The sequence below is a fragment of the Vibrio sp. WZ-1 genome (assembly GCF_052037695.1).
Lineage (GTDB): Bacteria > Pseudomonadota > Gammaproteobacteria > Enterobacterales > Vibrionaceae > Vibrio.
In genome coordinates this window covers 57,672-115,342 of the sequence record NZ_JBQEQR010000075.1, presented here as the reverse complement: position 1 = coordinate 115,342, position 57,671 = coordinate 57,672, and the positions used below count along the sequence as shown (strand labels likewise).

41 protein-coding genes (1 of these 41 only partly in view) are annotated in these 57,671 nt (G+C 43.3%); 34 read left to right on the top strand and 7 right to left on the bottom strand.

Annotation, left to right across the window (positions count from 1 at the left end; genetic code table 11):
• The first annotated feature begins 456 nt into the window (after positions 1-456).
• The 27 genes from ACTS60_RS11670 to ACTS60_RS11540 all read left to right on the top strand — a co-directional run bounded on the left by ACTS60_RS11670 (position 457) and on the right by ACTS60_RS11540 (position 43,548).
• Positions 457-855, top strand: coding sequence for a TerB family tellurite resistance protein (locus ACTS60_RS11670; protein WP_440888374.1), 399 nt, complete (start codon positions 457-459; stop codon positions 853-855).
• Positions 852-1,136 (top strand): YkgJ family cysteine cluster protein, encoded by a 285-nt coding sequence (locus tag ACTS60_RS11665; protein ID WP_440888373.1) that lies wholly within the window; start codon positions 852-854, stop codon positions 1,134-1,136. The genes ACTS60_RS11670 and ACTS60_RS11665 overlap by 4 nt, the downstream gene beginning before the upstream one ends.
• A 1-nt stretch (position 1,137) precedes the next feature.
• Positions 1,138-1,950, top strand: a complete 813-nt coding sequence (locus tag ACTS60_RS11660) for a GTPase (RefSeq protein WP_440888372.1) — start codon at positions 1,138-1,140, stop codon at positions 1,948-1,950.
• A 34-nt stretch (positions 1,951-1,984) separates the two neighbouring features.
• On the top strand, positions 1,985-2,404 hold the full coding sequence (locus ACTS60_RS11655; protein WP_440888371.1) for a hypothetical protein: 420 nt from the start codon (positions 1,985-1,987) through the stop codon (positions 2,402-2,404).
• 12 nt (positions 2,405-2,416) lie between these two features.
• Positions 2,417-4,108: a dynamin family protein gene (locus tag ACTS60_RS11650; RefSeq protein ID WP_440888370.1), complete on the top strand. Its 1,692-nt coding sequence runs from the start codon at positions 2,417-2,419 to the stop codon at positions 4,106-4,108.
• Positions 4,109-4,111: 3 nt separating this feature from the next.
• On the top strand, positions 4,112-5,656 hold the full coding sequence (locus ACTS60_RS11645; protein WP_440888369.1) for a GTPase: 1,545 nt from the start codon (positions 4,112-4,114) through the stop codon (positions 5,654-5,656).
• 113 nt (positions 5,657-5,769) lie between these two features.
• Complete coding sequence (locus ACTS60_RS11640; RefSeq protein ID WP_440888368.1) at positions 5,770-6,729, top strand: hypothetical protein; 960 nt, start codon at positions 5,770-5,772, stop codon at positions 6,727-6,729.
• Positions 6,730-7,104: 375 nt separating this feature from the next.
• Complete coding sequence (locus ACTS60_RS11635) at positions 7,105-8,856, top strand: hypothetical protein (protein ID WP_440888367.1); 1,752 nt, start codon at positions 7,105-7,107, stop codon at positions 8,854-8,856.
• 2 nt (positions 8,857-8,858) lie between these two features.
• Positions 8,859-9,566 carry an OmpA family protein gene (locus ACTS60_RS11630; protein ID WP_152164368.1) on the top strand — a complete coding sequence of 236 codons (708 nt, stop codon included), beginning with the start codon at positions 8,859-8,861 and terminating at the stop codon, positions 9,564-9,566.
• Entirely contained in the window at positions 9,563-10,648 is a 1,086-nt protein-coding gene (locus ACTS60_RS11625) for an HNH endonuclease (protein ID WP_440888366.1), read from the top strand. The genes ACTS60_RS11630 and ACTS60_RS11625 overlap by 4 nt, the downstream gene beginning before the upstream one ends.
• 4 nt (positions 10,649-10,652) lie before the next feature.
• Positions 10,653-10,991, top strand: coding sequence for a hypothetical protein (locus ACTS60_RS11620; protein WP_122067667.1), 339 nt, complete (start codon positions 10,653-10,655; stop codon positions 10,989-10,991).
• 12 nt (positions 10,992-11,003) lie between these two features.
• On the top strand, positions 11,004-13,592 hold the full coding sequence (locus ACTS60_RS11615) for a hypothetical protein (protein ID WP_440888365.1): 2,589 nt from the start codon (positions 11,004-11,006) through the stop codon (positions 13,590-13,592).
• Complete coding sequence (locus ACTS60_RS11610; protein ID WP_440888364.1) at positions 13,592-14,251, top strand: OmpA/MotB family protein; 660 nt, start codon at positions 13,592-13,594, stop codon at positions 14,249-14,251. Before ACTS60_RS11615 ends, ACTS60_RS11610 begins: the two co-directional genes overlap by 1 nt.
• The gene (locus tag ACTS60_RS11605) at positions 14,241-16,586 is read left to right on the top strand and encodes an EH signature domain-containing protein (protein WP_440888363.1); all 2,346 of its coding nucleotides are present in this window, start codon (positions 14,241-14,243) and stop codon (positions 16,584-16,586) included. Before ACTS60_RS11610 ends, ACTS60_RS11605 begins: the two co-directional genes overlap by 11 nt.
• Before the next feature lie 165 nt (positions 16,587-16,751).
• The gene (csm6, locus tag ACTS60_RS11600) at positions 16,752-17,876 is read left to right on the top strand and encodes a CRISPR-associated ring nuclease Csm6 (protein ID WP_440888362.1); all 1,125 of its coding nucleotides are present in this window, start codon (positions 16,752-16,754) and stop codon (positions 17,874-17,876) included.
• Between the two features lie 32 nt (positions 17,877-17,908).
• Complete coding sequence (gene hsdR / locus ACTS60_RS11595; RefSeq protein WP_440888361.1) at positions 17,909-21,457, top strand: type I restriction-modification system endonuclease; 3,549 nt, start codon at positions 17,909-17,911, stop codon at positions 21,455-21,457.
• Positions 21,458-21,546: 89 nt separating this feature from the next.
• Positions 21,547-23,133: an N-6 DNA methylase gene (locus ACTS60_RS11590; RefSeq protein ID WP_440888360.1), complete on the top strand. Its 1,587-nt coding sequence runs from the start codon at positions 21,547-21,549 to the stop codon at positions 23,131-23,133.
• Complete coding sequence (locus tag ACTS60_RS11585) at positions 23,133-24,512, top strand: restriction endonuclease subunit S (protein WP_440888359.1); 1,380 nt, start codon at positions 23,133-23,135, stop codon at positions 24,510-24,512. The genes ACTS60_RS11590 and ACTS60_RS11585 overlap by 1 nt, the downstream gene beginning before the upstream one ends.
• A 91-nt stretch (positions 24,513-24,603) precedes the next feature.
• Positions 24,604-25,062, top strand: a complete 459-nt coding sequence (locus ACTS60_RS11580; RefSeq protein ID WP_440888358.1) for a hypothetical protein — start codon at positions 24,604-24,606, stop codon at positions 25,060-25,062.
• Positions 25,063-25,072: 10 nt separating this feature from the next.
• Positions 25,073-26,023: a reverse transcriptase family protein gene (locus tag ACTS60_RS11575; RefSeq protein WP_440888357.1), complete on the top strand. Its 951-nt coding sequence runs from the start codon at positions 25,073-25,075 to the stop codon at positions 26,021-26,023.
• Positions 26,024-26,270: 247 nt separating this feature from the next.
• Positions 26,271-26,504 carry a hypothetical protein gene (locus ACTS60_RS11570; RefSeq protein ID WP_440888356.1) on the top strand — a complete coding sequence of 78 codons (234 nt, stop codon included), beginning with the start codon at positions 26,271-26,273 and terminating at the stop codon, positions 26,502-26,504.
• A gap of 51 nt (positions 26,505-26,555) precedes the next feature.
• The gene (locus tag ACTS60_RS11565) at positions 26,556-27,446 is read left to right on the top strand and encodes a hypothetical protein (protein WP_440888355.1); all 891 of its coding nucleotides are present in this window, start codon (positions 26,556-26,558) and stop codon (positions 27,444-27,446) included.
• Between the two features lie 162 nt (positions 27,447-27,608).
• Positions 27,609-30,299, top strand: a complete 2,691-nt coding sequence (locus ACTS60_RS11560; protein WP_440888354.1) for an AAA family ATPase — start codon at positions 27,609-27,611, stop codon at positions 30,297-30,299.
• Positions 30,300-30,304: 5 nt separating this feature from the next.
• Positions 30,305-31,609: an McrC family protein gene (locus tag ACTS60_RS11555; RefSeq protein ID WP_440888353.1), complete on the top strand. Its 1,305-nt coding sequence runs from the start codon at positions 30,305-30,307 to the stop codon at positions 31,607-31,609.
• A gap of 158 nt (positions 31,610-31,767) precedes the next feature.
• A complete protein-coding gene (locus tag ACTS60_RS11550) occupies positions 31,768-35,145 on the top strand; it encodes an STY4851/ECs_5259 family protein (RefSeq protein ID WP_440888352.1) in 3,378 nt (1,125 codons plus the stop codon).
• A gap of 16 nt (positions 35,146-35,161) precedes the next feature.
• Positions 35,162-41,359 carry a DEAD/DEAH box helicase gene (locus ACTS60_RS11545; protein WP_440888351.1) on the top strand — a complete coding sequence of 2,066 codons (6,198 nt, stop codon included), beginning with the start codon at positions 35,162-35,164 and terminating at the stop codon, positions 41,357-41,359.
• A 689-nt stretch (positions 41,360-42,048) separates the two neighbouring features.
• Positions 42,049-43,548, top strand: coding sequence for a lytic polysaccharide monooxygenase (locus tag ACTS60_RS11540; RefSeq protein WP_440888350.1), 1,500 nt, complete (start codon positions 42,049-42,051; stop codon positions 43,546-43,548).
• A gap of 78 nt (positions 43,549-43,626) precedes the next feature.
• On the opposite strand, the gene ACTS60_RS11535 is transcribed toward ACTS60_RS11540, so the two are convergent.
• Positions 43,627-44,544 carry a universal stress protein gene (locus ACTS60_RS11535; protein ID WP_440888349.1) on the bottom strand — a complete coding sequence of 306 codons (918 nt, stop codon included), beginning with the start codon at positions 44,542-44,544 and terminating at the stop codon, positions 43,627-43,629.
• A 217-nt stretch (positions 44,545-44,761) separates the two neighbouring features.
• Here ACTS60_RS11535 and ACTS60_RS11530 point away from each other — a divergent pair, with 217 nt between their 5' ends.
• Positions 44,762-45,853, top strand: coding sequence for a linear amide C-N hydrolase (locus ACTS60_RS11530; protein ID WP_440888348.1), 1,092 nt, complete (start codon positions 44,762-44,764; stop codon positions 45,851-45,853).
• Positions 45,854-45,896: 43 nt separating this feature from the next.
• Here the strand turns inward: ACTS60_RS11530 and ACTS60_RS11525 are convergent, their stop codons facing one another.
• Complete coding sequence (locus tag ACTS60_RS11525) at positions 45,897-47,177, bottom strand: mechanosensitive ion channel family protein (RefSeq protein WP_440888512.1); 1,281 nt, start codon at positions 47,175-47,177, stop codon at positions 45,897-45,899.
• A 292-nt stretch (positions 47,178-47,469) separates the two neighbouring features.
• On the opposite strand from ACTS60_RS11525, the gene ACTS60_RS11520 reads away from it, so the two are divergent.
• The gene (locus ACTS60_RS11520; protein ID WP_440888347.1) at positions 47,470-48,030 is read left to right on the top strand and encodes an HdeD family acid-resistance protein; all 561 of its coding nucleotides are present in this window, start codon (positions 47,470-47,472) and stop codon (positions 48,028-48,030) included.
• Positions 48,031-48,139: 109 nt separating this feature from the next.
• On the opposite strand, the gene ACTS60_RS11515 is transcribed toward ACTS60_RS11520, so the two are convergent.
• A complete protein-coding gene (locus ACTS60_RS11515) occupies positions 48,140-49,042 on the bottom strand; it encodes a DMT family transporter (RefSeq protein WP_440888346.1) in 903 nt (300 codons plus the stop codon).
• A gap of 120 nt (positions 49,043-49,162) precedes the next feature.
• Between ACTS60_RS11515 and ACTS60_RS11510 the strand changes: the two genes are divergently transcribed.
• From ACTS60_RS11510 to ACTS60_RS11490, 5 genes are all read left to right on the top strand, one after another.
• Positions 49,163-49,645, top strand: coding sequence for a MarR family winged helix-turn-helix transcriptional regulator (locus ACTS60_RS11510; protein ID WP_440888345.1), 483 nt, complete (start codon positions 49,163-49,165; stop codon positions 49,643-49,645).
• Between the two features lie 250 nt (positions 49,646-49,895).
• Complete coding sequence (locus ACTS60_RS11505; RefSeq protein WP_440888344.1) at positions 49,896-50,330, top strand: Mpo1 family 2-hydroxy fatty acid dioxygenase; 435 nt, start codon at positions 49,896-49,898, stop codon at positions 50,328-50,330.
• A gap of 103 nt (positions 50,331-50,433) precedes the next feature.
• A complete protein-coding gene (cyaB, locus tag ACTS60_RS11500; protein ID WP_440888343.1) occupies positions 50,434-50,982 on the top strand; it encodes a class IV adenylate cyclase in 549 nt (182 codons plus the stop codon).
• A gap of 137 nt (positions 50,983-51,119) precedes the next feature.
• Positions 51,120-51,449 carry a hypothetical protein gene (locus tag ACTS60_RS11495; RefSeq protein ID WP_440888342.1) on the top strand — a complete coding sequence of 110 codons (330 nt, stop codon included), beginning with the start codon at positions 51,120-51,122 and terminating at the stop codon, positions 51,447-51,449.
• 257 nt (positions 51,450-51,706) lie between these two features.
• Positions 51,707-52,321, top strand: coding sequence for a sugar O-acetyltransferase (locus ACTS60_RS11490; RefSeq protein ID WP_440888341.1), 615 nt, complete (start codon positions 51,707-51,709; stop codon positions 52,319-52,321).
• A gap of 348 nt (positions 52,322-52,669) precedes the next feature.
• Here ACTS60_RS11490 and ACTS60_RS11485 read toward each other — a convergent pair whose 3' ends face one another.
• From ACTS60_RS11485 to ACTS60_RS11470, 4 genes are all read right to left on the bottom strand, one after another.
• Positions 52,670-53,119: a hypothetical protein gene (locus ACTS60_RS11485; protein ID WP_440888340.1), complete on the bottom strand. Its 450-nt coding sequence runs from the start codon at positions 53,117-53,119 to the stop codon at positions 52,670-52,672.
• 304 nt (positions 53,120-53,423) lie between these two features.
• Positions 53,424-54,476: a porin gene (locus ACTS60_RS11480; RefSeq protein ID WP_071235419.1), complete on the bottom strand. Its 1,053-nt coding sequence runs from the start codon at positions 54,474-54,476 to the stop codon at positions 53,424-53,426.
• Position 54,477: 1 nt separating this feature from the next.
• Positions 54,478-54,963, bottom strand: coding sequence for a hypothetical protein (locus ACTS60_RS11475; RefSeq protein ID WP_440888339.1), 486 nt, complete (start codon positions 54,961-54,963; stop codon positions 54,478-54,480).
• Positions 54,964-54,974: 11 nt separating this feature from the next.
• Positions 54,975-57,671: the 3' portion of a response regulator gene (locus ACTS60_RS11470; protein WP_440888338.1), read on the bottom strand. The gene runs 408 nt beyond the window's last position; 2,697 of the gene's 3,105 nt are visible here — the last part of the coding sequence; the start codon falls outside the window, past its right edge — the gene reads right to left on this strand; the stop codon is at positions 54,975-54,977.

Here is a 57,671-nt window from a genome sequence, read left to right as displayed (position 1 = left end):
GAGTGTACCCCTGTCCTTAAATGTCATATTGGAGTTGCGTAGCCCAGCTTGAGGTAGGGCGTCTCTTGTGTGCTCTGGATACTTGCTGCTGAAACAGGAATAAAATCCATCTTAAGCAAAGCTACTGTATTCTTATAGTTAATTATAATGATAGGCCGAGAGCAAAAATATTTCCTATAACGCTAACAAGATTCGTGTTTTAGAACCTCCTCTTCGTAAGCTCACAGGCTCATTGTCTCGTTCTGAATTCTTATCATATAGACACGTCAACAACAAATATAGCATCAAGCGGTTGATTTTTAAGCGACAAAATTGAGCACAGTGTGATGATTTTCACGAATATGGATCATTCGAATCTAGTGCTAAAGTTTTGCATTTGGTTGTTATGTCAATTGTTGTATAACAATTAAATTTATATCAAAGCAAACATTATTTTTAGTTATCAAAGGAACTACTATGTTTTTAAACCGTTTATCAATGAGTGAAAAGCAGGCATTTCTTGTTCTTGCTCATCATGTTGCGCATTCTGACAATGACTTTTCGATGGAAGAAGAAGTCTTGATTGCAAAATACTGCATGGAAATGCAAATGGACGATATTGAATATGATGAAGCGAGGTTTGATCTGGCTTCAGTGCTCAATACGTTTGAGTGTGATAGCCATCAGAAAATTGCGTTACTTGAGTTAATGGCGCTTATTTACGCGGATGGAGAAGTTGCTAAGCAAGAGCAGCGACTATTGGATGACATGATTGCGCATTTTGGCCTTAATCCAAACTTGGCGATTGTTTACCGTGAATGGTCTAAAAATATCTTATCGCTTTTCACTCAAGGTGAAGCATTGATCCACCTATGAGTTACCCGTGCACCCGTTGCGGCTTGTGTTGCCGACAAATTCAACATGTGCCTGAGTTGAAAAGCTATCACAATGGTGATGGCATTTGCCTGTATTTCAATGCTGATGTTGGCTGCACAATATATCAAGAGCGACCTTTAGTGTGCCGAATTGATGAAGGGTATCAGCAGCTTTTTGAAAACCAGTTTTCATTAACAGATTACTATCTTAAAAATGCCGAAATATGCAATCACATGCAAACAAAAGCCGAACTTCCAAGTCATTACAGAGTTAAATTATAAGATGGACAAACATCAACTATTGCAGTTTTTACCTGCGGATGAGCAAAATATAAACCGTTTGCTGTATTTGAAAAATAACGCGACTAAACCACGTATAGCAGTATTTGGGAAATATAATCACGGCAAAAGTACATTATTAAATGCAATGGTGGGCGAAGCGATTTTCAAAGCAACAGATAAACGCGAAACCATTGAGAACAAAGAGCTTGAACAAGATCATGTTATTTGGATTGACACCCCTGGGCTCGATGCCGATGTGCATAAACAAGATGATAAAGCTGCCATTAAAGGTGCGTTTGAAATGGCTGATTACTTGTTTTTAGTTCACCAAGCACAAGCGGGTGAGCTAGATAAGTATGAGATGCAGATTTTCCAACAATTAGCACGTCAGGACAAGAATTACAGTAAGAAGATGTTTTTAGTCTTAACGCAAATTGATCAAAAGTCTGCCGATGAAGTAGCTATTGTTGAGGAGAAAATTCGTCAGCAATTACTAACGAGTCTTGATCTACGCGAACTACAAATCATTTCTGTATCAGCGCATCGCTATAACCGAGGTCTTCAAGAAGACAAAGCGGTTTTCTGCGAAAAGAGCGGTATTCACGCGCTATTTGATCTGACTGCGACTTTAGTGTCCGAGATTGATGGATTACGCAAGAAAGAAATGAAACGTTTGAAGTCTAAATTATTGTTGGATTTTTCTGCGCAAAAAGAGGCATTGAATGCGGAGTTAAAAGGGCTACGTTCTCAGCAGAGCAGTGAACTAAGCAAGTTAAAGCGTGACGTAAAACAATTATCATCAGCCTTGGTATGACCAAGATAAATAATGTAAATAGTGGGAGTTAATTATGGCTATTCCTTGGTTAATTGGGGCAGCAGTGGTAGGTGTCGTTGGTGTTGTCGGTGCCGCATTATCTGATGATGACTCAAGTTCGAGTGCTAGCTCTGGCTCACGAGAATTAGAGCGAGAGAGAGAAAGAGCAGAAGCTGAGCGTAAATTAAAATTAGCAAAGGCGAAACTCGAGCAGCGTGAACGACAGGTTGCGGAGCAAAATCGAGCGCACGTCAATCGTTTTATTAATAAATATAGCTTGTCGATTTCAGCAGATTCATTAGTCGCGGCATCAAAAAATAGCAATCTTGAAGTCACGGCAATTCAAGCATTTCAAGAAAGCAAAAAATCGACAAAACGGGCACAGCAAATCGAACGAATTAGTAAGCAGCTAGAAGAAATGAAGCAGCTTGAAAACGATTTAATCAATTTGTAAGAGAATGGAAAAATGACCAATAGCAACCCATTTCTTACTGCGTTAGAAAAATTTAAGTCAGACTTCAAATACATATCGGATAAAGAGCAGGATTTAGTTGCAATAAAATCCGCTTTGGTTACAGAGCTTACCCAAGCAGATCAGTTTAGTAGCAAGCAGATCAATGAGCAGCATCCATTGTTTAAATTGGCGACACAACTAAAGTCTTCCATCTATCAAGGCGTGCTAAGTTGGGATGCAAAATTAGAAGAGGCGTCACCAATGCGAGCGCTCAGCGAGCAGTTTGCTGATCGTGTTATTTTACTTGTATTTGGCAAAGTGAATGCGGGTAAAAGCTCGTTTTGTAATTACTTAACGAATCTATTTGCTCCTGAACAAATTAAGCGTTTTTGCTTTGAAGACGGTAAAGTCAAATATTTTGAGGGTGCGTTTGCCGAAGGTGTCACCGAAACAACCGCTCAGATCCAAGGCGTAGAGCTTGGCTCAAACTTGGTGCTATTAGATTCACCGGGCCTTCACTCGATAGTGGATGAAAACGGTGATCTTACTCGTCGCTATACCGACAGCGCGGATGCCATTTTATGGCTTACTCCGTCAAGTTCCCCAGGGCAAGTACAAGAATTGCAAGATCTAAAGCTTGAGCTTGAAAAGAAAAAACCATTACAACCCGTTATCACGAAAAGTGACGTATTAGTCGAGGATTGGTGTGATGAGGCAGAAGACCTTATCCAGAAAGTGGAAAATAAATCAGCCCAAGTTCGCCAATTGCAGCAAGAAGATGTGCATAGTCGAGTCTCGGCATTAGGCGGTGTTGATGATTTGAAAGAAGCGGTATCCGTATCAGTTCATGCGTACAAAACATTTGCAGCTACATCTGAGAACGCATTACAAGAGGCTGGCTTGCAAACGCTGTTTGAACGCTTGGTAGTAATAGTGAACGAAGCTAACCAATATAAGGTGGTTAAAGCTAAGCGCCAAATGATTAACTTCTTGGATGGTGAAGTACTGCATTCATTGAACGAAAATGTTTTACCGCAAGTGCAAGCGTTGCAGCAACTACTAACAAAAACAACGTATAACTTACGCCAAAAGCAAAATGTGCTGTCGAGCCAGATTCTTGATAACGTACTGTGTGAAGTGCCCATAGTCGTTGATAAGCACATGAACAACCGCGATAAAGAAGCAATAAGTCGTGAGCTGAATCAGTTAATTGAAGAGCAGATTAGTAATACTCTGACGGAGGAGTTATCTAGCTACGTTAACAATATTCAGCGTGTGTCAGGCGATCTCTCGAGTGGTAGTCTAGGTGATTTTGATGATATCACTATTGACGTTAAACAGGTCACGGGTAGGCGGGCGTCGAGTATCGCTTCGAGTGCTGGTGGATTAGGCGGGGCAGCTGCTGGGTTTGCGGTGGGTGGACCTATTGGTGCTTTGATTGGTGGTGCGATTGGCTCTTTTGGCGGCAATAAACTCGGTGAACGAATCTTTGTCGAAATCTCCACTCACAAAGAAGCGGTTGGGGTATCGCCAGATCAAGTTATCCTAACCACATCGGCAGCGGTACGTCAGCAATTGCCGCAATTGGTCGAACGTGTCTTTAGTGATGTGCAAACATCATTTATGCCCTTGCAGCAATACGCTGATTCCATAGTAGTTGCGGTAGAAAACTGTGCTTCAAAAACTCAAGCATTGAAGGTGTAAAAAATGCGAAATCCGTTTATTGAAATAGCTCAAAACCTTAACGAATCAAAGCATGTGATTGCTCCGAATTATCCGAATAATCAGGTTGACAGTGTTTATGCTGAGTTAAAAGAAAACCTAGATGATAATACACTGCAAGTTATGCTTTATGGTGCTTATAACGCAGGCAAAAGTACATTGATCAATGCGCTAATTGGCCATGAAAAAGCAACCGTAAATGACATTCCGACCACTGACACGGTTGATTACTATGATTGGAACGGGTATCGACTATTAGATACTCCAGGAGTCAACGCTCCCATTGACCATGAACAGACTACCATTGAGCAGATTAAACGTACTCAGGTTATGTTGTTTGTCATCCGAGAAGGGGACCAAGATTCAAAGGATCTTTATCAGCGATTATTTGAAATGATGAAGCTGAATAAGAAAATTTTCATTGTACTTAACCATCAGCTGACGAACGATTCAGATAAAGCAACGGCTTATCAGAAGATCATTCAGATTCTTTGTCATAAAGCTTCTGAATATGGCGTGAGTAATGAAAGCATTCAGCAAATTAAAGTGTTACCAATGAATGCGAAAACGGCATTAACGGGACGCTTAAAAGATAATCACCCTCAGTTACTTGAACGCTCTGGTTACAGTGAGTTCATTGAGGTGTTTAATGACTGGTTAAAATCAACAGACAACCAAGACAATCAACTATCAGCAGTTAAGAGTGCAGTTAATGAACTTTGGTATCAGCCAGCGGTAAACCAACTCCAACTATCCACGAAGGCCACCTCAGAACATAACGAGCTATTGATGCGTTGCCGAGAAGATAAGCAAATGCTTGTAAGTCGCCAACGCTCGTTAGTAATAGAAGCGAGGAATATGATCAGTCATGAATTGATGTTGATGAAATCTGATATCAGTAGCTGCATACAGAGTACACAAGATCAAGCGCAACTTGATAGCCAGTTGCAGCGTTTGATTGACCCAATTGGAGACAAGCTAGAAGCGTGGATCAACGACAGTTTGGGAGAGGTTAATGGCTTACTAAACGTTGAAGTTTCACATCGCTTACAGCAAAGTTTGAGCTCGAATAATTCTGAGTATCTGGACAAGGCAATTAAAGGGCTTGGCAGTATGGCCACCCCTGACAATATCAAGAGTGTGCTGCTTCAAGGTCGTGCGTTCAAGATCCCTGGTTTAAAAGGTCGATGGGAGAAAACCCTGGGGAATTGGGCAGGGAAAGGCGTAATCATTGTTCAGGTTCTTACCGCGTTATGGGATGTGTATAGAGCAGGCAAGGCTCAAGATCAGCAAAACGCTCATGAGCGGCAAGCAGCTGTCAGCTTATATCAGGCGGTTGATGAGATCTGCTCAGTGGTTAAACGTGAGTATGGCAATATTTCTGAGCAGGTAATTACCGAAATCCTCAATGTTCAGATTCGCGCACTTGATGATGAAATCGCAAAAATTACAGCAGAAGAAAATCAAACTCAGCAAGATTTGCAACAAGTGTTGGACTTTCAGAATAAACTCAACGCTATTGGGTATTAGGGAAAGAAGCAGAGTTCGTTTAACCCTAGACTCATAAGCTTACGAACCTCAATCCACCGAAAAACATCACTAACATACCTCTCAACGAAACGATTCATTGAGAGGTATTTTTTATGTGTAAACAAGTAACGTTCAGCAAATATCAAAAACGCGCGATTAAATTTCTGTCTGACTATTTAGGCGCGGATACCCCCTTTTCTTACGAAAGAACACAGACTAACCATCTCAAAGTATTAATTGATGGGGTAGCAAAGCCTATCTTCACTGGTTCGACACCTTCGGATTGCAAATCAATAAACAACTTTATGGCCGAAGTAAAACGAGAAGTGAAAGCAAGTAAGCTAGAAGGCGAAGGTAAACAACACATCGCGCCACAGATGCAATTGCCAAATCCAATTAAATTGTCACAAGACCGACTCATCCAAACTTGTGTGAAGTCATTGCGTGCTCGCATCGACACGATGAAGTCGAAAGAAGAAGAACAAATATTGGCAACCAAATCTCTCAATGAAGTGGGCGAATATCGTCTATCCGCCATCAAACACGCAGTATCACTGGCGCTTCAAGCTCGTAAGCAAGGTGTGTACATCAAATCAAAAGAGATGAAGACGATCGAATCAAAAATCTTAACGCATTTAGATTTTATGATGCCGACGTTGGCTTATTACGCAGAATTGTTAGAGAGCAAAACAAAGTATCAAAACAATGGTGCTCAATCTAAAGCAGCAAAAGAATCCTTAACTAACAACGTCATTAAGTTGGAAGGTACTGCCAAACCGGATCCTAAAAAGAAAAATAGTTTGGTGGGAGCACAGCCACAACCGGAGGTCAATATGAACAACAATAAGAACCAGCAAAAAGGTGGTTCAGCCTCCGAGTTGATGGCTATGTCTCCAAACAACCGTATTTCGTTGTTACGTCAATTATCGAAAACAGAGGCGCTGCAGCTGATTGATGATGTGAACCAAGCATTAGCGATGAACCGCGAGCAAGACATTGTAGAAGTGGTTGCCATGATAAAAGAGAAAGATTTACCGCTAGAAACTATCATTTCACGCTTAGAGGCCGCTTAGAAAATATGAGTCATTACATTAGACAGGCTTTCAACGTGTGCTAGGAGTAAACTGATTATATTGTAATGACATAAAATATAAATCGAGAGTAGTGATTGAATTGAAGAATCATCTGACTTCAAATCTAAACTTAAGTAACACCGCTTTGCATTAAAATCTGATACGGTATCCATTGGTTAAAATATTAGTTTATGTTGACGTTTGTAATGTGTTTGAACATTTAATTAGCAATAAAAGAGCTAGTTGAACTTAAAGTTGTTCATTTTACATCCAGACAAAGCGAGTCATAAAAACACAAAAAAGTATGGAATACCGTTTATTTTGTGAGTAAAATCCGAAAAAATCCACCTCCTTATACAACTGATTTGCTAAAAAATGACTGATTTTCTTGCTTCTATCATCGCTTCTTATAGTGCTGCATCTATTTCGGACGCATTCATCTATACCATCCTTTTGCTACTTGTCGCTTCTAGTATTTTGGCTTTTCTAGGAAAAGCACCCAGATTTACGGCAAGTACAACCAACATCCTTACCTCTTTGGGTATCCTAGGTACTTTTGCAGGCATTGTTGTAGGTTTGATGGAATTCAATCCAACAGATATCGATGGTAGTATCGAATCTCTGCTTGCGGGCTTGAAGACTGCGTTTCTAACCAGTCTAGTTGGTATGGCTGCATCGATTATTTATAAGGCAATTCTAGGGACCATTCCTCAGAAAGGTGAAGATGCAATTAAAGGCGTGGGCCCTGAAGAAATCTTCCAGGTTATGTCCCAACAGCTAAGATCGTCGAATGAGTTGTTAGCCTCCATCAAAGGTGAGGAGGATACCTCATTAGTTTCCCAGCTAAAGAAACTGCGAACGGACATCAATGATGGGCAAAAGGAGCAAACCGCTTATCAGAACCTAAAGATTACTCAGACAGAAAAGTTCCAAGCAACGCTCTGGGAAAAGATGGATGAGTTTGGTGAGCTACTATCTAAATCAGCGACAGAGCAAGTCATTAATGCTCTGAAAGAAGTAATCGTAGAGTTTAATGACAAACTGACAGAGCAGTTTGGTGAGAACTTTAAGCGATTAGATGAGTCAGTGAAGAAACTCGTTGATTGGCAAGAAAACTATAAAGACCAACTAGAAGACATGGCCACGAAGTATCAGCTAGGTGTAGATGCAATATCTTCGACAGAAAAGTCAGTCGCTAGCATCAATGAACGTGCTGAAGCTATCCCAGCGACGATGGAAAAACTTCACCAAGTGATGGAGTTAGGACATGGTCAAGTGACGGAGCTTGAGCATCGCTTAGAAGCATTTAAAGATCTTCGTGATAAAGCGGTAGAAGCAATGCCACAAATTCGTGAGCAGATGGACAACACCATGTCTGTGATTGGTGAATCAGTTAAAGCGGCATCGACACATTATGAGTCAATGCTGCAAGAGTCACAAAATATAATTGATAACTTCAGTTCAACTGCGACTCACAGTGTTGAACTCATGCGTACCAACCTAGAAAGTGGTGCGGAAAATGTTTCGCTACAGTTAATTGAGAGTTCACAAACACTAAGCGGAAAGCTAGCTGAGGCATCATCTGACATTCAAGAGCAAGTGGGTACAGCAACTGGCGGTCTAAGCAATGTAACCAGCCATCTAACCGATACGACAGAGCAAATAAGGCAACACCTTGAAGACTCAATTACTGAGTTGAATGGCCAGCTTCGCGTACTAGTGGCTGATATTAAAGACGATGCACGAGAAACGGGTAATGTTCTAAAAGAAGCCAACCAAGAGTTGCTAAATGGCACGAAAGAAATTCAGTCAGAAACGACGTCTGCTATTTCTAAACTACACGATCGCTTAGAAACGACTCTAGAAGAGGTGTTCCAAATTCAAGCACAAGCTGTGCGCCGGACCTTTGATAGTTTGGAAGACCAAATTACTCAGGCCGTAGCTCAAACGGGTAGTGCGGTAGAGAAACAAGTTGAAATATTGGACCTGCAGATGCAGCAAGAAATCAACCGAACCATGAATGAAATGGGTGAAGCGCTTGCGACGATTACTCAACAATTTACCCGCGATTACCAAGCATTAACGCGTGAAATGTCGAATGTTGTAAACAGTAAAATTGCAGTGTAATCATGGAAAAGCTATTCGGAAAAACCAAATCTACGGGTGATGGTGGTGAACATTGGATGTCAGTATCAGATCTAATGGCAGGTCTGATGATGGTGTTCTTGTTCATTTCTGTTGCGCTAATGCGTGATGCTATGGTTGAGCGTGACAAAATAAAAGAAGTCGCAGAAACTTATCAGAAAACCCAGCAGGCCATCTATATTGCGCTGTTGGAAGAGTTTGCTAAAGATCTTGATACGTGGGGCGCTGAAATTGATCGAGATACATTGAGTGTCAACTTTACAGCGCCCGAAGTATTGTTCGGCAATGGTAAGGCGAACTTAACTCAGCAATTTCAAGTAATTTTGAATGATTTCTTTCCTCGTTATCTGGAAGTACTAGAGCAATACAAACCGATTATTCAAGAAATCAAAATTGAAGGGCATACATCTAGCCGTTGGAACCACGATTCTAGCGATTACGAGGCTTACTTTAATAATATGCGTTTATCACAGTCACGGACGCGTGCAGTACTTGGCTACGTAATGAAGCTTGATGATGTTCGGGCACAACATTATGGCTGGGTAAAAAATAACGTAGCGGCAGTAGGATATTCTTCATCTAAAGCAGTTGTTAAAGACGGTGTAGAAGACGAAAAACGTTCTCGTCGAGTCTCTTTCCGTGTAATTACTAACGCTGAAGAGCAGATATTGAAGATCTTGGGGGCGGAATGAAACTAACGCTTAACCTTCATTCCCTGATGCGTGCGATTGAAATTATGGAACCAGAGAGAAGTGGTAAATTCACTCTGAAACTTCACGAGACTCATATCGATAAAATAACGGCAGAACTAGAGAAAGGGAAGGATGTAGAGCTTAAGGATGTAGAGATAGAATCAGGCCTTTTAAGTTATAAAGGACGTCATGTCACGCTCTATATAAAAGCGAATGGAACCAGTGCTCGTTTTCATGTTTCTGACTGTTCAACATTGCAAGGTATGAGGGCAAGTGGAAGATTTGAGCGTTATGTGGTCACAAACAATACATCAGGAGAATTCCTAGTTGATACCTCCTATGGAGAGAAAAAGGCGAGGCTAAAGGTATGTCAAAACTGTCTACGTAAGCTTAATTATAAAGGTTGTAATACGACAACAAACATAACGTCGGTAGTTCAGAACTTTAACATGGCGGAATTCTTTGCTACCTATAGCTCTTTCTTCCCGCACATGCCGTCTCGACGAGCTGAGACCGCTGAGAGTGGCTACAGCGATGATTGGTCAAAAATATCTTCCCACTATCGTGTAGAAAAGAACTTTGAGTGTGAAGAATGTAAAGTGAATATGCGTTCTCACCGAGCACTTCTGCATGTTCATCATGTTAATGGTGTTAAATCAGATAACAGGCCGTCAAATCTTCGAGCACTGTGCATCGACTGCCACAGCAAACAACCCATGCATGAGCATATGGCTCTCAGCCATCGCGAACGTCAAACAATTAACGATTTGCGCAAACAGCAAGGTTTATTTGATGACCTCGGTGAGTGGCAAGAGTTGTTTGATTACTCAGATCCAGGTGTACATGGCGTATTGCATGCTTGTCGACAAGCGTATCTGCAACTCCCTGATATTAACTATTTTGTTGAAGACAGTTTCGGAGGGTTAGCTGCACGGCTTGAACTTGCGTGGCCGAAGCACAAATTTGGTGTCGCAATATCAATGAACGATATTGAAGATGCAAGCAGTAATGGTTGGCAGGTCGTGGGTATTAATGACTTTTTGGAAAATTACAAATCACAAGCTTATAACTTAAGGCACTAAATAAATGCAGGTTAAGCTAGAAGAGATAATTGAGAGAATCATTTCAGTCAACCATGCTTGGAAGCTCTCAAGAGAAGAGTTTGGCAATGAGTTTGCTGCAACTCAATCTCTCAGACACACAAAATCATCATTACAAGCAACATTGCTTCGAGAGTTTCCTCATGACGCCTATCTTTTAAAAGCGACAGATAGCGATACTCAAGACGAAGATATGTATAGCGTTCGGTTGGAGACGCCAATCCTTATCAATGGATTCGAAAGATATGACGCCGAACACCTCCCTGTTCGTGTTGCTGATGAAATTTTAACGAAACAAGAAATTACTAAATTCCTAAAAAAATAGGTGCGATTTTATATGTACGACCACTTGGCTTTCATTTCTGGTGACTGGGTTACAGATGCCATTATTTTAACGACTGCAGCGGTATTCTTGTTCTTCTCTTACCGAGAGATCGTGGCCGTTATTAAAACAAAAATTCAACTCAAAGAGCTTGGCAAGATTAAATTAAAAGCTTCATCGAACGTTATCAATTCGAAAAGCTTGAAAAAAGAGCAGCTAGTCTGGGTAACCGATCACCTTGTGTATGCACCGACGCAAGATGGTATTGTCGTTGAAACAAAAGGTGATTTATGGTTAACCAAATCACCAATCTCACAGATGCTCCCTTCAATCGATTCTTCTCGTTACAAGCTGATCCCTGCGTTATTAACGAGCATTGGTATTACTGGCACATTCCTAGGTATTACGCTAGGTCTAAGCGAGTTTACTATGGCCGGGGACTCAAAAGCATTATTGGCTTCCGCTGCTGAATTGTTAGAGGGGATGAAAACGGCGTTTTATACCTCACTTGCAGGTTTAGGTACCTCAGCGCTATTTATGGTTTGGATGAAAATATCTTCAAGCGTATTAGCAAAGGCTCAGAAAGAGTTAATCAGCACGCTGTCTTCTCAATACTTTGAAGCGAGCCCGATCTATTACCTGAAAAACATGTCCAACGAGGGACAAAAAGAGGTTCTTGAAGCCCAACTTCGCTCTGCGTCAGCAGTGGAGTTGATGGGCGAGAAGATGGAGGCGACAAGTCAGTCTCTTGCGCAACTTGGGACCTCATTCAACGGTGAAGTTATTGCAAAGCAGATATCGACAGCACTAGCTGAGTCAATCGAAACAAGTATGACTCCAATGCTCGGAGAGATTAAGCAAGAACTCAGCGCACTCAAAGATATTAAAGAGCAATCGCAGAAAGAATTAGTTGAGCTTTTGATCCAGGAAATGAAATCAGAACTAATCGCCCCTGTTGTTGAAGAGCTAAGTAAAACCAGTGCGGCAGTAACAAGCAGCAACGAGATTACCTCACAACTGAATAGTAATATTGAACGAGTAGTGACCAGTACCTCGGAAACGGTTGATACGATCAATGAGTTCCAAAAAGAGACGATGCTTAAACTGCAATCATTTGCTGAGTCACTTAAGGGAATACTAGCCAGTTTCAAAGAGGATACACAGGGTGCAATGACCTCAATAGCATCAGAAGTTAACACTATGCTGAATAATGCATCGCAAGGTATGGACTCTCAACGAGTAGCGTTTGAACAAAGTGCAAACAAAGCTGCGAGTGCATTTGAAGGCATGAAAAATTCGCTAGAAGCAGCACTCGATGAGCGCCAAAGCGCAGAAAAAGATCTCTTTGAAAACGTAACCGATCGCATTAACGATTTGCTATCGGATATTTCTAATTCATTCGAGAGCCAAACTTCTGTGTTGGCTCAAACAGGTGAAACAGCATCTCAAATGATGACGCAGGCACAAAAAGACTTTGAAATGTCAGTGCAACAACGCCGAGAAGAAGAATCGAAGATGTTTGTTGAAGTCGAAAGTCGCCTATCTAACCTTGTTGAGAACGCTGCTAAAGGTATTGAGAATCAGCAATCTGCCTTCGAACAAAGCGCAGACAAAGCTTCAAGTGCATTTGAGGGCATGAAAAACTCGCTAGAAGCAGCACTTGATGAACGCCAAAGTGCAGAAAAAGTACTCTTTGAAAATGTAACAGGCCGTATTAACGGTTTGCTATCAGAAATCTCGACTTCATTCGAGAGCCAAACTTCTGTGTTGGCTCAAACAGGTGAAACAGCATCTAACTTAATGAATCAGGCTCAAAAAGACTTTGAAGTGTCAGTGCAAATGCGTCGTGACGAAGAGTCTCATTTATTTGGAGAAATGGAGAGCAGAATCACTGGTTTGGTTCAAAACTCACAAGCTATTTTCCAAGAGCAGGCGGAAGCAATCAAACTTGTTGGCGATGAAGCAAGTAGTGTTATGCAGTCGGCAAAATCTGAACTTCAGCAAGGTCTAGGCGACATTGATTCAAAAGTGAAGTCGATGTCTGAAACGGTACAGCGTGAGCTCGAAGCATTCCGATTACAGTATCAAGAGAACCTAACTCGTTACTTTGAACAGCAAAACGACCTACTTGAAGATAGTTTGAGTAAGCAGCGAAATGGCTTGAATGACGTTGTAGACAACTTCCGAAATGTATTTGAAAGTGAATACAAAGCGAGACATAACTTACTCCAAGAACTCACCGCACAATACGAGAAACTGGAAGCTTCGGCTGGCACTCTGGAACGTGTTGCTAAAGCTATTGGTTTGAACGAAGCATCTAAAATGGCTGAACTTCAAGACGCCGCGCATACAATGAGCCGAGAAATTGCGTTGCTGAAAAAAGAGTATGCAAAAGCATCGGCAACATTCACTGATATCACTGAGAATTTGCCAAAAGCGATGGATGAATATTTCACTCGCGCAAATGAAAGCTTTGAAACATTCTTTAATGACTTCGACCAATCGGCAAGTACTATTCACAATAAATTGTCTCAGGCTGCTGGCTATCTAATTAACTCACAAGTATTACGCCGTAAATTTGAAGCTGACGAGGTGAACGCATAATGCGTGGCTTGGGGACAGCGCCAAAAACGGCGGATGTTGAGGAATCAGGCGTTTGGCTTTCTGTTGGGGACTTAATGTCCGTGCTTCTTATGATATTTGCATTATTGCTTATCAGCGCTTTAGTGCAAATTTCTGAAGTATATGAAGAGAGCCAAAATACTCGAGTTGTCATTATCAAAGGCATCAATGATGCGTTAAATGCAGCAGGGATTGAGGTCAAAGCCGACCCTGATACCGGTGATATCTCTATTACGGATTCGATTCTCTTTGACTTGGATGACTATAGGTTAAAACCTTCGGGTAAAGAGTTTCTGAACAAATTTATACCAATCTATTCAGATGTAGTTTTTCAATCAAAAGCAACAGCAGATGAAGTCAGCCGAATTGTTATTGAGGGGCACTCGAGCTCTGAAGGATCTTTCAATCGAAATATGGAACTCAGCGTCTTACGAGCGAATAGTGTTACTGCTTTTGTAAACTCAATGCGCTTTGAGAATAAGCATCGTTTCTTTGACAAAGTGGTAATTTCAGGAAGAGGTCCTATTGAGGCAGATCAGTCTATAGCGCAAGCGTCTGATAGAAAGGTAAAGTTTCGTTTCCAGTTTAAAGATGACGAATTCCTAGGTAACTTCTCAGAGGTAGAGAAAGTTGAAAAATAGCGTTATTTCATTTGCTCAACCATCTTTACCAAGCAAAGTGAGTATTGAAAAAAATTCATTTGATGACTTTTTTGATATTGGGACAGGTGCAACTGTCCTTCCTAGCTTTCCACCGAAAACCTTATTGCAGATCGTTAACTTAGTGGATGCTGGTCGTGCGGATGAAATCTCAATCTTCGAGTGGTTAGAGGTTACAGAAAATACAGACCAATGGACTGAACTAACGGATGACCAATCCTTATATGCCTGCCGTGCAATATGGAGGGCAATTTGTTGTAACTCCGTTTTGGGTGATATCGCGTTCTTTCAAGTCGCATTAGCAATTGATGGTAAGTCTAGTAGTATCGTCCCTAAATTACTGGAGACGATGAGCATTATGCGCACGGAAAATGGGCTTGATGCATTGTGCTCAGAAAAAATTGACTGGCTATTATCTCTTCAAGCGCAACAGCATCGTGAGTTGGCCAATATCTGCTGGAATGCAAACCTAACGCCTTATTATAAAACGAAGTGGTTGCGTCTGCCGCTAGCGAATACCTACCTGAGTCAAATACAGCAGGAAGTATGCTCGGTTATTGATCCTCAATCGTACAATGAGAAAAGCGATAATTGGTTGTATGAGTGTTTTCTCTCTTTACAAACAACCAAAGATAGAATTGCTTTCTGTGAACGCTTTATCCTGCGTTTTTCAAAAAGTGCATATTCCTATCTATGTGGAAAAATGATTGAAGAGCGTTGTTTGCCTTTTAATGAGGATTGCTACTGGTATCTGTTAAGTGAAGCAGCTAAGGAAAAACTCAAAAATCAATTCGGTTTATCAAACTATTATGAGTTGCATGGCATTTCAAGGCTACTTTCTCAAGACAACACCGAGGATGCGTTAGGGTTTGATGAGCAGAAGCGGCGCCAAATTCACAGTCGGACAATGTTTTGGTCTAACTATACTAAGCATTTTAAACGTATTAGAGCGCTACTCCCTGAGTCCAGTTTCCATTACATCGCACAGTTTAATAATGGCTTACCACCGTTCGTTGATAAACTTGCGCCATCGGAAAGTCAGGACAGTGAAGTGTATATCTTTGAGTTGAGTAAACTCATCGTAGTCGAGTTTTTAAGAGGCGGGTTGAGTGAGACACGTTTTTTCAATGCCACGGATTGGAACTTAAAGCGCTTGTTTGATAGTAGGGAGCTTTCAATTGATGACATTCGCAGTCTGTCGCAGCAAGAAGTACATGACCACTTAGTGGGATGGCAGTACTTCTGTGAGAAGTTGTTGCGAATGAAGTTTAAACTCACCCCTACAACAGGTAAGCCTTATTTTAAGGGGTTACCTCCAAGTGTGAACAGTTACACTGAAACTAAGGGATTATTGATCGCACCAGACCCAAAAATGATGACAGAGCGAAAGTCCTTACTTGCTCCTTGGGTAGAACAGTTCTGGAACGTTGAGTTTAAAACGGGTAAATACGGTGAGTTTGGTGATACTCAAAAACAAAGCAGAGTATATCTGGCGAAAGCTCTAATGGCGAAGCAGCTAGGGAATCATGATGAGTATGAAATGTTCATCCGACAAGCTGCAGACAATGGTAACCCTGAAGCGATGTGGCAGTTGGGTAGAACTTTACTGCTTGGCTCAAGAAGCACTCCAGCAATGAGAAAGCAGGGAGAAGAGTGGATCGGTAAAGCGGCCAGCTTCGCACATCACGAAGCAAGAGAAACGGCAACCCGATTCCGCATTCCTTTTGTAGAGAATGTACCGCCAAAACCCGAAGAGACGATTTCGCTTGAAGAGAAAAGTGAATTTGAATCTTGTCTCACTTCATTAGCCGCTGTGCGAGAGTGGGATCAGCAACAAGGACTAAAACTAGCGAAGAAATTGCTGTTAGATGCCGATGATAAACAGGTTTTACTTGACGCGTTGGTAACGCTACTCTCGAAGTCTCAAAGCAGTGAAGTTCGCGAAGAAATTACTGCTATGTTGCAACAAGAGGATGACATCAACGCCTTAATGAATGCTGCTCTTGCGTTAAGTAATGGCTCGACATTAGAGCAAATTAAAGCCATTGAGATCTATGAACATTTACACGAAAGTAACGTAGATGTGAAAGAGAAAGTGAACGCTTTGGTTAAGTTTGCAGAAGATTATCAGCGTGGGGCTGTGCTAGTGGCTGGGCTTCGTACATTGTCTAATTTGGGCGATTTAGATGCCACTTACCGTTTAGCAGAAATAATGCAGGCAAGTGAATCAGCGGAAGAACGGCAGTCGGGCTTAACGTTGATGAGTTTTGCAGCCGGTAGAGGGCATGAAAAAGCAAAAGAGATCATCAAGTTTTAGCTCAATCTGGAGGCATCTGCGAATGATGCCTCTCACTTATCTTTTGTTGGAACTTGTTTAAATGTATGAAGTTGGTAGTACATTAATGATGCCATGATACGTGGCGTTAATTATCTAGCGATATATTTATATCAGAATTTTCCCAAGATCATTACAGCTTACTTTATGAAAAACATCCTCTTATCGACAACGGGCGCAAGCCCGCAAGTGCTGACAGAAACCTTGTTCGCCCTTCATCAAAGTGGACGACCATTTCCAGAAGAAGTGTACGTCATCACCACCCAGAGCAGCCAAGAAACGTTAACCAACGGCTTATTTCGAGATGGCCATTTAAATGCGCTCAAAGAAGAGTACCAACTGCCAGACTTCAAATTTGATCAAAGCCACATTTGGCTGATTGAAGACGAACAGAGCGAATACATTGATGATGCTAAGTCAATAGAAGACCAAACCTCCATGGCGAACTTCATCACCCGCAAGGTTTATGAACTCACTCAAGATGAAAATGTCAGCATTCATGCTTCGTTAGCGGGCGGGCGCAAAACCATGGCATTTTACTTTGGGTACGCCATGTCCATGTTCGGGCGTGAACAAGACACACTAAGCCATGTCTTTGTTGATGATCAATACGAGTTTGTGCGCGACTTTTGGTACCCAACCAAAGCGCCAAAGTGGGTAACGGGCAAATACGGACAAGGTGAGATTGATCTGAGCAAAGCGACGGTCACGCTAGCGGAAATTCCATTTGTGCGTATGAGAGCCTCCATTGAACCAAGCCTAATTGCGTCTTTAGCTAATCTCTCATTCAGCCAAACCGTAGGTATGCTCAATGCGGGGCACAAACAACAGATCAACGTCGAGATTGACACCTCAGCTAAGTTAATCTCAACACTAGGGATTGATATTAAACTCACGGCAAAAGAGATGGCATTTTACGTCTGGTTGTTGAATAAAGGCTCTACTGGTTTATTGGTCGATCGTTACTTTGAAGAAGTTACTGAACACAGTATTAGCTTTCTGACTCATTATTGTGAGGTGGCGACCGATCCGCGTATATTCAACACCTTTAACACGACGCCCGAAGACTTTAAAATTGGTGACTACACATCATTAAAGGGCATGGAGCGAAGTTTTCTTCAACCCGTGTGCTCAACCATAAATAGTAAGCTTAGAAAAGCCCTACCAACTCAAACTGCCGATAAACTGGAAATACAATCCAGAGCAGTAGGAAACGATCAGCACTACAGTATCACGCTGGCGGACAGTGACGGTTTGGTAACGTTAGTTTAATGGTCAGAATTTGTATGCAAACGGAGCAGCGAATGGCAACGTCCAATTTTGAGTTTCTAAAAGGCGTTAACGACTTCTTATTTTCTATCGCACGAGCGGCAGAAAAGAACTACCCGGATGATCCCAACACGACCTTGTTCAAGGTGCGTGTTTTCGGCGAATCAACCGCGAAACATCTTGCGAAAATACTGGATATTGAAGCGCCAGATAATCAGCATGATTTGCTACATGAATTAGCCAAAGTTCCGTTTGTCGATGACAATATTCTCAAAGTCTTCCACCAGTTGCGTCAAATTGGCAACCAAGCAGTGCATGAATACCATAACGACCTTGAAGATGCCGCTATGTGTCTGCGCTTGGCATTTCGTATTGCGGTTTGGTACTACCGTCTAGTTACTAAAGACTATGAATTTGCAGTGCCAGTTTTTGTATTGCCAAGCTCGGAAAATAGCGACAAGTTTGAACAAGAAATCCTGTCGCTAAAAGCGCAGCTTGCTTCAGCATATCAAACTGAAACGCAAACCAAAGCAGAAGTCGCGGCGCAAAATGCCAAGCTCATAGCGTTAACAGGTTATATCTCCATCCTTGAGAGCAACAAGGATGAAACCCAAGAGCAAACACAGCAGCGCATTGAAGCGCTAGAAGCGCAGCTAAAAGAAAAAGACGCAAAGCTTGCGAAGAAAACCGAAGTTGAACGCAAAGCCTATAAGAAGCAAATGCTTGATCAAGCTGCTTCACGAACGCTAGATCTGAGCGAAAGCGAAACCCGCTACCTGATTGATCGCCAACTGTGCAAAGCGGGTTGGGATGCAGACAGCGAAAACCTAAAGTTCTCAAAAGGTACTCGCCCACAAATCGGTCGTAATATGGCGATTGCGGAATGGCCAACAGGAAAAGATGAAACTGGAAAGCTAGGGTATGCAGACTACGTTCTGTTTGTTGGTCTCAAACCTATCGGCGTAATTGAAGCCAAAAAAGCCAATAAAGATGTCGCCGCTAAACTGAGCGAAGCCTACCGCTATAGCCAATGCTTTGATCATGATTTTCTACGCAGTGAATTGCAAGATGCGGCTAATGATCCGCAGTCATTAGACTTAATTGCTGAATCACTACCTGCTTATGTGCCGACATGGTCGGATTCATCGTCATCTACGCCATATAAAATTCCGTTTTGTTACTCGGCGAATGGACGTGACTATCGCGCGGCGGTGAAAACCAAAAGCGGTATCTGGTGCCGCGATGTTCGCCACCAAACCAACATGGCCAAAGCGCTAACAGAATGGCATCGCCCAGAAGAACTGATTGCCAAGCTAGAAAGCGACAACCAACTCAATAACCGTTGGTTTAGTGACAATGCAGATATGAGTGACCTTGGGTTACGTTACTATCAAGAAGAAGCGGTTCAAGCGGTTGAAAAAGCCATTGTGTCTGGTCAGCAAGATATCTTACTAGCCATGGCAACCGGAACAGGCAAAACCCGCACAGCGATTGCTTTGATGTACCGTTTGATCCAATCTCAACGCTTTAAACGCATCCTATTTTTGGTCGATAGAACCTCGTTAGGTAAGCAAGCGTTAGATTCGTTTGAAGACACTAACATCAAAGGCGATACCTTTAATAGCATCTTTAACGTTAAAGGGCTAACTGACCGCTTCCCAGAAGACAGCACCAAGATTCACGTCGCAACGGTACAATCATTGGTGAAGCGCACCTTACAAAGTGATGAGGTGATGCCAGTCGGTCGCTATGACTGTATCATCGTTGATGAAGCGCACCGTGGTTACATTCTTGATAAAGAGCAGACCGAAGGGGAAGAGAAGTTCCGTAACGAACTGGATTTTATCTCTTCCTATCGTCGTATTATCGACCACTTTGACGCGGTAAAAGTGGCATTAACTGCCACACCCGCGCTGCACACCATTGATATCTTCGGTGGTGAGAAAAAACAGCCAGTGTATCGCTACAGTTATCGTAAAGCCGTGATTGATGGCTACCTGACTGATCAAGAGCCGCCAATCCGTATTGTGACTCAGTTGAGCGAAGGTGGCGTTTACCTTTCACAAGGTGCTGAAGTTCAACGCTTATCTAACCAAGGCGAACTGGTTAACGATACCTTAGTTGACGAACAAGGCTTTGAAGTCGCCGATTTCAACCGTGCGCTGATCGCATCTAACTTCAACAAAGTGGTGTGTGAAGAGCTGGCGAACAATAAAGATTTCGCGATTGACCCAACCAGCCCACAAAAAACCTTGGTCTTTTGCGTTAACAATACGCACGCCGACATGGTGGTGGAAGAGTTACGCACCGCGTTTAAAGCCAAATATCCTCAGCTAGAACACGATGCGATCATCAAAATCACTGGCGATTCAGACAAAGACGCCACCAAAGTCCAATCAATGATCACGCGCTTTAAGAAAGAGCGCTTACCCAACATCGTGGTCACCGTTGATTTGCTTACCACGGGCATCGACATTCCGAGCATCTGTAACCTGGTGTTTATGCGCAAAGTACGCAGCCGTATTTTGTACGAGCAAATGAAAGGGCGCGCGACGCGGCTTTGCCCAGAAGTCGGCAAAACGTCTTTCCGTATTTTCGATGCCGTGGATTTGTACTCAACCCTGCAAAGTGTCGACACCATGCGCCCTGTTGTGGTGCGCCCAAGTGTGGATTTGCAAACGCTGGTCAATGAAATCACTGATTCAGAAACTTACAAAACCATCGAAGCAGACGGGCGCAGTTTTGCCGAGCATAGCCATGAACAATTGGTGGCCAAGCTGCAACGCATCATTGGTCATGCTCAGTTTAATCGTGACAAATCCAAAGACATTGAAGCGCACATCAAACGCTTTGATGAGATCTGCACCGAAACAGCAGGGTGTAATTTCTTAGGTTTAGCTAAAAAGCTCAAAGAGAAAGGGCCAAAATGGTCGGCAGAAGTGTTTAATAACGCCACCAACCTCATTAGCCGCCTTGAGCAATTGAAAACCGAGATCAATGCGCTGCGTGACATGCCGATTTTTACCGATTTGCCAGATGCCGTCACTGGGGTCAGCCAAGTATGGGGTGATCATGATAGCGCAGAAGATTTCTTAGAAGCGTTTGATAAGCTGGTGGATGTATCTGTCAACCAACAAGAAGCGCTGGATATCATTGTTAACCGCCCAAGGGATTTAACCCGCAAAGGGTTGATTGAGCTTCAAGAATGGTTTGATGCACAAAACTACAACGATTCAACCTTGCGCCATGCGTGGAACGTTGCAAAAAACCAAGACATTGCCGCCAAGCTCATTGGTCATATTCGCCGCGCCTCGATTGGTGATGCGCTCATGCCGTTTGAACAACGGGTTGATCTCGCACTGGCGCGTATTCTTAAAGCCAATGAATGGAATGAAGAGCAAGTTAGTTGGTTAGAACGCTTAGCCAGCTCAATTAAAGAAAAAGTCGTGCTGGATGATGACACCTTTAAAACCGGTAACTACAAGCGCAAAGGCGGAAAACGTAAGCTTATGAACGTGTTTAATGATGAATTAGACACCATACTCGCTGAGTTCAACGAATATATGTGGGATGAGCGCGCCTAGCCCATTACAATACCCCTAATCCTTATCCATGATTTCCTGCTGCGGTTGAAGATGTGCAGCAGGAACGGAACATTAGTTAAGAGAATCAAATGAACAATAACGATCTGGTCGCCAAACTTTGGAAACTGTGTGACAACCTGCGCGATGGCGGGGTGTCTTACCAAAACTACGTTAATGAGTTGGCGTCTTTACTGTTTCTAAAAATGTGTGAAGAGACAGGGCAAGAAGACGAACTGCTACCAGCTGATTTTCGTTGGTCGAAGTTGAAAGCCAAAGTCGGCCAAGATCAGCACCAGTTCTACCGCAATATGTTGGTACAGCTTGGCGCAGATGAACACGCGATTGTTCGTGCGATTTTCCAAAACGTCAATACCACCATTACTCAGCCCGCACAGTTGACTGAACTGGTTGCCAATATGGATAGCCTAGATTGGTACGACGGCGATGCAGGAAAAAGCCGCGATGACTTCGGAGACATGTACGAAGGCTTATTACAAAAGAACGCTAACGAAACCAAATCTGGCGCAGGTCAATACTTTACGCCGCGCTCGCTTATCAGCACCATCATCAAAGTGATGCAGCCACAGCCACGCGAAATCATTCAAGACCCAGCGGCAGGTACAGCAGGCTTTTTGATTGAAGCGGATAAATACATCAAAGCAAACACCAACGATTTAGAAGATTTGAGCGATGATGACCAAACCTTTCAAATGAAAAAAGCCTTTGTTGGCTTAGAGCTAGTACCAGAGACGCGCCGTTTAGCATTGATGAACTGCTTATTGCATGACATTGAAGGCGATGACAACGAAGGGGCGATCCGTTTAGGTAATACCCTCGGCAGCGCAGGTGAAAACCTACCCAAAGCCAATGTGATCTTAACCAATCCCCCGTTTGGTAGCGCCGCCAGCACCAACATCACCCGTACCTTTGTCCACCCAACGGGCAACAAACAGCTGTGTTTTATGCAGCACATTTATGATGCCCTAGAGCCGGGCGGTCGTGCTGCCGTGGTGATCCCAGACAACGTCTTGTTTGAAGGTGGAAAGGGCACTGACATCCGTCGTGATTTGATGGACAAATGTAACCTACACACCATTTTGCGTTTGCCAACCGGCATCTTCTACGCCGCTGGGGTAAAAACTAACGTGCTGTTCTTCCAAAAAGGCACGCCAGAGAACCCGAACCAAGACAAAGGCTGCACCGTCGATACATGGGTATTCGATATGCGTACCAACATGAACACCTTTGGTAAACGTCGCCCACTGACTGAAAAGCACTTTGATGCCTTTGTGAAAGCGTATGGCAGCGATGCAAACGGTCAATCAGCTCGTGAAGAAGGGGTTTATGAAACTCTCGGCAACATCTTTGCTGAAGGGGAAGACTCTGTTACGCACACTTTAGAGAACTCTAGATGGCGTAAGTTCAGCCGCGAATACATTCGTGATCAAAAAGGCGATAGCCTAGATATTTCATGGCTAAAAGACCTAGAAGCGACCAGCGCAGAAAACCTGCCTGCGCCAGAGTTACTGGCAGGCGAAGCCATGGCAGAGTTGACTGAGGCGATGGCAGAGATTTACCAACTGATGCAAGCACTGGGCGCAGATGATGTTGCCGAGGGGCAAAAACAGCTTGTGGCAGAAGCCTTTGGTTTGGCTGAAAAGCCGGAGGCAGAGTGATGAGTGAATTGCCGAAGGGTTGGAGAGGAACTCTCTTAAATGGAGTAGTAGACAAGATTGTAGGAGGAGGGACACCGAGTAAATCGGTTCCATCTTACTATGAAGGTGATATCCCTTGGATGACCGTGAAGGATATGAACAAGTCGTATCTTACTGACACAATTGATCATATTACCCAAGAAGCTATTGATAATAGTAGTACCAATGTTATTCCTGCTGGAACGCCGATTATAGCCACTCGCATGAGTTTAGGGAAAATAGTCCGAGCAAGTTTTGATTCTGCGATTAACCAAGACTTGAAAGCCTTGTTCGTCAACAGAGAAGTAGACGATTATTACTTCGAATATTGGTACCGTTCTCAAGGATTGAAAATTGAGTCGTTGGGTACAGGTACTACAGTCAAAGGGGTTAGGCTTGAAGTCATCAACGCTTTAGAATTTCCTCTAGCCCCACTAGCTGAACAAAAACGCATTGTTGAAAAACTGGATGAGGTATTGGCACAGGTCGACACCATCAAAGCCCGCTTAGATGGCATCCCTGCGTTACTTAAACGCTTCCGCCAATCGGTACTCGCTTCTGCGGTGTCGGGTAAGTTGACGGAAGAGTGGAGAATAGCCAACGAGATCAATCCGCCTGAACAAAAGAAATTAGGTGATGTAATTACCAAGATTGGACAAGGTTGGAGCCCTAAATGTGAAAATGTTCCAGCAGAAGAGGGGGCTTGGGGTGTAATTAAAACTAGCTCGGTTCAAAATATTTCGTTTATAGAATATGAAAATAAGGCGCTCCCTCAAAGTCTAGAAGCACGAGCAGAACATGAACTGTTAGCTGGCGACATATTAACTACAAGAGCTGGCCCAAGAGTCCGCTGTGGCGTTACAGCTTACGTTAGTGAAACTCGCTCACATCTGATGATTTGTGACAAGGTTTATCGTTATCGTGTTAAAGAGTCTTACGGTCTTAGCAAATATTTGGTTTATGTTCTCAATTCGCCATTCTATCTTGGTGAAATTGAAAAGATGAAAACAGGTATTTCTGATAGTGGTATGAACTTAACACAGACTAAGTTCAAGCAACTCTCTCTTTTGTGGCCATTTATCGAAGAACAAAAAGAAATCGTTCGTCTAGTCGACCAGTACTTCGCTTTCGCTGACACCATCGAAGCGCAGGTGAAAAAAGCACAGGCGCGGGTGGATAAGCTGACCCAAAGCATCCTCGCCAAAGCCTTTCGTGGTGAGCTGGTGGCGCAAGATCCAAACGATGAGCCAGCTGACAAGCTGCTAGAGCGCATCGCACAGGCGCGTAAGGAAGCAGAAGCGCTTGCTAAGGCTGCTAAAAAGGCAGAGACGGCAAGAAAGAAAGCAGCCAAAAGCGCATAACGTTTAAGCTTAACTTTGTTGTTTTAATAAAGGGGCGAAAGCCCCTTTTTTGACGGCGTCGTATGCAACGGTTATTTATAGGTGATAGAGAATGAGCGACTGGGAAGATGTGTTTGGGGCAGGCACAGTATACTGGATGCCCGCAGACGAGCCGAGGAAACCATCTAAAAAAGAGCTGTGCTATAAAAGGAAAAAAGCAGAGTTTCATAGTGTCATTAGGCGATTAGGCTTTAAGTGGTGTTTAAAGCATGGAGTAATTGCATTCCCAAAGTTGTGTGAGAAAGCGATATTTGTCGATAGGAAAGATCAATGCGCATCTTATGGGGGGCAGGTTCTAAGCCGACTAATCATTGAGCCTATGGATAAGGTAGTAAGGTTAACGCTCATAACGACGAAAGAAGAAGTGAAGGTCGAATATAAAATTTCGGATAAACATGCGTATTCCAACGCGGTTTTGATTGCATTGGACTTTAAGTTTTCTACCACTAATCCTTTTATTAATATTAAGTCGATGCAGAAAGACGAAATTTATACACCATTGAAGTACTGAGATTTCCATTATGAACAACGATTATTCGAATAATGAGGGTAGCAGTGTGAACGAAAATCAATGGGAAGATAACTCCAATGGAGTATGGTCAATAACGCTTACTCCGAAATTGAGCAAAATATACGCTGATGTTGTTTGGGGGGAATGGTTATCGGAACCTGGCATGATCGAAGTGCTCAATGTGAGAAAAATTCACGTGGATACTGGTGGGAAAAAGCGCCAAATTTATTCACCGGATATGAACTCGAAGGTGTTTTATCAGGCACTATTGCCAAACCTCAATGAAACCTTTGAAAAGATGGAAGAGCGAGCCGTCGCGTTCGGTTTTGTTCCAAAAAGAAGCTGTGTCGACCAAGCGCTTCAGCACAGGAACTATGCTTATACCATTAGCCTTGATATCAAAGATTTCTTTGATCATGTCAAACCTAAACATGTCAAAGGACTTATCGATGAAGAGCTAATACCTTATCTATTTATCGATGGGGCGGCAAGGCAAGGGTTACCGACCAGCCCAATGGTTTCAAACATCGCGTTTAATGCAATTGATCGCGAAATCATCGCTTTCCTTGAAGACAAAATCACACTGATAGCCGATAAGCCTAAATACGGTGGTTCGTCTTGGGGGTGGGAAGAAAAAAAGCGATATTATACTTACACTCGATATGCTGACGATTTGTCAGTGAGTTTAGACAGTTATGACGATATCGCACGTGTTATTAATGGCGTTCAAAGAATACTCTTACGACACGGCTTTGAGCTGAATGCGAGAAAGACCAAAATATTGGATGCGAAAAATGGACGTCGTGTTATCTGTGGGGTCGGTGTCGATGTGGAAACAGTCTACCCGACCAGAAAAACATTGAAAAAGCTTCGAGCGGCAAGACACCAAAAAAACCTTAGTTCGGTCTTTGGTCATCGCGCTTGGATTTATTCGATAGATAAAAAGAAGCCTGTCAGGTGACAGGCTACTTTCTCTGATTACATTGTATTCGGCTTTAGCCGTATTTGATTATACGTAGATAGTCAAATTCAGTGGACGAAACATCACACCATGAAACTATCGAAGCTAATCAGATTCAGGCTACTCTACCCAAATATATCGGGGAGTAAAGAGAAAAGTGTAGTTTGAATAGTAAATTTATCTTAATTGTTAAACCTTATGTTTAAATGACTTTCTTTGGTTATAATTATTTCTATTCGAGATTAAAATGTTTAAATCAATTGTGGAGATTCTAAAGCTTGCTTTTGAATGCGCCAAAAATATGTGTTCAATAATTTTGTCCTTAATTACTATTGTGTTTACTTTATTGAAAGCACTACGTCATTATTGCTCCGCACTCTATAATCGTTACCAGCATGAGAAAGAAAAAGAAATGCTTGTTCAAGAGATGGAATTGATCGAGAGAAAGAAGCAATTAGATGAAAAGCTAAATATAAAATAATCTAATTTAATTAAAATTATAAAATAGATAACTCTTTCTGGAATTTTTAACTTGGGTATATTTAGAGCATGTGGCAGCATTCTTAGTAATGTTGTCACGCTTGGTGGTGCAAGCGAATTAAAACACCAACGCGGTCTTTACGAACACGAATATAAGTATTACCAGCATCTTTACGGTTTAATTAGTGAACGTAAGCAGCAGATTGAATCGGATTTATCTGCTCTTGGGCAGTCAATCTCCGCTGTACAGCAAACTTTAGTGACTGTTGAAAATATCCTCACTACCACATACATATTGGATGCGCTGAAGTTCGATAAGCCTGAACTTCTCGTAAATCAAATGAGTAAGTTCCATTCCAGCTATTCGAGCGCGCTAAGCGCTGGTTTTGGTGGCGTGTTAGGTGGTACCGCAGCAGTGGGCGCATGGGGGGTAGTGTCTATCATCGGCAGCGCTTCGACCGGTACAGCAATCGCCACGCTTTCGGGCGCAGCGGCAACCAATGCGACTTTAGCTTGGTTTGGTGGTGGCGCATTAGCGGCGGGTGGCGCAGGTATGTCAGGCGGAATGATGGTGCTGGGTGGTATTGTCGCTGCGCCTATGATCTTTTTTGCGACCAAAAAAGCGTATGAAAAAGCAGAACAGCTTGAACAAGCAACTCAAGAGCTAAAAGACGCTTTCCCTGAGTTAGAGCAACTTCTTGTATCCGCGAATGGACAGCAAGCTGAGGTGAAAGTCTATACAGAGCGAATGCGCACCCTCTGTGATAATTACGTTTTTGAAGCCCAAACGCTAATGACGTTGATTCATCCGAAAGGAAGGTGGAGCCGCTTCTATCAATGGTTACGTCGTTTGTTCAGACTTAATGTCTTTACTGCAAAGCAAGAAAGTGCCATTGAATCGTTGTCGAATAAAACTCATGCGCTCCTAGCGAACTTTAACTGATCTCATGGTTAATTTTTAATTAAGTGAGTGAAACTTCATGCCACCAACTTACTGTTGGTGTCAGGTCAAAGACACAATTGATATGAAATGATAGGCTTACATCCGTTGAGTTTGATGAAGCAATATCACGTTATTTGATAATTATAATAACGGTAGGAAGCGATGAAAGTAGAACAACAAATGTTGTGGGATGAATTTTTATCCCGTTGGCCACGAGAAAACTTATCTAATTTGACTTTAGAAGAATACGTTTCAGTTAATGACACGGACACGTTTACTTATTGGTTAGAAACAAAAACAAGAGAGTTAGGTTCTATTCAAGGGAATACTTCCGCGAAGTTTGGGATCTATAAACGTGGTAGCGAAGGCAAAGAGCAAAGCGGTATCGGTCATGGTGAAATCTACACTTGGAGAACTCGCTATGGAAGCAGTGAATCTGAAGTGTTTGATTATGTAAAAAAAGCATTAATCCAGATCTCTAACGCTGCTTTTAAAGGAGACTTGGAAACTATCGATGCTATCGACTTTGCGCCTTTAGTTAAGTGGAAAATTGCCTTTCTTTACCAGAATCAAGCGTCCCCAGTTCTGATTAATACATTCTCTAAACCCATGTTGGAAGTGTTGACGGGCAATACCCGAAAAGTGTCATTTCCGGAGATGTACCAGCAACTTATCGCTGAAAAAGGGAGTAAGAATTTACTTGAGTTTGGTGAGCAGTGTTGGAAACAAGCTGAAAGTAAACGGAAAGAGATCGAGCAAAGACATATTTTTGAGCAGTTTTCCCACATTGAGCAATTTAATCGTTGTGCTGAGCTGTGGGCACAAGAGACTATCGACGCTTTTTGCTCGCTAATCCAAGAAGCGCACAGTAATAAACTGGATATCTTTACCACAGCAATGGAAACGGGGGCGATGATTCGTATTGGACGCAAAGAACAGCATGCGATTCGAGCCGAAGAAGTATTCGCAACTTTCGAACCAACGCAAAAGAAAATCAATTTCGAACTACGTTATGAACATAGAGATACTTACGATTGCTCGGAAGTAAGTGATGATCTTTATCGACAACTGCGAAAATCTAAACAGCTTAAAAAATTTACGCAGCAATATCCTATCGCGCGCAAACCATATTGGCCTGCTAACTATTTATCAGATGATTATATTGATGACATACCTGCTGAAAGTGGAGTTGCCGAACAAGGAGAGACCTATCAAATGGGTAACCTAACACCGTTAAACCAAATCTTATATGGCCCTCCAGGTACGGGTAAAACGTACCACACGATCGAAGCCGCAGTGAAAGCTGCAGAGCCAAGCTATAGTTGGGATAGCCGGGAAGAGCTAAAAGCTGAGTATGATCGCCTTATCAGCGAGAAACGCATCCGTTTTGTCACTTTCCATCAAAGTTATGGCTATGAAGAATTCGTTGAAGGGTTGCGAGCGGTTTCTAACCAAGATAATCAGATTGAGTATCCAATTCAGTCGGGAATTTTTAAACAGATTTGCCAAGATGCGACAGCAAGTGCGATTAACCAGCCAGCAACGCTGAAGCCAAGTGCGAAGATCTGGAAGCTCTCTATTGATGGGGTGAAATCGAGTCGAGTTCGTGATTATTGTTTTGCAAACAATCTAGCAGCAATTGGCTGGGGTAATACGGGTGATATGTCTTCGGAAGAGCGCACTGCCGAAGAGCAAGATTACTTTGAAAGTCTGGGAGCTTTAGCTAAGTCATCGATTATGGAGTTTTCCAATCGCATGGCTGAAGGCGACATTGTGGTTTGTGTTAAGGGACAATGGTCAATTCAAGCAGTAGGTGTGGTGTCTGGTGATTATCAGTTCCGTGAAGAAGGCGTCGAAGACCGTTCAGATTTTTGCCATGTTATGCCGGTTGATTGGCTAGCAACAGGATTGGATGTGAACCTGTACGAGCTAAATGACAATACTCGACTAACGCTAAAGACTTGTTATGAGCTAACACGATTTACTTCTATTGAGCTCTATGAGGTCCTCGAGAAATCGGGTGTTAAGCTAAAGAATTATTCGCAAGCAGACAGCAACCCCGAAAAACATCGCAACAAGCAAAACTACGTCTTAGTAATTGATGAGATCAATAGAGGTAATATCTCAAAAGTATTTGGTGAGTTGATTACTTTGATCGAACCTTCTAAGCGTAAAGGTCAGGCAGAAGCGTTAGAACTAACACTGCCATATTCTGGTAAGCCATTTTCGGTACCGGATAATCTATACATTATCGGAACAATGAACACAGCTGACCGGTCATTAGCTATGATGGATACGGCGCTTCGCCGCCGCTTTGACTTCGTAGAAATGATGCCAAAACCTGAGTTACTTGAGGGTGTAGTAGTGAAGGGCATTGATTTACAGCACCTACTTGAAACGCTTAATCAGCGTATTGAAATCCTCTATGACCGTGAACACACTCTAGGTCATGCTTTCTTCATGCCGGTGAAGGCGCTAGTAGAACAGGATAAGCAAGAGTTAGCATTTTCTGAGCTTCAGTCGGTATTTCAGAATAAGATTATTCCGTTATTAGAAGAGTACTTTTTTGAGGATTGGAGCAAGATTCGTTTAGTGCTTGCTGACAATCAAAAATCTCAAGAAATACAGTTTATAAAAGAGCATATTCAGACAAACCAAGATCTTAATGCTTTGTTCGGTGTTAAACACAATCTCGATCAATATGGGCAGTCTGTTGTGAAGTATACGTTGGCAGATAAGGCGGATGAGGTTTGGTGTGATAGCGATTCTTATATAAGCATCTACTCAGAAGTATCTAAAACTTCGGACGAAAACCAAGAGTTTAAAACTAGCCGTGAAATGGTGACAGAGTAGTCGTCATGCATACAACTGTATTTGAATATGGCTGCTTGAGCTTCGATAAATCGGCTCGTGATGAATTAGGCGCTGAGCTTATTTCAAAAAGTGCTTTCGAGTATTTAAAAGAAGTGAGCTTGAGTGCTAACGAATCAGAAACCAGTAAGTGTTTAGGCTTAACGAAGCGCTATGGGCATGAGCTTATTCAAGTGAAAAACTATGTAGGTATATTATTTACACCTACTGGTGAGCATATTGAAGTATTGCCGAAAACAGGTCGTAAGGCTACCGATCGAGAAACAGCAATAAGCGAGTCTCGTCAGATGCTGCTGATTATGTTGCAGCACTTAGGCTCGTTTCGTTACGTCGCCTCAGATCAAGCCTCGATTGCCAGCAAAAAAATGCCGTTGTTAGAAGTGTTTATCGAGCAGTTTTTACAATCGGTCAATCGGTTGGTGAAAAGAGGACTGAAAAGTGACTATGTCACGCAAGTCGACAATCTTAACTATCAAAAAGGTAAATTGTTGGTTGGTCAGCAATTGCGACGTAACCTGATTAATCAGCATAAATTTTATGTCGAGTATGATGAATATCTCATCAATCGACCAGCTAACCGCTTGATCACTACTGCACTAAATAAACTAGTGGCATATACTCGTTCTCCATCGAATCAACGCTTATTAAGAGAGCTCCAGTTCGCATTTGTGGATGTGCCTGTTTCAAAGTCAGTTAAGCAAGATCTGAGTGCGCTTAAGCTCGATCGAAGCATGCTCGATTATCATGTTCCAATTGTGTGGGCAAAATTGATTTTAGAGGGCTTTTCACCGCTTAGTATGAAAGGGGAGAGCAGCGCCTTGTCGCTAATGTTTCCGATGGAAGCGGTGTTTGAGAGTTATGTTGCATCGGTGTTGAGGTCGAGTCTTCCGGAAAATGTGGAACTGACGACTCAAGCCCGCGCTAAGCATTTGGTGAAACATAATGGTAAAGCTCAGTTCCAACTTATGCCGGATCTGTTGATGACTCTACCGGATAAATCGCAAGTGGTTCTCGATACCAAATGGAAGCTGTTAGATCTTGAAGCTCATAACTATGGCATATCCCAATCTGATATGTATCAGATGTTCGCCTATGGGCATAAGTACCTGAAGGGAAGTGGTGAGCTCTACTTGATATACCCAGCACACGAGAGCTTCACCAAGCCTATTGAGCACAGCTTTGATTTTAGTGACTCATTAAAGCTCTGGGTAGTGCCGTTTGTGATGAGTCCTGAGGGGAATAGTCGGGTTATATGGCCCGCACATGATTATGTCAAAAGTGCGTGTGTCTGAAAGTCGATATAAGTTAGAACCAAGCTTGTGAAATAAAGCTTTATCGGTGTGTGTTGTATAGTGCTCCTTAGGTTGTTTCACTTTTGATTGAATTTTGTGCTTCAAATTACTTTGGAGCTGTTGTTAGTGTTTCTTTTTGATTTGTTTCAAGGATAACGATGAAAACATTTCGCCATTGCATTGCAGATATTTTGTCATCACGCGACTTAGAACGTGTGAGTGGTGCGCCTTTGTATAGCTATAAATTGACGGATGGTGAGTATTCATCATTGCAAACATCGCTGATTGATAGTTTACGTAAGAGTCATATCGAGAGCTATATCCCTAAAAGAATGAGCTCAGAGTGGGCTGGGGCATTTGTAATGTATGCCGCTGAGTGGTGGCGAAAGGAATTCAATGGCGGCCATTGGAGTTGGGAGCCAATTTTTAAATCGTTACACGTTAAGGATTCAGACCTTGCCGCGAGTCAACGAAATCGATTGATTGAAGCTGGTTTTCGCTTTTGGCGCCGTCCTGTACTGTGTAATGGTCAGGGGCGGATGTTCCTTGGTACCGTTGCGGTAGAGGGAGGCTTGCCGCTGCAATTGATCACGGATCCAAACAACAAACTCTCCCATTATTTCGAGCAAGTGATTAAAGACTTTGGCAAGTATGCACTCTCTAAACCAAATGCGGTCGCTATTGCTCAAGCTCATGATCACTGTATCGTACCGTCATTTCGTACTGATGCGGTGTATTCTGTTGTCGGCAAAATTGCCGAAGCGATTTTTCAGTTAACGGACCAATATGGGTTGGATGAGCAGCATGACCCTCTACGTTTTCTGGATGCAGTGGCTCCGGACTGGCCGGCCGCATTACCACTAAATATTGATCATGATGTAGCAAAAGGTTTGTTAAATCGTGCATTGGGTCAGGCGATTGCTGTCCAACGCCGCTTGCCACATTCATTGCGTCTTATCCGTAGATTAACACAAACTTATAACCCTCACGCTTTTGTTGATGATGAGTTCCAGCAAACCGAGCAGTCTTGGGGGTACCAACTGGCTATCTCATTGCGACCGAGGTTGAGTGCTCAGTATATTCAACAGCTCTTTGGTATGCAGGTTTTACCTGAAAGGTTTAGCTTGTTTGCGATGGGGAAAAAACCGTTGTTATTAGCAAAAGCGTTCAAGCCCAAAAACAACACAGAACGCTACCTGTTGGATGTCATGACCTGTGAGTTACCTGATGATTGGTTTGATTGTGAAATTCAGCTAATGGCGCGGGGCGATGAAGGACAATCATGGTATGCCCCTTTGTTGGGAGGCAGTGCTTTAGATGCTGGTGAACCATGGGTTTTCACAGATAATAACGGTGAGTGGACGTTTGTTGGGGCGGGGGATGTAAGTTGTGAATCCCCGAGTGCCGTTATTGCATTGCCTGCAGAGATGGCAGACCAATCTTTGCCGCACGCATCACGTGTATTGGGAGCCGTTGGTGCACCGATTGCGCAATCTTTGTATCACGTCAAGGAGGCTGGTCGATATACTTTTGGCCAGAATGTGGTGCAACTCGGGGTGGCGAGTGAGCCAAACAAGGAATACGTATGGCAAGGTGAAGAGTTGCCTTATCAGACTTTGCCAACCAAGTGTTTTATCGGAAAACCTAACTTGTTTGCCCTTTCTTCGCAAGGGATGCAACAACGGATTCCAGTAGACCGTTTGCGTTGGTATGACGGTACGAAACAACATTGGTCTACGTTAGATACCATGCCGCTAGGGCAAAGTGAAGTGGCATATATTGAGAGTGGTCAAGTTAAAAAGCGTTTTCGATTGGCCAGTTTGCCTAATGATATCGCGATTGAATTTTTGCCGGGCAGCCAGATTAACCGTGGTCAGATTGTTATTTCATCATCGCGTCTCCCTATGGTCGCTGTCTCACAGCCTACGGTTGGTCACCTGGATTATCACGTCTCGCGAGCATGTGATGCCGTGACGATTGATCTGTTTTGTGCTCAGGAGCAACCGCCTGCTGTGCTGGACATTGATCTTTGGTGGCAGGAAAAGCCGAAAGCAATTTCGCTGACCTTACCATTTCCAAGCAAAGGCATTTGTTTGTTGGATGAGAGCCAACAATTGGTACCGTGCCACAGCGAATTGCTGGTGGATAAGATCAATGGGTATGAGTTGTATGGCTATGGTGTTGACGGTGAAATAGAGCTGCAATTTTTGCTAAAAGCCCAAGATGTTCGCGGGGCATTCAGTCGAAGTGCATTTTTCAGTGCCGTTTTGCCTTCTGTTGACGTGTTGGTTTCAGGCTTGTCTTTGTCCAGTTTCCGTTCCGAAATTCAGGCGCTGTTTGCCCTTTCATCGAGTTTGGATGCGAAAGTCCAACTGACGGTGTCCCATCATGGGCAGGCATTGTACACGTGTGCGTTATCAGCGTATGAGTGTGCGCTTATGCCAAATCGAGAAAGCAACTGTGTGGCGCTAGCTCAGACGACAGATGACAAAGGTACACCAGAACTCTACACCATCCCCTTGGATAGACCGGATCACCCACCGTTAGCGCTAATGCCTGCTCCTGTGACAGATGGCGTTTCGATGCATTGGTTATTTCCGCAAGAGGAAATAGAAGCCGGTGCGTGGCTGATTTATAGCGATAACCCTCAGTTTGGACTGCGTCCGCTGATGTGGAGTAAAGACTTAGAGTGTTTGCCTGCACCAAGCAACGGGTTTGAAATGGCGGCGGGCATCGGCCGTCGTGCGGACAGACTAGAAGCGTTTGCCTCGGTAGCATTAGAAATGGCATACGACTTTACCCGTCCTGAATGGAAATATGCGCGCACATTACTGGCTTTCGACCATGTCCCATTAACCACGTTTGACTTGTGGCGTGGAGTATTACGCCAACCTGAATTCATGTTGGCACTGTTGCTGAATGCCAACAAGAAAGAAATTGATCAGGTCTGGAAAATGGATAAGCAGTTCCCGCTGCTTTGGTATGCATTGAAAGCGACTTCTGCCGTAAAAGTGACGGAGGCGTTCTATCACTATTTGCTTGAGCGTTTGGGTGAAGATATGGCGGATGTAGCGCAATTGCGGATTCAGAAGAAGTTGGCTGAGCTGGTGTCTTATTTCCCAGGGTTGGCGCCACTTGCCAAGCTATTGCAATTTAAGCTGGGCATGGTTGAGCAGAAACCGTCACTGGTACCCGATGCATATGTGCAGCACTTGTTCGATTGTCGAAATGCGCTTTCTCAGCGCCAGTCTGATGTATCGTGGCCAGCGATTTTCGCCGATCACATTTTTAAGTCTGTGATGAAAAATATTAACGCGCAATTGGTTCAACTTTGTTTAACGACCAAGCATGGATTCAAAAATAATGTGATGAATGCGCCAGTGTTACTCGCGCTGGCAACGAGCAATCAAGCTGAGTTGACGATGACGCCAGAAGTGGTGCATGCGATGCGAGAATATCGTCGATTTGACCCTGAGTATTTTGATGACAGCTTTGCATTAACCCAGAAAATGATCATTGGCTTGCTGGCTATTTAACGTTTAGGAAAGAGAAGTGGAATATTTTGAATCTATTATTGAACAGCTGACCAAACGTGCTGCTCGAGCAACATTAGGACAGTTTGGTTTACGCTCAAAACCTTTACGTGAGTTTCTATGGCAAGCCTTTTCTAAAGCGCCAGGACAAGAAGGTGCCTTTTTGGGTGATCCGGTGTTTGAGGCGACATTTGGTTGGAAGCCTCATACCGAAACCATGCAGACATTGTCGGGGAAGTTATTGTCTTCCCGTGTTGTGCATGCGATGGCGAATCCGCCAAAAGCGTTGAAAGAAGATTACCAGTTTGAGTCTTCATGGCCTCCCTATGCCCATCAGCATGAAGCGTGGCAGCATTTGCTACAGGACGAACCTCGCTCCGTCATTGTGAGTAGTGGCACCGGTTCGGGTAAAACCGAATGTTTCCTTGTGCCTATTTTGAGTGATATTGCCGCGCGTAATAGTAAGGCGGAAGGCGTTGAAGCCCTCTTTTTGTATCCACTGAATGCCTTGATCAATAGCCAGCGAGATCGTTTAGCGGCATGGACCCATGAGTTGGGTTCAGATGTGAAATTCTGTTTGTATAACGGTGAAACGAAAGAACAGGTACCGGTCGCGAAGCAAAAAGCAGAGCCGAATCAGCAGCTTTCTCGTAAGGCTTTGCGTGATGACCCTGCACAAATTTTGGTGACCAATGCCACCATGCTGGAATACATGCTTGTTCGTCAAAAGGATGAGCCAATCTTACGTAAATCGCAGGGTAAGCTACGTTGGATCGTCTTGGATGAAGCGCACACCTACATTGGCTCACAAGCTGCAGAGCTTGCTTTATTGCTGCGCCGCGTGATGCACGGTTTTGGTGTCACTCCTGAACAAGTAAGGTTTGTGGCGACATCGGCCACAATTGGCGGGAAAGATTCTGATAATGATCTGAAAGCTTTTTTAGCTGACGTGGCGGGTGTCGATATAACGCAAGTGCACTTAGTGAAAGGGCATCGTGAAATCACTGGACTGGCTGAATTAAAGACGCCGCAAGCAATGGATTTGCAGCAAGTGAAAGCGATTGATGATGAAGTAATGCGCTATCAGGCACTGGAGTCGATTGTGCCGTTGCGTGTACTGCGTCAGCATTTGAGCTCTGATGATAACCGTATGTCTTTGTCGCAAATCGGCAAGTTATTGTCGGCAACCGATGAGCCACTGGAAGAAAAAACCGTATTGAAGTGGCTTGATGTGTGTGCATCAACCAAAGGCAGTGATGGACAGGCATTTATTCCATTTCGTTTGCATTTATTTCATCGGGTTGCCAGTGGTTTATGGACGTGTGCTAATCCAAGCTGTAAAGCAAAGGCTGGTACGGCATTGGATGCGTTGGATTGGCGTTTTGGGATGGTATATATGTCACGCCGTGAACGTTGTGGCTGTGGCTCACCCGTATTTGAAATGACCAGTTGTAATGGGTGTGGTACGAGTCTACTACTTGCAGATGAAAGTATCGACAAAGAAACCGGTGAAAGTGTGCTTAGCCTGACTAAGCCTGATTCGAGTATTGATGACTTTTCACTAGATATCGAGGTGGATGACTCGGATGCCTTATTAGAACTCGATGAAGAGGAATCGGAAACCCATGCCCGTCTGTGCATGATGGCTGAGCATGATCGTGAGGAAACGGGCGAGTATTGGTTGAATAATGAAGGCGTGTTAAAGCCGTCTACCCATAAAGGTGCTTTCCAAGTTCACCGCGTGGAAGGGTACAGCAAGTCAGACGGTACAGGTGTGGCGTTGCGTTGTCCTTGTTGCCAGCATACAAAAATTCAGAACTACGATTTCTATCGCCATTTCCGCAATGGTGCGCCGTTTATGCTGTCGACGGTGATCCCAACGCTGTTGGAGTTTTGTAAAGATGGCAAAAAAGAACAGCTTAAAGGGCCTTGGCATGGTCGCCGAATGATCACGTTTACGGATAGCCGTCAGGGAACAGCCCGCTTTGCCGCAAAATCACAGCAAGATGCCGAGCGCCAATTTTTGCGTGCGGCACTGTTTCATTTAGTCGCAGATAGAACGTTGAAAAGTGGCGCGTTGACGCCGGAGCAAGAAGCGGATTTGAAGAAATACAAATCACGCTTAGCGATGTTCATCGAAGACGGTGACGATGACATGGTTGAAATCATGGAAGAAAAAATTGCGGCACTGTGTGGGGGCGGTGATGTTTCGATTCCATGGTCAGATGTTGAACATGAGCTCGCTAAAGAGAAAGAGCTGCAATATTGGATCAAGGATTCCTATCAGCGATTTGATGACAAAATGACCATGGTGAAAGACCCTGTTCTACTGGCAAGGCTCTTGTTATTGAGGGAGTTTAATAGTCGTCCTAAACGTCAGAATACGCTGGAAACCTTGGGTTTGATCCGTATGGAGTACCCTGCCATCAAAGATAAGGGCAATACTGCTCCTAATGAATGGGTCGCATTATTTGATGATCGGGACAGAGCGCAATCAGAGTGGGTTAACTTCTTAACGCTGTGCTTAAACTTCCATGTGCGCGCCAATAAGGCTATCTCGTTAACCGAAGAGCAGCAGCGCTGGATTGGTGCGAAGTTCAGCCCGGGATTGATTACTTCGCCAAGTGACGATAGCCCGTTCCGTAATGTTCAAAGTTGGCCTCAGGTCAGAAAAGGCTCGGTACAGCCTCGGCTGGTTAGACTACTTGCAACGGCATTTAATCTGGACATTACCGATACTCAAGATAAAACACTGCTCAATATTATCCTGCAAGACGCTTGGAATGTGCTGCAACGCTATGTGCTGGCAGGGGGTGGAGATGGCTACCGCCTGGAGCTAGAGCATCAGGTCAGTTTCAGTTTGTTGGCTGAAAAATGGCAGTGCCCGCATACGCAAAAAATTATCGATACGCCACTAGCTAAAATTACGCCGTACCTGAACGTAAAAGGTGAGCGGGATGAACAAGTCTGCCGCTTATTAGAAGCGCCGGTTTATCCGTATCCTTATGGTCGTCAGATTGAAGACGGATCACCCGTTGCGCTTACCGTTGTGAGGGACTGGCAAGAACAGTCTGACATCGCTAACTTGCGTAAAGAAAATGCGTGGTCAGACATTTCGGACCGTATTATCGAACGTACGCCATATTTCCGTGTGGCAGAGCATTCTGCACAATTACCTGCCCCTTTGCTGCGTGATTATGAAGATAAGTTCAAAAAAGGTGCCATTAATGTGCTGAGTTGTTCGACAACCATGGAAATGGGGGTGGATATTGGTGGTATCTCTGTGGTGGCAATGAATAATGCGCCGCCTAATCCTGCAAACTATTTGCAGCGTGCTGGTCGTGCAGGTCGTCGTGGAGAAACGAAATCTGTCGCGCTGACCTTGTGTAAAAATACACCGCATGGTGAGCATATATTTAACCATACGCGGTGGGCCTTTGACACGCCGATTCATGTACCGAATGTATCGCTATCCAGCGAATACATTGTAAGGCGCCATATTAATGCATTGCTATTGTCGGTATTCCTGCGTCAGAAAAATATCAGCGACAACTCTCTGCGTTTGAGCTGTGGCAACTTCTTCCTGTCTTTGCACGAGCAGTGTGCATCACAGGCCGAATTGTTTATTAACTGGTGTGTGAAAGATGCGCTTGACCATATGAGTGACGGATTAGAAACTTTGCTTCGCCGAACAAGCTTAGAAGCAACGACGAAGATGAGTCTAGTGCAGGAATCAGCACAGCAGATGAAGACTATTTTGTGCAGTTGGCAGAAAGAACATCAGTTGCTGTGTGAGCAGAGTGAAGCGGTAAAAGCTGATACTAACCGCCTTTCTATTGCACAGGCGGCGGTGGAAACGCAAATTCAGCGTTTAGAAGGGGAATACCTACTGTCAGAATTGGCACGAAAAGGGTTCTTACCGGGATACGGTTTCCCGACCGATGTGGTGTCGCTAAATAATGATAATGCTGAGTCCATCAATCGCAGAAAAGCATTGATTCAAGCTGCAAAAGAAGCCAAATCTGCGAAAAATGATACGTTAGAGCACCGTATTGATAACCTGTACAGTGCGCGCGATTACCCATCCCGAGATTTATCTGTCGCGATTCGTGATTACGCCCCGGGCAGTGAAGTCGTGCTGGATGGTCGTGTGTATCAATCGGCAGGCGTGATCTTAAATTGGCATAGTCCTGCCTCTGCGGATCAGGTGAGTGAAATTCAATCTTTGATGTGGGCGTGGCGTTGTCAGCAGTGTGGTGCAAGTGGAACAGAGCGACAAATGCCGAAGGTGTGCAGTTGCTGTGAGGCTCAGTTAGCTTCAGACAGTTACCACCGTTTCATTGAGCCAGGTAGTTTTGCGGTCGATATTCGTCATAAACCACATAATGATATTTCTCGTTTGGTGCATGTGCCTTTCCAAGATCCTTGGGTAACGGTAGAGCAAGAGAAGTGGGAAGAAATGAGCGTAAACCCAAGTGCTTTGTTTCGTTCTAGCCATAACGGTCATGTGTATTACCACAGTGCAGGGTTGTCCAATACGGGATATGCGCTCTGCTTAGAGTGTGGCCGTATGGAGGCTATGCCAGATTCGCAGGATGTGACGCCTTATCAGGTCTTGGAAAATCATACCCGTTTGCGTGGTGGTAAAGGGGAAATTGAGCGTGACAGTGAGCATTTCTGTGGCGGTAATGAACGTGATTTTGCTATTAAAGGCCCGATTAAGTTAGGTCATAGTACGCGTACGGATGTGTTTGAGTTATTGCTTTTCCATGCAGATGGCTCGGTTCTGAACAATCGCACGATTGCTCGTTCTATTTCTGTACTGTTACGAAATGAGTTGGCTGCGAAATTAGGGATCAATAGCGATGAGGTTGGCTGTACCACAAAGCCAGTGAATTATCAGGATCATGAAGCGCAGGCTATTGTGCTTTACGATTGTGCGGCGGGAGGTGCGGGCTTTGCGATAAAAACGCCTGAGTTTTTGATCGCGTTATTGCAAGCAGCGAAGAAGAAAGCCGTGGATTGTCACTGTGATAAAGCGTGCCATCGTTGCTTAGTGGACTACTCAACGCAGCATGCGCTGGAACTGCTAAATCGTTGGAAAGTGATCGAGTTTCTCGATAATGATTTTTTTGCACGCTTATCGCTGCCAGATGAATTTAAGTTATTTGATCGTGATAACCGAAGAGAGTTACGTCCCTTGATGACTGCCATTGAGCAATCATTGGCGCATACGATAGATCCTGAGCTATGTCTGTATATGCAGCGAGATACTCTAGATGATTTAAGCAAATGGCCGCTTGTTGATGCAATGTATAGTTGGGCAAGAGAGCAGACGGTGAAAGTTGTGTTACTCAGCACTGATTCATCGGCCTTAACGACGCCTGAACAGATCAGCTTGTCGTGGCTTGCTAATCACCCGAATATCGAACTACTTCAGCGAGACGACGCAATAAAACGTGATATGACGTTATGTGCTGAAATTTTGAGTGGCAACAGTGCCCAATCGTGGGGGTATCGTAATGAATGTGACGCTCAGTTAGTCACGGGTTTCGGGAGTCGACCGACGTTGTCAACGATTAAGCTGGATGCGCTGACGCACCCAGAGAGAATCGGAACCGTGAGTATTCATCATGAGCTTAATCATTCGGTGAAAGTGTTTGGAGCACTGTTTTGGAGTAAAGTACTGAAGGCATCTGATTTGTTGTTGAAGAAAATGCAGACAAATCAGATCGTTGAAGTTGAGTACTGTGACCGATATTTGGCTGCACCGTTGCCTTTTAGTTTATGTTTCAGTGCCGTAGGGGCATTGCTAGGTCACTATAAGGATTGTAAGGCTTCGATTATCACGGGCAGATTGAAGGATGGGGGATATTTGCCCGAATCTGTTCAAGATAATTGGTCGTCTGATGATGCAAGATACAAGGTAGTAAATCGCTGTATTGAGAAAACACAGCTTGATATAACGTTTGAGACAAAACCAAAGTATCAATTACCTCATGCGCGCACAATGACATTTACTTTCGATGATGGTGCAAAAGTAACCCTCTGGCTGGATCAAGGTTTTGGATATTGGTGGGTAGACAAATATTTGTCTGAAAATCGATTTCCTGCTGAGTTAACAATTGATGAGCAGGCTGAATGTATCGTTCAGGGGCCATGGAGGCTAAAGAGTGGAGATTGGCCTACAGTGCTTTTCTTTTCTATTGATGAATAATGAGAAAGGTTGACGGAAGTTAATCTAATGCATCGAAGCGCATTAAAGCTAGAACCTGGTTGGACCCACCAAATTTAGTTCTTCGTGAGCAAACGCAAAGCCCGCTAACTTAGCGGGCTTTATTGTATCTGGAAGCTAGACGTCCTTTGTACCCCTCACTCCCATACGGCTTCTAGGAGCAAAGCAAGATAAAGGTGTGATTATCACCCACTAGATATCTACTATCTCCCTTATCCCTTAGATTATATTTCTGACTTTTTACAATAAATAAAAATACAAGATGTAACTTCTATATTTATTTGTTGTTTTTATATTAGCCATTCTTTAATTGAAATATATTTTCATAATGATTTAATAAATTAATTGGAATGTAACTCACACTAAATAACGATGTTTTTGGTTGGCTTAGATGTGTTCGCTTGTAGAGTGTTTTATCCGCATATCCGTCACTTTATGTGTGTTTCTTGACTGTAAGTTTATGTTTTTAAAGGTTGTCATGTTTAGGTGAGGAGTGTGTTATACAAACTCCAAATATTTGAAATTGTGATATTAATTCCTTTGGATAAATGTGAGACTTTTATTGAAATTAGTTACGTATATTATTTTTAACTGTTTTCTGATTAAAATTATAAACGCGCAATAGGTGATGGCGGATATAAAACGTCCGTTAGGTCTTATTTGTACAATAAATGGAAGAGAGTGAAAAAGTGAAGGCAAATAATAACATTCTTAAAGCAGCTGTGGGTATGGCAATGCTATCCGGTCTGCCTACAGCGGCACATGCTCACGGTTGGACAGAGTTTCCGAGTGCTCGTCAAAACACATGTTATGAACAAGGCGGAATTTGGTCGGGTAATCCACCTAATGCGGCTTGTGCTCAAGCAAAAGAAATCTCAGGTACTTACCCGTTTGTTCAGCGTAATGAATATGCAAAGAACATTACTGATTACAACAATATCGCAGCGGTAAAAGCGGCAATCCCTGACGGCACATTGTGTTTTGCAAATGACCCTCAGAAAAAAGGCATGGGCGCGCCACATACAGCTTGGACTCGTACTGAACTCAACACGGGTACATTTGAGTTTGTATTTAACGCCACTGCACCTCACAACCCATCGTTTTGGGAGTTCTATTTAACTAAGCCAGATGCGGACCTGAGCAAAGCGCTCGCGTGGGGTGACCTAGAGCTTATTCAGAAAGAGGGCAATATTCCTGTTGAAGGTGGTAAGTACCGCATGAACGTTACCATTCCTTCTGACCGTTCGGGTGATGCAATTCTATTTGTACGTTGGCAACGCGATGACGCTGCGGGTGAAGGCTTCTATAACTGTTCTGATATCACTATTGTGGGTGGTGAAACGCCGCCACCTGAACCAACACCGCAACCTGATCTTGTAAAAGGTGACTTGTACATTCCCGTTGATTTCATCGGTCCTGATCTGGGTGACACGGTTAAGTATGACATCATCAATAAGTACGGCGATATTGCACGCAGCTTTGATATTGAAGTGAATTCATCCAACATCAATGACTGGCAGCGTCTACTGGCGTCAGAGATCAACGGGTGGCATGCTGAGTTCAAAGATGGTGCCGTATTCATTGGTGATTGGCATGAAGAAATGTCTCACTACATGTACTTCCAAAACGCTCCATTACGTAACTTCTTCAACTCAAAAGATAGCCGTGCATCGGGTGTTATTTCAGTTATTGATGGTGACGACGGTACGGTTGAGCCTCTAACCGGTGAACTTTACGAACTGGTTAAGAGTGATAAGGTTGTAAACGCAGGTGACAAAGTTGTGATTGCCACCAGCGAAGCGGCGAACTTGACTCAGACGCAAGGTACGGCGGTTAGTATTCAAAACAATGGTACGGCGTCTATTGTGGTGGACACGGCTGCTATCACTCAAAATGAAACCCTTTCGTTTGTTGCCAATGCAGTAAACAGTGAACGTAAAGAGACATTCACATTTGAAGTGATTGCAGACGAAGGTGGTGTAGATCCAGAACCAACACCAGACCCAGATCCAAGTGATGATGTATGGGATGCAGCCAAAACTTACCTTGGTGGTGAAGTGGTGTCTTACGCCGATGGAAAATGGAAAGCTCAGTGGTGGATTCAAGGTGGTGATGATCCAAAAATGACTTACCAACAAGACCAATGGGGTGTTTGGCGTCCAGCGAATTAAGACCTGAAGCCAGGTTATCTATATGAATTAATAAGGCCACTTTCATCATGGGGTGAAGGTGGCCTAAAAGGTGAAAGGTTATTTAATTGGAGATACAAACCCTTTCGGCTTGAGCGCTACTAAAGAGCATCGGATTGATTGGAGGATATTTTCTGCCGTGTTACCAATGACAAGCCCTTGAATTCCTGAGCGTGCAATGGTTCCCATTACCAATGTATCAATGTCTTCGTTATCTACCCAACGGGGTATGAGTTCTTCAGCGGAGCCATGTAAGTGGTGCACTTTGACATCTCCAGAAATTCCAGATTTTTCTATCAACTCATCAAGTTTCTTCTGATGTTCTCCTTTCATCGCTTGAACTTGTTTATCAAGTATTTCGTCATCAACGTGTATCCAAATATGATGTCGTAAATAACTCTCCATTAGGAAGTCCCAACAGGAGATAATTTCTAATGTTCCGTTGCAGGTGTCTGCAATAGATCGTGCTGTTCGAAGAAGCTCAATGGCAAGCTCCATTTCTTCACTATTTTCGACATCGGGCTCTATGGCGACTGCGACTTTTTGCTCTGACATCTTTTTACTGTGTCTACGGCTTATCCAAACAGGGCATGGACACTTACGTAGTAACTTCATATCAAGTGCTTTAAAACCTTTCTGGTCATCAGATGCAGGCTCAGCTTCTTTAAAAACCAAATCGTGGTGACCACTTAGTACATGTTGAATAACACTCACCGCGGGTTTTGTATTGCTTTCGATATCGATTGGAAATGAGTTTAGGTCTTGATCTATTGATGAGAGCTCAGCGTTAACGGTGTTTACTAAAGATGTTTGGTAAGTCTCCTTGTATTCACTCATGCTAGACGGCAGTGCAGGGCATGTAATTAAGCCACTGATTTTTGCATTGTGAAGTTGGGAGAGTTTGAGGGCCTGAGCCAGCGAGTTGTTTTGACTGGCCAATCCATGGCTAACGAACAAAATATTCTGAAATTTACTCATAACTACCTCCTTTTTCATAAGTGTGGTGTGTCATGGGCTAATATTCCACACATACTATAATTCTAGGCTGAATATGGAAATTAGTTTGGTAAATCGCAGTTATCTTGTCATGTTTTCTTAGGATATTTATATTCTATCGCTTTTATATTTATTGATTGTAAGTTGAAGGAAAAGGACTACAATCGCCGCATGTTACCCCTCCTTAGTGGATCTGAAAATGGTAAAGAAAACCCTCCTCGCTATGGCACTTTCTGCCAGTATTATCGCGCCAGCAATGGCTTGTACAGGAATCTCTCTTTCAACGACAGCAAATGATCATATTCATGCTCGAACGATTGAGTGGGGTGAGAGTGATCTCAACAGTAAACTGATAGTCGCTCCTCGTGATTATACTTTTACTTCAACGATGCCGGACCAAAAACAAGGTTTAAGCTGGAAGAGTAAATACGGATTTGTCGGTATTTCCGTGAGCGATGACCGTTTTATTGGTGAAGGTGTTAACGAAGAAGGGCTAACGGCAGGTTTGTTCTACTTTAAAGGGTATGGCTCTTTAAAGGCATATAACCCGAAAGACCGAGCAAATAGTATTGCTGACATGGATTTTGTGCGTTGGATGCTGTCGCAATTCAAAACAGTTGAAGAAGTGAAAACTGCGATGAAAAACATCGATATTGTACCTGTTTACATCGATGAAAAAGGGCAACCGTCACCAACCGGACATTGGCGTGTTACCGACAAAGCGGGTAACAACATTGTGATTGAGATTATGGATCACGGTCAGGTACATATCTATGAAAACGAAGTGGGTGTTCTGACTAACTCGCCAACCTTCCCATGGCAAGTAACGAACTTGAACAACTACATTCACTTACAGCCGGGTACCAGTGCGCCGACCAAGTTTGGTGGTGTTGAAGCGAAATCTTTTGGTATCGGATCTGGTTTTCTAGGTTTGCCGGGTGATATCACCCCACCATCGCGTTTTGTGCGTGCAGCATTTTTTGTTAATACAGCACCAGAATCGAAAACTTCACAAGAGGCAGTATCGCAAGCGTTCCATATTCTAAATAACTTTGATATCCCAATTGGTACCGAGTTTAGCTCTGAATATCGAGAGCATATCCCTGATCTACCAAGTGCAACTCAATGGACATCGGTGATCGACCAGGGCAATGGTGTACTTTACTACAAAACCATGCACGATAGCAGAATCAAGAAAGTTGACCTAAAAACAATTGACTTCAACCAGAAGCAAGAGTTGAAACGCAAGCTGGATAATGGTTCATTCACAGTTGAAAACGTAGTGCTTTAGAGAAACACGAGTGGGGGCTAGCTACCCCCACTTTGAATAACGTTTATTCGACCTGTGATGAGGCAATGCTTCGTGTTACCTGTGTCGCATCGTTACTTGTCAACATCTGGTATGGGCGCAGACCAAACAGTGGCATGATGGAATAGATATGATCGAACAAATCCGCTTGTACGCCTTCATAGTAAACCCAGTCAGTATTGTTGGTAAACGCGTAAACCTGCAACGGAATACCTTCTGGTGTCGGCTCTAATTGTCTCACCATAATCAGCATGTACTGGTGAATGTCTTTGTTCGCTTTCAGATAAGCATTAATGTAAGCGCGGAACATACCTAAGTTGGTCATTTGACGTAGGTTGCCAAAGGCTGGTTCTTCACTCATTTCTTCGTTGTAATCGCTGATATCACGGGACTTTTCATAAATGTATTGGCGAAGGATGCGAATGCTTTTAAGCTTTTCAATTTCCTCATCAGACAAAAATCGAATTGATGTGACATCGACATTAACAGAGCGTTTGATACGTCGACCACCAGAATCTGACATGCCTTGCCAGTTAATAAAAGCATTTTGCACTAATGCATAAGCAGGCAGCATGCTGACGGTATTATCAAAGTTTCGAACTTTTACTGTTGTCAGCGAAATCTCTTCTACCGTGCCATTCGCACCGTACGAATCCATTTGAATCCAATCGTTTAAGCTGATCATGCGGTTTGCAGAAAGCTGAATGCCTGCAACAAAGCCCAATATCGTGTCCTTAAACACCAACATGACGAAGCCCGTGGCGACGCCTAAACCAGAAAGGAAGATCACTGGTGATTCGTTGGCAAGAATCGACATGGATACCACCACACCAACAAAGAAGGTGAACAGTTTTATCAACTGAACAAAACTCTTTATTGGCATTCTTTTGGTAATGCCTTTAAATGTGGCGATGTCATTGAGGGCGTCTAGTAGGGCGAAAATCATCCAAATAAAGATGACTAGAATCGAAATACTTAAAATACGGTCAAAAATATTGGCCAGCCAGTCATAGTGGCCGACGGCTAATGGCAGAAACACATCTAAAACCATAATTGGAATCAGTAGCGAGATCTTCCCAAGGGTATCGTACTTAGCCAGACTGTCCGCTAATGGTTTATTGGTCTTCTGAAGCACATTATTGACCGAGCGAACAATCAGGTGGTGGACAAACAAATAACTGATTGCGGCAGTCGTTAAGCTCGCAAGGATAAAAACGGTGGTGAGTTCGATACCATAAGGATCGCTATTGATGCCCACCGAATTGAGCTTTTCTGCAATGAAGGTACGAATGTGATGATCGAGCAAAATGTCATCCTCAATATGAAGCCTGAATGAAGAAGTGAGAACTTCTGCGGAGAAGTCAGGCAACAGGCGTAACAAAGCCGCTAATCCTACTCTCCATCTCTCTGTTTTGCACTGGTTTAATCCAGTGATCTTGAAACTTATTATTCAAAAATAGCGTATAGGCGAAGGTGAAATACAGGTTTAACATCAAATTGTGCAAACGGGACACCTATTTCTACTAAGTCTGTGAACTCTCAGTATTTTACTAGACTAGACTGAAAAGGCGGCTCGCGTTTAATTCAAGAGGCATTCCATGGAAAATTCTAATCAATCACAACAGCCTACATTTTTGTCTAAAGGCTGGAAATACTTCGTTATCGTTGGCGTCATTATCTCTTTAATGGGCATTGGTGCTATGAGTCTGCCTGTACTTGCAGGCGTAACGATCTCGACCATCGTGGGTGCAGTGCTGCTGTTTAGCGGTTTGGTTCAGGCCTACCACACGTTTTCTATTAATGTGTGGAAAGAGAAACTTTGGTACGTACTGAGTGCCGTGCTTTATATTGTTGGTGGTCTGTTCATTCTGTTTAAACCACTAGCGGGCCTTGTCACCATTACGATGTTGATGGTGATTGTGATGATTCTTAATGGTTTAACCCGTGTGTTCTTCGGGTTAAGCAATCGCAGTTTACCAAGCAGCAATGTGATCGTGCTCAGTGGCGTCATTTCTGTTCTGATTGGTGGCTACTTCTTTATGTTGCTTGACGATCCAGCGTTCTCGACGACACTGTTAGGCACTTTTGTTGGTATCTCTCTATTGATTGAAGGCATTAGCTTTATCTTTATGGGGACGCAGATGAAGAAACTACTTTAATTTCTGAATCATAGAGAGACTATTTTGTCCTTTCCTTTATGTTAGCAAAAGCCCGAGTACAAACTCGGGCTTTGTTTTATTGGTTTATCTTTTTCAGTGTTGACCGCTTTTATGACTCACAAGGCTTGGCATGGTTGATACTTCTTTTTTGCTTGAACGATATCAACAGTTGCGGTACGAGCGACATGATAATCATGCCAATCATTAGGCTGTACTGGATTGCAGAGTAACTTTCGCCCATCAACACCAGACCTGAAACAATGCCAGCGACAGGGTTGGCAATGCCGCCAAAGGTAAAGTCAACAACTGACATACGTTGTAATAGCCACACGTACATGCCGTAGCCAAGTGCGGTGTTCAGAACAATTACCCACAGTAGGCCAACAACATTTCTTAATGAAGTGTTTTGAATAGCCTGAACGTATGGCTCAGGGTTGATGCTTGCAAGTACACCCGTCGCAATGGATAAAACCACGCCGCCTAAAATAAGCTGCCAGGTGAGTACCGTCCACCAGTGCATTCTTGAACCTAGAGATTTAGTGACGCTGCTGCCAATCACAATGCACATAATGGCAGACAACATTGCCATTAAACCAATTGGGTTTAGCGTAATCGAGCTTGGGTCAAATAAGAACCAAGCCAGCGCGATAAGGGTGGCGCCACTGACCCCTTGAATAAGACTCGGTTGATGCTTGTACACCACCCATCCAAACAACATGGCAAAGACCGGTACCGAAATCATGCCCACACCAGAGATTGCAGAAGGTAAGGTTAACGCCATCACGAAAATGAGACCGAAGAAGAGGGCGATATTAATCGTGCCAAGCACAAGCAAGATCTTCCAATCTTGTTTCTTTGGCAATGAGGGTTTGATAGCGAGTAGTAAAAGACCAGCAGGCAAGGCGCGCAGCGCACCAAGTAACACTGGTGGCCAGTCTGGCAAAGTAAACTGTGTTACGGCGTAAGTGGTGCCCCAAAAAAACGCCGGAATCATCGCGAGTAAAATGTTCATGTAAAATATCTTTACGTTGAGATAATTTATTGTAAAGGTACGCTCGTTATCGCTTCTTGTAAAGTATCTTTATGTTAAAATAAATTCGTCAATCAAAATGTCTTTGGAGATGAAAGGTAAATGGACGCAATTGATAGAGTGGTAAGTCAGTGGGCAAAGGAGAAGCCAGATCTCGATACCGAACCGATGGCGATCATGGGCCGTTTAATGCGAATTGCTAAACATATGGAAACCCATGTAGCAGAACTGCATAAACGTTATGACCTTAAAATGGGGGAGTTTGATGTATTGGCGACGTTACGACGTAGTGGTGAGCCTTATCGTCTAACGCCTTCAGAATTAATTTCATCGATGATGCTGACTTCCGGTGCGATGACTAACCGACTCGACAAGCTTGAAAAGAAAGGTTTGATTGCGCGAGAACATAGCAAAGAAGATCGCCGTAGTGTCACTGTAGAGCTAACATCAAAAGGTTTCGACCTGATAGATTCACTGATCGAGCAACATCTTCAAGCGCAACATGAGCTCATGGGCTCGTTAAATAGCGATGAAAAAGGGCAGGTTAACCAAGCGTTAAAGCTATTATTGCCTCAGTATGAGTAACTAAGTTCCAAAGGTTTAGGATAGGGGGAACCATGAACATGAAAGAGCTAGGGCAGTTTGTTGGTTCGTTTATGTGAACGCTCATATGATATTGTGGTCGCCAAATTAACCAAAGCTCAGCGTATTTTATTAGGATATCAGTAAGATAGTTTGTTCTCAGTCACACAGATCTTAACATGCACTGATAAAAACTCGCACCTTTAACTCGTACCGACTATATAAATGTTATGGCGATGTTAAAGGTGAAGTTATGCGAGCATTATCTGAATGGTTAGAAGCCTATGGTGAAAGCCATCAAAATCCTATCAATCAGAAAATTCATAGAGTTGCGGTTCCTGGCATCTTTTTGTCTGTGGTAGGGTTGATTTGGTCTATCCCGCAAATTCCTTTATTTGGGTTCAATCTTAATTGGGTATGGATAGCTGCCGTACCCGCTTGGATCTTTTATTTCCGACTTTCCCTGAGTGTATTCATGATGATGATTGGCTACACCGTCGCGTGTATTGGCTTAATATGGTCAATCGACATTCTTGGTTGGCCAGTGCTGCACATCTCTATGGTCTTATTTGGTGTCCTTTGGATATTCCAATTCATCGGGCACAAGATAGAAGGGAAGAAGCCCTCCTTCTTTGAAGACATTCAGTTTCTTTTGATTGGTCCTATTTGGGTATTTCGCAAACATTAAAAGAAAGGTCTGTTTATCAGATTCACCACTTAGGCTGTGTTACCATCCTGCCGCTTTGAAACGCCCAGAGGTATGAGGTGTAGAGCAGTAGTGAGGTTGTCACATGAGTGCAGAGCAGCATTTTCAAGGTCAGTTTGAAGTCGAATTGAAATACCGCGTACAAGATAAACAAGCTTTTCTAGCGGTGTTGAGTGGTTTAGAACATGAAGTCATGTTTGAAGACAATCAAGAGTCTGATTGGTTCTACGACACGCCAGAGCGAAAACTCAGCCACGAAGGGAAGAGCCTTGTGATTCGAGAAATCGAACCTTCAGGTATCAAACTTTGGATTGTAAAAGGTCCAGAAGAAGATCGCTGCGAAGCTACTGATATCACTAAGTCTCATGCAGCGAAAAGTATGCTGAAAAACATGGGGTACGAAGTGATTCTTCAGACCAAAAAAGTGCGCAGCATTTACTTTATTGGTGCGTTTCACATTACTCTCGACCACCTAGAAGGCATTGGATACTTTGCCGAGTTCGCCATTATGACTGATAACGAAAATGCGCTTGCTCGCTATAAGCAAGAGTTGGAAGCACTTGCAGCACGATTTGGTTTGGATGAGTCGTACAAGGAGCTCCGTTCATATAAGCAGATGTGGCAAACTACGTAAAATCCACGTCATTTCTTATTGGTCTGACAAGCAACTCCCTCCAACAACACTATGATTAAAGTAGTGAGTAAATACTGCGTCTGGGTTCATTAAGACAGGTAACTATTCAGTGACAATGTCACGGAGTCGGAGGGGCAATGTACAACCGCGAGCACAAATACGTGTATTGGCGAGAAGAGCGCAAGAAAGGCAAGTGGCATTATATTGTGAAGTCTTTCTTGATGATCTGCTGCGCGTTGTTGGTTGGCAAAGTCATTGGTTTGTTTGTATTTGGTAACTTGCATGAAGTAAAAGATATTACCGAGCAGTTTCCCGCAGACCTATTTATCATGATGCTGGTGGGCTTCCCGATCAGCGTGATTGGCTGGTATCACGAAGAGTCTAAATTTTTCCGTGCCTTAAAACGTAGAAATAAAAAATTTAAAACGCGACTCGATAACCGCAAAAAAAGAAATAAGTCTGTCTGATAAGATGCCGCGTTCTCTGAGGATTGCGGCATTTTTGCTGGTATTTTTCGTATTTTCCATCTTATCTCGACTCTGTCTTGCTGCTACTTTCCATTAAGCTCCCTCAACAGAGAGCGTCTGTATTGCATCAAATTGTGCACCTGATGGCATTATTCCATTCTGATTGCGATACGAAACGAATTTAATGATATTTGCCAAGATTTTGTTGTTCGCTCTTTGCTAGATTTCCCACAGAATATCTCCCTACAGGAACAATAATGAATAAGAAAACCATGCTACATATCCAACAAGTGTACTTTTGTGATGATGAAGAATTGGCGGCAATGCAAACCGAATGTCTAGAAACGTTATACGACTATAACCAGACACGACCATCAGAGGGTGAAAAGCGCTCTGAGATTCTGAATCGTCTTCTCGCATCTGTTGGAAAGAATTGTTATATCGAGCCACCATTGAGAGCGAACTGGGGCTGTCATACTCACCTTGGTGACAATGTTTACGCCAATTTCAACCTTACCTTAGTTGATGACACTCATATCTATATCGGCGACCACGTAATGATTGGGCCGAATGTCACTATTGCTACCGCAGGGCACCCAATTGATCCGGATCTAAGGCGTGATGTGGCGCAGTTTAATATCCCTGTTCATATTGGCAACAATGTCTGGATAGGGGCGAACTCAGTGGTATTACCGGGCGTGAGGATTGGTGCAAACTCGGTGATTGGCGCGGGTAGTGTAGTAACAAAGGATATCCCAGCCAATGTCGTTGCGGTTGGTAATCCGTGTCGAGTTCTACGAGAGATCGGACAACATGATAAAGAGTACTATTTTAAAGACCGTAAGATTGAACATAATATATTCAACGGGTAGCCTAAAGTCTCTACTTTTGCTAGGAAACTAGAATGATCCAACGCACAACTCACTTCTGGTGGCTCCTCCTTCCTTTGTAAAGCAGTCGGTAGGTTGAGTTGTGCCTGGCTGCGAGTAGATGCAGTCAGAGTCGTATTCTATCTCGTCACCTTGTTTGAACATGAAAACATCATCAAGGAGATAAAATGCATACGGCACCTGAACTCAGCTCCCCAAGCTGAAAATCAACATAATGATGCTCGAGTATCAGCTCGCTTCCTATCTCCTTTGTATTCTATTTTGGATGTTGCGTCGATTTGAACCGGTAGCACGTATGAAACAGCACGGCGTACTCTAGTTTTCGTGTCGCTAGCCTTTAGAAAGTTCATGGTTTCGCAGCTTTTCTAGAAACTCATCGTCCATAATATCTAACCTAAGAACTTTGAATGCCTCTCGTGTATCAAATAAAAAAAGGAAGTCGTCTTCTAGCTCAGATAATCTTGTAGTTCCAAAGGTTTCTTCTAGCTTCAACTTAAGTTTTTCGGTTTGCTCTGATGGCTCTTCACCTAGGCATTGTTCAACAGTTCGATTTGACAGGTAAAGAACAGTAAAATATTGAACTTCAGGTGATAAAGTATGTATCCAGTGTTCATTTGAAACAGAAAATTCCTGTTCATTCACGCAATCGAAAGCTAGCGTATTTGAAAAAGTTGTAAGTGCAAGCACGAAGAAGAGGGCGAACTTATAAGCTTTCATATACACACTGCCAAAATTTGAGTTCTTTACCTGTCTTGTTTGTAAAGTGACCAAGCGCTTCATTTTTTATGGTCTTACGAGTAATCATCGGTATAGACGTTGCGCCCCGAGTAAAAGTGTTTTGTCAATAATATAGGCCGTGATTAGGAGGTTTCATGTTGTGAGTTTAAAATGCGACGTAAAATTCATCTAATCATTGTTTTGTCATTCTTTTTTGAAACTTAGCGCAAACATTCACTTGGTATCACGCGATTGGCATGGTACTGACCATTGCGTCTGTGGTGGTGATTAATCGTAGCAAGTAGCGAAAAGAAACAGGCAAGTCGTGTAGAGCGGGCAGGTCGAAAAAGTTCGACCTGCCAAGTGCCTAAAAGACGAAGTTCACCATAATGGTGTACATGTTTGCGTCATCGTCTTCAGGAGTATCAACAAACGCACCAGAGGCATTGCGATAGGCTTTGAAGTGTTGCCATTCTGCATTAAGTGACACGTTGTAGTGGAGATCGTATCTCACACCTAATAAATAGCTGTCACCATCTTTGTGCTCTTGGTCATCAAATTGTTGGCCATACGTCGCATAGGGCGTGAATTCGTTGAGGTTGTAAGAACCTTGTATATACCATGCAGAGGCAATATCGTTGGTTTGACCTTCGACTGTTAAGGTGAGGGCATCTAGCTCATACACGGCCCCGAGCGAAAATAGCTGAATTCTTTGGTCTGTCTCTTTCATGGCCACGTTAACATTCGTGAGTATAGTTTCCAGATCGTAATTCGCATCAAGATAGCCAAAATTCCAGCGATAATTGTCGCCACTAAGGACGAGGTTAATGCCGTACATGCCATCGGTCGTGAACTTCAGTTCAGTGGTGTCGTTGTAATCAACACTGCTGTCGTCTTTAAATCCGATAAATGGTGTTGTTGTTAAAGTGAGGCTTTCATTTATATCGTGATTCCAAAGAACGGAGAGTCCATTGTATGCGGTAATACCAAGAATACTGTCATAGACTTCATTAGGCGGGCGAGCTGGTGTAAATGCATGGCCGACAAAGTAATACTCAGATGCTAAGAATAGGGGCATTCTTAGTCGCCCCCCACGAAACTCGACGTTCTCATACGTGTAAGCGATATACGCCCATTCTAACTGAGGATTACTCCAGTGATCCTGAGGTCGTTTGACCACTTGAGCAGAGGCTTTAAAGGCATCGTAATAGAAGTCGAGTTGCAGGCCGAACGTGGTGTCACAATCGTAGCAGTTCTTGTCGTTAATAAATCGATTCACGAGAAGTGGCATTTCATTGTCAGATGACGCCCACGAAGTCGAGCCAAAACCGCTAAGCGTTAGGTTGTCAGTAATCTCGATCGCTGAGTAACTTGGAGCCGTGATACAAGAAACAAATAATGCAATCAGTGTTTTCTTCATATTATTTCTCCGAACTTACTACGTAGAGGATTTGCGCATTTGATGGGAGGCTACTGACGGGAGCGTAACCAATGCGATTTGGCTTTTCTTTCATCCATTCTAAAAGCGTGTCTATGTTTGAGTTATCAATGACTTTCGGTGGGCGCGCTTTGCCTGAAAACGATAAGCTGGCCCAATGCGCGTTCATTTGTGCAATGTTCTTGTTGAGCAAATAACGATAAAACTCAGAACGTTCAGATGACGTATCTGGCCAATCTGCAAGTTCAACGCGATGGCCTTGTAGGCGTTTTGTTTTTCCTCGATATAACTTGCGGGCTTTCGTAATGCTCAGTTCATTAAACTCCGAGTTTAGGGAAAAAATTGCATAGCTGTCCGCGGCGAGCGCTTTACTATCAAAAGAAAGAAAGACAGCGAGTGAGACAAGAACACTCAACAGCACTTTAAGTATTCTTCTATTCCTCTCTAAGATATGGATATCCATAACCATTACCTTATTCGTTAAATGACGCTTTCAATTTGGTGAATCAGCTTTTCTTTACGTATTGGCTTCGGTACGTATGCGTCCATACCAGAATCAAAACAGCGTTGAATGTCGTCGTCCACCACACTTGCTGTCAGTGCAATGATTGGTGTTTTAGATAGACCAGAGTCTTGCTCAAACTGTCGAATCTCTCGGGTTGCCTCAAATCCATCTTTTATTGGCATCATGCAATCCATCAAGATAATGTCGAATCCTCGGTCTTGTTGAAACATATCGACGGCAACTTGGCCATTTTCTGCAATTTCAAATTGATAGCCCGCTTTACTTAACAGTAGCGAGGCGACTTTTTGATTTACGTTATTGTCTTCAACTAGCAAGATTCTTCCATTATTGTTTGATGTTCCGTTTTGTGATTTTTCGGAAAGTGAAGGAGAGCGAGTCTCTTGTTTATCAGCGATGGCTTGTAACATTTTGTCTTGAAGTAGGTCAGCTTTAAATGGCTTGGCCATATAATCAGTCATGCCTACGTCAAAACACTTCTGGATGTCGTCGTCTAAAACGCTAGCGGTGAGGGCAATAATGGGTATCTTAGGTTTATTCTGCTCAGCTTCAATCTGACGAATATGCTTGGTTGCTTCAAAGCCATCCATTATCGGCATCATGCAGTCCATTAAGATTAAGCAATACTGATTTGTTTGGTATAGCTCAATCGCTTCCCGACCATCACTAGCGAAATCGAAGTCAAATCCCGCTTTGTTTACGTGCAAACCAGCTATTTTCTGATTTACATTATTGTCATCCACTATGAGGACTTTCCCCGATGTTGACAGATCGTCTGAGTTTAAATTGGTGCTAGAATGAGGCGATCTTGTCATGCATGTTTTTATTGCTTTGGATAATCGTTGACCAAGAAGTGGCTGTGTTATCACTGCACTAACGTTCTTCTCAAAATCAAATTGTTCACTGTGAAGGTGGCGGATTAGGCATACATGGATATCACAAGCTTCTAGTTGTCGGAAATAAGATGTCTGATTATTAGCGCAATTAGGCTCACTTTCTACGTAGACTAAAACACTACTCGCTGGCAGTTGAGTGGCGAGAGGTTTGTCAATACAACGGTAGTGTTTCGAAGAGCAAGCGATATTGTAAAAATTTAGCTCGCGAATCAACCGCTCACCAAAGCTGGAATCATCATAGAGTAGGGTTACGGGTTTGCTAATTTCTACGTTACTGATGTTCTCAAAACGGTGTTGTTGGATATCGAGCTCAAGCTCAAAGTAGAATCGGCTTCCTCGCCCTTTTTTCGAATCTAATTGTATCTTTCCTCCCATTAATTCTACCAACTGCGTGCTTATCGCCAATCCCAATCCGGTACCACCAAATTGACGCGTCGTAGAATCATCTTCTTGAGCAAAGGGTTCGAAGATTTTCTTTTGCTGCTCTTCATCAATACCAATACCAGAATCTGATACTGAAAACTCGACTTTTGCTCTCTTCCCAATAACTTCCTTAGTCTCTATCGCTAGCTGTACCGATCCACTCTCAGTAAACTTCACTGCGTTTGAGATAAAGTTCATCATAATTTGGCGTAAGCGATGATCGTCGATCATCACGCGGTACGGGGTATTTGGACTGATAGAGACATCTAAAACGATGCCTTTCTCTTTCGCTTTCGGGGAGACGATTGAGGCAATGTCATAGATGGATTCTCGAACACAGGTAGAGTGTGGGCTAATGAGCAACATTCCCGATTCAATCTTGGAGAAATCTAGTATGTCATTGATTAAACTGAGAAGTAGGTGAGAAGAGGTTTCAATCGTGTCAACGTAATCTCTCTGTGTTGCCGTGAGGGGCGTTTCAGAAAGCACTTCAGAAATACCGATTACTCCGTTTAATGGCGTTCGAATCTCGTGTGACATATTAGCAAGAAAGCTACTTTTGGCTTTACTCGCCTGTATTGCATCATCTTTTGCTTGTTCGGCGTCTTCCTTAGCTTGCTTTAACTTTATATTGGCTTCTTCACGCTCGAAGCTTAAACGTTGAACTTCTTTTGCGAACTGACTGAGTTCGTCCTTTCCCTTTACTATTTCTTTCAAACTGTTGTCTTGTTTTGACTCATCTCGCTTTAGAAACTTGAGTATAAGCTTAAGATCTTGGGTAACTTGTTGGCTCAGCTTTAATACCAGAAACATAACTAATAACGTCATTAAGCCAATGATAAAAATGAAAATTAACTGCTCTTGTTCTGCATTTCTAATTGCATTTTCTACATCATGAATTAACTGAGCTTCAATCGTGTTATCAACATCAATTAAGAGATCTAATCTCGCTTTTAGTGCTTTTAGTCCGGTTTCGATTTCATGGCTAGATAGCTCTTCAAGATCACTACGATTTAATAGATAACTGCGAAAATCCTGGCTTTGAATAAAGGCATCGCTGGTAAAGGTATCGAGAAGAAGGGACACTTGTTCTTGGTTAGCGTTGAGGTTAAGGAAGCGCTCCAGAAATAGCTGCTGACTTTGAATTAGCGAAATAATACTGCTACGAATTTCGTCGTCGTACGTATCTTGTTGTGTGCTTTGAATAAGGGCTTGGCTGAGGCGGTTCTCTTCACTAGACCAAAACAGTAACCACTCGAGCTGGGTGAGGGCGGTCAAATGGTCTTTAATTTCCGGAGTTGCGTTGGTGAATGGTACTTTCTCTAACTCAAGCAA

Excerpts from the sequence above, each read along its gene's own strand:
- ACTS60_RS11670 (WP_440888374.1), top strand. The coding sequence starts at position 457 with ATGTTTTTAAACCGTTTATCAATGAGTGAAAAGCAGGCATTTCTTGTT.
- ACTS60_RS11665 (WP_440888373.1), top strand. The coding sequence starts at position 852 with ATGAGTTACCCGTGCACCCGTTGCGGCTTGTGTTGCCGACAAATTCAA.
- ACTS60_RS11660 (WP_440888372.1), top strand. The coding sequence starts at position 1,138 with ATGGACAAACATCAACTATTGCAGTTTTTACCTGCGGATGAGCAAAAT.
- ACTS60_RS11655 (WP_440888371.1), top strand. The coding sequence starts at position 1,985 with ATGGCTATTCCTTGGTTAATTGGGGCAGCAGTGGTAGGTGTCGTTGGT.
- ACTS60_RS11650 (WP_440888370.1), top strand. The coding sequence starts at position 2,417 with ATGACCAATAGCAACCCATTTCTTACTGCGTTAGAAAAATTTAAGTCA.
- ACTS60_RS11645 (WP_440888369.1), top strand. The coding sequence starts at position 4,112 with ATGCGAAATCCGTTTATTGAAATAGCTCAAAACCTTAACGAATCAAAG.
- ACTS60_RS11640 (WP_440888368.1), top strand. The coding sequence starts at position 5,770 with ATGTGTAAACAAGTAACGTTCAGCAAATATCAAAAACGCGCGATTAAA.
- ACTS60_RS11635 (WP_440888367.1), top strand. The coding sequence starts at position 7,105 with ATGACTGATTTTCTTGCTTCTATCATCGCTTCTTATAGTGCTGCATCT.
- ACTS60_RS11630 (WP_152164368.1), top strand. The coding sequence starts at position 8,859 with ATGGAAAAGCTATTCGGAAAAACCAAATCTACGGGTGATGGTGGTGAA.
- ACTS60_RS11625 (WP_440888366.1), top strand. The coding sequence starts at position 9,563 with ATGAAACTAACGCTTAACCTTCATTCCCTGATGCGTGCGATTGAAATT.
- ACTS60_RS11620 (WP_122067667.1), top strand. The coding sequence starts at position 10,653 with ATGCAGGTTAAGCTAGAAGAGATAATTGAGAGAATCATTTCAGTCAAC.
- ACTS60_RS11615 (WP_440888365.1), top strand. The coding sequence starts at position 11,004 with ATGTACGACCACTTGGCTTTCATTTCTGGTGACTGGGTTACAGATGCC.
- ACTS60_RS11610 (WP_440888364.1), top strand. The coding sequence starts at position 13,592 with ATGCGTGGCTTGGGGACAGCGCCAAAAACGGCGGATGTTGAGGAATCA.
- csm6 (WP_440888362.1), top strand. The coding sequence starts at position 16,752 with ATGAAAAACATCCTCTTATCGACAACGGGCGCAAGCCCGCAAGTGCTG.
- hsdR (WP_440888361.1), top strand. The coding sequence starts at position 17,909 with ATGGCAACGTCCAATTTTGAGTTTCTAAAAGGCGTTAACGACTTCTTA.
- ACTS60_RS11590 (WP_440888360.1), top strand. The coding sequence starts at position 21,547 with ATGAACAATAACGATCTGGTCGCCAAACTTTGGAAACTGTGTGACAAC.
- ACTS60_RS11585 (WP_440888359.1), top strand. The coding sequence starts at position 23,133 with ATGAGTGAATTGCCGAAGGGTTGGAGAGGAACTCTCTTAAATGGAGTA.
- ACTS60_RS11580 (WP_440888358.1), top strand. The coding sequence starts at position 24,604 with ATGAGCGACTGGGAAGATGTGTTTGGGGCAGGCACAGTATACTGGATG.
- ACTS60_RS11575 (WP_440888357.1), top strand. The coding sequence starts at position 25,073 with ATGAACAACGATTATTCGAATAATGAGGGTAGCAGTGTGAACGAAAAT.
- ACTS60_RS11570 (WP_440888356.1), top strand. The coding sequence starts at position 26,271 with ATGTTTAAATCAATTGTGGAGATTCTAAAGCTTGCTTTTGAATGCGCC.
- ACTS60_RS11560 (WP_440888354.1), top strand. The coding sequence starts at position 27,609 with ATGAAAGTAGAACAACAAATGTTGTGGGATGAATTTTTATCCCGTTGG.
- ACTS60_RS11555 (WP_440888353.1), top strand. The coding sequence starts at position 30,305 with ATGCATACAACTGTATTTGAATATGGCTGCTTGAGCTTCGATAAATCG.
- ACTS60_RS11550 (WP_440888352.1), top strand. The coding sequence starts at position 31,768 with ATGAAAACATTTCGCCATTGCATTGCAGATATTTTGTCATCACGCGAC.
- ACTS60_RS11540 (WP_440888350.1), top strand. The coding sequence starts at position 42,049 with ATGGAAGAGAGTGAAAAAGTGAAGGCAAATAATAACATTCTTAAAGCA.
- ACTS60_RS11535 (WP_440888349.1), bottom strand. The coding sequence starts at position 44,544 with ATGAGTAAATTTCAGAATATTTTGTTCGTTAGCCATGGATTGGCCAGT.
- ACTS60_RS11530 (WP_440888348.1), top strand. The coding sequence starts at position 44,762 with ATGGTAAAGAAAACCCTCCTCGCTATGGCACTTTCTGCCAGTATTATC.
- ACTS60_RS11520 (WP_440888347.1), top strand. The coding sequence starts at position 47,470 with ATGGAAAATTCTAATCAATCACAACAGCCTACATTTTTGTCTAAAGGC.
- ACTS60_RS11515 (WP_440888346.1), bottom strand. The coding sequence starts at position 49,042 with ATGAACATTTTACTCGCGATGATTCCGGCGTTTTTTTGGGGCACCACT.
- ACTS60_RS11510 (WP_440888345.1), top strand. The coding sequence starts at position 49,163 with ATGGACGCAATTGATAGAGTGGTAAGTCAGTGGGCAAAGGAGAAGCCA.
- ACTS60_RS11505 (WP_440888344.1), top strand. The coding sequence starts at position 49,896 with ATGCGAGCATTATCTGAATGGTTAGAAGCCTATGGTGAAAGCCATCAA.
- cyaB (WP_440888343.1), top strand. The coding sequence starts at position 50,434 with ATGAGTGCAGAGCAGCATTTTCAAGGTCAGTTTGAAGTCGAATTGAAA.
- ACTS60_RS11495 (WP_440888342.1), top strand. The coding sequence starts at position 51,120 with ATGTACAACCGCGAGCACAAATACGTGTATTGGCGAGAAGAGCGCAAG.
- ACTS60_RS11490 (WP_440888341.1), top strand. The coding sequence starts at position 51,707 with ATGAATAAGAAAACCATGCTACATATCCAACAAGTGTACTTTTGTGAT.
- ACTS60_RS11485 (WP_440888340.1), bottom strand. The coding sequence starts at position 53,119 with ATGAAGCGCTTGGTCACTTTACAAACAAGACAGGTAAAGAACTCAAAT.
- ACTS60_RS11480 (WP_071235419.1), bottom strand. The coding sequence starts at position 54,476 with ATGAAGAAAACACTGATTGCATTATTTGTTTCTTGTATCACGGCTCCA.
- ACTS60_RS11475 (WP_440888339.1), bottom strand. The coding sequence starts at position 54,963 with ATGGTTATGGATATCCATATCTTAGAGAGGAATAGAAGAATACTTAAA.